56 protein-coding genes, 1 pseudogene and 1 riboswitch (1 of these 58 cut by a window edge) are annotated in these 56,164 nt (G+C 70.3%); of the genes and pseudogenes, 19 read left to right on the forward strand and 38 right to left on the reverse strand.

Features of this window, described 5'->3' with window-relative positions:
* The 7 genes from BLQ50_RS00560 to BLQ50_RS00580 form a co-directional block, all read right to left on the reverse strand.
* Positions 1–650 carry the 5' portion of a TetR/AcrR family transcriptional regulator gene (locus BLQ50_RS00560; protein WP_483826437.1) on the reverse strand. 130 nt of this gene lie to the left of the window's left edge, so the window shows 650 of its 780 coding nt (coding positions 1–650); it begins with the start codon at positions 648–650; its stop codon lies beyond the left edge, outside the window.
* Positions 568–885 (reverse strand): MafI2 family immunity protein, encoded by a 318-nt coding sequence (locus BLQ50_RS19360; protein WP_483826435.1) that lies wholly within the window; start codon positions 883–885, stop codon positions 568–570. The genes BLQ50_RS00560 and BLQ50_RS19360 overlap by 83 nt, the downstream gene beginning before the upstream one ends.
* A complete protein-coding gene (locus tag BLQ50_RS19365; RefSeq protein ID WP_139185643.1) occupies positions 882–1,187 on the reverse strand; it encodes a polymorphic toxin type 50 domain-containing protein in 306 nt (101 codons plus the stop codon). Before BLQ50_RS19365 ends, BLQ50_RS19360 begins: the two co-directional genes overlap by 4 nt.
* Positions 1,188–1,189: 2 nt before the next feature.
* A complete protein-coding gene (locus BLQ50_RS00565; RefSeq protein ID WP_093180416.1) occupies positions 1,190–2,155 on the reverse strand; it encodes an NAD-dependent epimerase/dehydratase family protein in 966 nt (321 codons plus the stop codon).
* Between the two features lie 30 nt (positions 2,156–2,185).
* Complete coding sequence (locus BLQ50_RS00570) at positions 2,186–5,047, reverse strand: alpha/beta fold hydrolase (RefSeq protein ID WP_093180418.1); 2,862 nt, start codon at positions 5,045–5,047, stop codon at positions 2,186–2,188.
* 7 nt (positions 5,048–5,054) lie between these two features.
* The gene (locus BLQ50_RS00575; RefSeq protein WP_093180419.1) at positions 5,055–6,083 is read right to left on the reverse strand and encodes a 3-oxoacyl-ACP synthase III; all 1,029 of its coding nucleotides are present in this window, start codon (positions 6,081–6,083) and stop codon (positions 5,055–5,057) included.
* 188 nt (positions 6,084–6,271) lie between these two features.
* A complete protein-coding gene (locus BLQ50_RS00580) occupies positions 6,272–6,913 on the reverse strand; it encodes a GntR family transcriptional regulator (RefSeq protein WP_175558959.1) in 642 nt (213 codons plus the stop codon).
* A gap of 175 nt (positions 6,914–7,088) precedes the next feature.
* Here BLQ50_RS00580 and BLQ50_RS00585 point away from each other — a divergent pair, with 175 nt between their 5' ends.
* The 4 genes and pseudogenes from BLQ50_RS00585 to BLQ50_RS00600 form a co-directional block, all read left to right on the forward strand.
* Positions 7,089–8,675 carry an AtzH-like domain-containing protein gene (locus tag BLQ50_RS00585; protein ID WP_093180422.1) on the forward strand — a complete coding sequence of 529 codons (1,587 nt, stop codon included), beginning with the start codon at positions 7,089–7,091 and terminating at the stop codon, positions 8,673–8,675.
* The gene (locus BLQ50_RS00590) at positions 8,672–9,493 is read left to right on the forward strand and encodes a cysteine hydrolase family protein (protein ID WP_245700811.1); all 822 of its coding nucleotides are present in this window, start codon (positions 8,672–8,674) and stop codon (positions 9,491–9,493) included. The genes BLQ50_RS00585 and BLQ50_RS00590 overlap by 4 nt, the downstream gene beginning before the upstream one ends.
* Positions 9,490–10,482, forward strand: a complete 993-nt coding sequence (locus BLQ50_RS00595) for a bile acid:sodium symporter family protein (protein WP_093180424.1) — start codon at positions 9,490–9,492, stop codon at positions 10,480–10,482. Before BLQ50_RS00590 ends, BLQ50_RS00595 begins: the two co-directional genes overlap by 4 nt.
* 252 nt (positions 10,483–10,734) lie before the next feature.
* Positions 10,735–11,748 (forward strand): annotated as a pseudogene (locus BLQ50_RS00600) (RNA polymerase sigma factor); the annotation flags it as partial.
* A 92-nt stretch (positions 11,749–11,840) separates the two neighbouring features.
* Here the strand turns inward: BLQ50_RS00600 and yccX are convergent.
* The 8 genes from yccX to BLQ50_RS00640 form a co-directional block, all read right to left on the reverse strand.
* Positions 11,841–12,116: an acylphosphatase gene (yccX, locus tag BLQ50_RS00605; protein ID WP_093180427.1), complete on the reverse strand. Its 276-nt coding sequence runs from the start codon at positions 12,114–12,116 to the stop codon at positions 11,841–11,843.
* Entirely contained in the window at positions 12,116–13,051 is a 936-nt protein-coding gene (locus BLQ50_RS00610) for a Gfo/Idh/MocA family protein (RefSeq protein WP_093180428.1), read from the reverse strand. Before BLQ50_RS00610 ends, yccX begins: the two co-directional genes overlap by 1 nt.
* 162 nt (positions 13,052–13,213) lie before the next feature.
* The gene (locus BLQ50_RS00615; RefSeq protein ID WP_093180430.1) at positions 13,214–13,786 is read right to left on the reverse strand and encodes an Asp23/Gls24 family envelope stress response protein; all 573 of its coding nucleotides are present in this window, start codon (positions 13,784–13,786) and stop codon (positions 13,214–13,216) included.
* Entirely contained in the window at positions 13,783–14,319 is a 537-nt protein-coding gene (locus BLQ50_RS00620) for a DUF6286 domain-containing protein (RefSeq protein ID WP_093181578.1), read from the reverse strand. Before BLQ50_RS00620 ends, BLQ50_RS00615 begins: the two co-directional genes overlap by 4 nt.
* A 5-nt stretch (positions 14,320–14,324) precedes the next feature.
* Positions 14,325–14,732, reverse strand: coding sequence for an Asp23/Gls24 family envelope stress response protein (locus BLQ50_RS00625; protein WP_217629059.1), 408 nt, complete (start codon positions 14,730–14,732; stop codon positions 14,325–14,327).
* A 5-nt stretch (positions 14,733–14,737) separates the two neighbouring features.
* On the reverse strand, positions 14,738–14,926 hold the full coding sequence (locus BLQ50_RS00630) for a hypothetical protein (protein WP_093180434.1): 189 nt from the start codon (positions 14,924–14,926) through the stop codon (positions 14,738–14,740).
* A 43-nt stretch (positions 14,927–14,969) separates the two neighbouring features.
* Positions 14,970–15,326 (reverse strand): hypothetical protein, encoded by a 357-nt coding sequence (locus tag BLQ50_RS00635; RefSeq protein WP_217629060.1) that lies wholly within the window; start codon positions 15,324–15,326, stop codon positions 14,970–14,972.
* Positions 15,323–15,790 (reverse strand): Asp23/Gls24 family envelope stress response protein, encoded by a 468-nt coding sequence (locus BLQ50_RS00640; RefSeq protein WP_093180436.1) that lies wholly within the window; start codon positions 15,788–15,790, stop codon positions 15,323–15,325. Before BLQ50_RS00640 ends, BLQ50_RS00635 begins: the two co-directional genes overlap by 4 nt.
* A gap of 144 nt (positions 15,791–15,934) precedes the next feature.
* Here BLQ50_RS00640 and BLQ50_RS00645 point away from each other — a divergent pair, with 144 nt between their 5' ends.
* Positions 15,935–16,498, forward strand: a complete 564-nt coding sequence (locus BLQ50_RS00645; RefSeq protein WP_093180438.1) for an RNA polymerase sigma factor — start codon at positions 15,935–15,937, stop codon at positions 16,496–16,498.
* A 59-nt stretch (positions 16,499–16,557) separates the two neighbouring features.
* Here the strand turns inward: BLQ50_RS00645 and BLQ50_RS00650 are convergent, their stop codons facing one another.
* Positions 16,558–17,448, reverse strand: coding sequence for an FAD-dependent thymidylate synthase (locus BLQ50_RS00650; protein WP_093180439.1), 891 nt, complete (start codon positions 17,446–17,448; stop codon positions 16,558–16,560).
* 359 nt (positions 17,449–17,807) lie between these two features.
* On the opposite strand from BLQ50_RS00650, the gene BLQ50_RS00655 reads away from it, so the two are divergent.
* Both BLQ50_RS00655 and BLQ50_RS00660 read left to right on the forward strand, forming a co-directional pair.
* The gene (locus BLQ50_RS00655) at positions 17,808–18,167 is read left to right on the forward strand and encodes a hypothetical protein (protein WP_093180441.1); all 360 of its coding nucleotides are present in this window, start codon (positions 17,808–17,810) and stop codon (positions 18,165–18,167) included.
* A complete protein-coding gene (locus BLQ50_RS00660) occupies positions 18,164–18,457 on the forward strand; it encodes a hypothetical protein (RefSeq protein WP_139185647.1) in 294 nt (97 codons plus the stop codon). The genes BLQ50_RS00655 and BLQ50_RS00660 overlap by 4 nt, the downstream gene beginning before the upstream one ends.
* 52 nt (positions 18,458–18,509) lie before the next feature.
* On the opposite strand, the gene BLQ50_RS00665 is transcribed toward BLQ50_RS00660, so the two are convergent.
* Together BLQ50_RS00665 and BLQ50_RS00670 are read right to left on the reverse strand one after the other, a co-directional pair.
* A complete protein-coding gene (locus BLQ50_RS00665) occupies positions 18,510–19,055 on the reverse strand; it encodes a TetR/AcrR family transcriptional regulator (protein ID WP_093180444.1) in 546 nt (181 codons plus the stop codon).
* Complete coding sequence (locus BLQ50_RS00670; protein WP_217629061.1) at positions 19,052–21,154, reverse strand: MFS transporter; 2,103 nt, start codon at positions 21,152–21,154, stop codon at positions 19,052–19,054. Before BLQ50_RS00670 ends, BLQ50_RS00665 begins: the two co-directional genes overlap by 4 nt.
* A 204-nt stretch (positions 21,155–21,358) precedes the next feature.
* On the opposite strand from BLQ50_RS00670, the gene BLQ50_RS00675 reads away from it, so the two are divergent.
* From BLQ50_RS00675 to BLQ50_RS00685, 3 genes are all read left to right on the forward strand, one after another.
* Positions 21,359–21,757: a MerR family transcriptional regulator gene (locus tag BLQ50_RS00675; protein WP_093180446.1), complete on the forward strand. Its 399-nt coding sequence runs from the start codon at positions 21,359–21,361 to the stop codon at positions 21,755–21,757.
* A gap of 38 nt (positions 21,758–21,795) precedes the next feature.
* Positions 21,796–22,782 (forward strand): aldo/keto reductase, encoded by a 987-nt coding sequence (locus BLQ50_RS00680; RefSeq protein WP_217629093.1) that lies wholly within the window; start codon positions 21,796–21,798, stop codon positions 22,780–22,782.
* 74 nt (positions 22,783–22,856) lie between these two features.
* A complete protein-coding gene (locus BLQ50_RS00685) occupies positions 22,857–23,318 on the forward strand; it encodes a DoxX family protein (protein ID WP_175558960.1) in 462 nt (153 codons plus the stop codon).
* On the opposite strand, the gene BLQ50_RS00690 is transcribed toward BLQ50_RS00685, so the two are convergent.
* The 4 genes from BLQ50_RS00690 to BLQ50_RS00705 form a co-directional block, all read right to left on the reverse strand.
* A complete protein-coding gene (locus BLQ50_RS00690; protein WP_093180449.1) occupies positions 23,300–23,590 on the reverse strand; it encodes an antibiotic biosynthesis monooxygenase family protein in 291 nt (96 codons plus the stop codon). The two genes, BLQ50_RS00685 and BLQ50_RS00690, sit on opposite strands and share 19 nt — an antisense overlap.
* Before the next feature lie 98 nt (positions 23,591–23,688).
* Positions 23,689–24,987 (reverse strand): ABC transporter ATP-binding protein, encoded by a 1,299-nt coding sequence (locus BLQ50_RS00695; RefSeq protein WP_093180451.1) that lies wholly within the window; start codon positions 24,985–24,987, stop codon positions 23,689–23,691.
* The gene (locus BLQ50_RS00700) at positions 24,987–26,774 is read right to left on the reverse strand and encodes an ABC transporter permease (protein ID WP_093180453.1); all 1,788 of its coding nucleotides are present in this window, start codon (positions 26,772–26,774) and stop codon (positions 24,987–24,989) included. The genes BLQ50_RS00695 and BLQ50_RS00700 overlap by 1 nt, the downstream gene beginning before the upstream one ends.
* A gap of 288 nt (positions 26,775–27,062) precedes the next feature.
* Positions 27,063–28,139, reverse strand: coding sequence for a thiamine ABC transporter substrate-binding protein (locus BLQ50_RS00705; RefSeq protein ID WP_093180454.1), 1,077 nt, complete (start codon positions 28,137–28,139; stop codon positions 27,063–27,065).
* Between the two features lie 51 nt (positions 28,140–28,190).
* Positions 28,191–28,295: riboswitch (TPP riboswitch) on the reverse strand.
* Between the two features lie 95 nt (positions 28,296–28,390).
* Between BLQ50_RS00705 and BLQ50_RS00710 the strand changes: the two genes are divergently transcribed.
* From BLQ50_RS00710 to BLQ50_RS00720, 3 genes are all read left to right on the forward strand, one after another.
* Complete coding sequence (locus BLQ50_RS00710) at positions 28,391–28,663, forward strand: DUF4235 domain-containing protein (protein ID WP_093180456.1); 273 nt, start codon at positions 28,391–28,393, stop codon at positions 28,661–28,663.
* Positions 28,664–28,774: 111 nt separating this feature from the next.
* Positions 28,775–29,146 carry a YbaB/EbfC family nucleoid-associated protein gene (locus tag BLQ50_RS00715; protein ID WP_093180457.1) on the forward strand — a complete coding sequence of 124 codons (372 nt, stop codon included), beginning with the start codon at positions 28,775–28,777 and terminating at the stop codon, positions 29,144–29,146.
* Entirely contained in the window at positions 29,143–30,228 is a 1,086-nt protein-coding gene (locus BLQ50_RS00720; RefSeq protein ID WP_093180459.1) for a YbaB/EbfC family nucleoid-associated protein, read from the forward strand. Before BLQ50_RS00715 ends, BLQ50_RS00720 begins: the two co-directional genes overlap by 4 nt.
* A 48-nt stretch (positions 30,229–30,276) precedes the next feature.
* Here the strand turns inward: BLQ50_RS00720 and BLQ50_RS00725 are convergent, their stop codons facing one another.
* The 3 genes from BLQ50_RS00725 to BLQ50_RS00735 form a co-directional block, all read right to left on the reverse strand.
* Positions 30,277–31,128: a VOC family protein gene (locus BLQ50_RS00725; RefSeq protein WP_245700886.1), complete on the reverse strand. Its 852-nt coding sequence runs from the start codon at positions 31,126–31,128 to the stop codon at positions 30,277–30,279.
* A gap of 301 nt (positions 31,129–31,429) precedes the next feature.
* On the reverse strand, positions 31,430–32,560 hold the full coding sequence (locus BLQ50_RS00730; RefSeq protein WP_093180462.1) for an alpha/beta hydrolase: 1,131 nt from the start codon (positions 32,558–32,560) through the stop codon (positions 31,430–31,432).
* Between the two features lie 9 nt (positions 32,561–32,569).
* Positions 32,570–34,261, reverse strand: a complete 1,692-nt coding sequence (locus tag BLQ50_RS00735; protein ID WP_139185651.1) for a phosphatidylglycerol lysyltransferase domain-containing protein — start codon at positions 34,259–34,261, stop codon at positions 32,570–32,572.
* Positions 34,262–34,452: 191 nt separating this feature from the next.
* Here BLQ50_RS00735 and BLQ50_RS00740 point away from each other — a divergent pair, with 191 nt between their 5' ends.
* Entirely contained in the window at positions 34,453–35,433 is a 981-nt protein-coding gene (locus BLQ50_RS00740) for a 1-phosphofructokinase family hexose kinase (protein WP_245700812.1), read from the forward strand.
* A gap of 46 nt (positions 35,434–35,479) precedes the next feature.
* Positions 35,480–36,244 (forward strand): 5'/3'-nucleotidase SurE, encoded by a 765-nt coding sequence (surE, locus tag BLQ50_RS00745; protein WP_093180465.1) that lies wholly within the window; start codon positions 35,480–35,482, stop codon positions 36,242–36,244.
* A 49-nt stretch (positions 36,245–36,293) separates the two neighbouring features.
* Here the strand turns inward: surE and BLQ50_RS00750 are convergent, their stop codons facing one another.
* The 4 genes from BLQ50_RS00750 to BLQ50_RS00760 all read right to left on the reverse strand — a co-directional run bounded on the left by BLQ50_RS00750 (position 36,294) and on the right by BLQ50_RS00760 (position 39,898).
* Positions 36,294–38,093, reverse strand: a complete 1,800-nt coding sequence (locus BLQ50_RS00750; protein WP_245700813.1) for an alpha/beta hydrolase — start codon at positions 38,091–38,093, stop codon at positions 36,294–36,296.
* A gap of 34 nt (positions 38,094–38,127) precedes the next feature.
* Positions 38,128–38,283: a hypothetical protein gene (locus BLQ50_RS18465; RefSeq protein ID WP_175558961.1), complete on the reverse strand. Its 156-nt coding sequence runs from the start codon at positions 38,281–38,283 to the stop codon at positions 38,128–38,130.
* Entirely contained in the window at positions 38,273–38,989 is a 717-nt protein-coding gene (locus BLQ50_RS00755) for a DsbA family oxidoreductase (protein WP_093180466.1), read from the reverse strand. Before BLQ50_RS00755 ends, BLQ50_RS18465 begins: the two co-directional genes overlap by 11 nt.
* Positions 38,990–39,052: 63 nt before the next feature.
* Positions 39,053–39,898, reverse strand: a complete 846-nt coding sequence (locus BLQ50_RS00760; protein ID WP_175558962.1) for a DUF2510 domain-containing protein — start codon at positions 39,896–39,898, stop codon at positions 39,053–39,055.
* 319 nt (positions 39,899–40,217) lie between these two features.
* Between BLQ50_RS00760 and BLQ50_RS00765 the strand changes: the two genes are divergently transcribed.
* Genes BLQ50_RS00765 through BLQ50_RS00775 form a run of 3 tightly spaced genes read left to right on the forward strand, consistent with a single transcriptional unit; the run spans position 40,218 to position 42,271 of the window.
* On the forward strand, positions 40,218–40,841 hold the full coding sequence (locus BLQ50_RS00765; RefSeq protein ID WP_245700814.1) for an AIM24 family protein: 624 nt from the start codon (positions 40,218–40,220) through the stop codon (positions 40,839–40,841).
* Between the two features lies 1 nt (position 40,842).
* Positions 40,843–41,520 carry an AIM24 family protein gene (locus BLQ50_RS00770; protein WP_093180471.1) on the forward strand — a complete coding sequence of 226 codons (678 nt, stop codon included), beginning with the start codon at positions 40,843–40,845 and terminating at the stop codon, positions 41,518–41,520.
* 10 nt (positions 41,521–41,530) lie between these two features.
* Complete coding sequence (locus BLQ50_RS00775) at positions 41,531–42,271, forward strand: AIM24 family protein (protein ID WP_093180473.1); 741 nt, start codon at positions 41,531–41,533, stop codon at positions 42,269–42,271.
* Between the two features lie 262 nt (positions 42,272–42,533).
* Here BLQ50_RS00775 and manD read toward each other — a convergent pair whose 3' ends face one another.
* The 9 genes from manD to BLQ50_RS18470 form a co-directional block, all read right to left on the reverse strand.
* Positions 42,534–43,769, reverse strand: coding sequence for a D-mannonate dehydratase ManD (gene manD / locus BLQ50_RS00780; RefSeq protein WP_093180474.1), 1,236 nt, complete (start codon positions 43,767–43,769; stop codon positions 42,534–42,536).
* A gap of 77 nt (positions 43,770–43,846) precedes the next feature.
* A complete protein-coding gene (locus BLQ50_RS00785) occupies positions 43,847–44,725 on the reverse strand; it encodes a carbohydrate ABC transporter permease (protein ID WP_093180476.1) in 879 nt (292 codons plus the stop codon).
* Positions 44,722–45,612: a carbohydrate ABC transporter permease gene (locus BLQ50_RS00790; RefSeq protein WP_093180477.1), complete on the reverse strand. Its 891-nt coding sequence runs from the start codon at positions 45,610–45,612 to the stop codon at positions 44,722–44,724. The genes BLQ50_RS00785 and BLQ50_RS00790 overlap by 4 nt, the downstream gene beginning before the upstream one ends.
* A complete protein-coding gene (locus BLQ50_RS00795; protein WP_175558963.1) occupies positions 45,612–46,982 on the reverse strand; it encodes an ABC transporter substrate-binding protein in 1,371 nt (456 codons plus the stop codon). The genes BLQ50_RS00790 and BLQ50_RS00795 overlap by 1 nt, the downstream gene beginning before the upstream one ends.
* A gap of 240 nt (positions 46,983–47,222) precedes the next feature.
* Positions 47,223–48,059, reverse strand: a complete 837-nt coding sequence (locus tag BLQ50_RS00800; RefSeq protein WP_175558964.1) for a FadR/GntR family transcriptional regulator — start codon at positions 48,057–48,059, stop codon at positions 47,223–47,225.
* Positions 48,060–48,294: 235 nt separating this feature from the next.
* Positions 48,295–51,705, reverse strand: a complete 3,411-nt coding sequence (locus BLQ50_RS00805; RefSeq protein ID WP_093180480.1) for an ATP-binding protein — start codon at positions 51,703–51,705, stop codon at positions 48,295–48,297.
* A 2-nt stretch (positions 51,706–51,707) separates the two neighbouring features.
* Entirely contained in the window at positions 51,708–52,331 is a 624-nt protein-coding gene (locus BLQ50_RS00810) for a DUF4194 domain-containing protein (RefSeq protein WP_093180482.1), read from the reverse strand.
* The gene (locus BLQ50_RS00815; RefSeq protein WP_093180483.1) at positions 52,328–53,830 is read right to left on the reverse strand and encodes a DUF3375 domain-containing protein; all 1,503 of its coding nucleotides are present in this window, start codon (positions 53,828–53,830) and stop codon (positions 52,328–52,330) included. Before BLQ50_RS00815 ends, BLQ50_RS00810 begins: the two co-directional genes overlap by 4 nt.
* A 96-nt stretch (positions 53,831–53,926) precedes the next feature.
* Positions 53,927–54,097, reverse strand: coding sequence for a hypothetical protein (locus BLQ50_RS18470; RefSeq protein WP_175558965.1), 171 nt, complete (start codon positions 54,095–54,097; stop codon positions 53,927–53,929).
* 86 nt (positions 54,098–54,183) lie between these two features.
* Here BLQ50_RS18470 and BLQ50_RS00820 point away from each other — a divergent pair, with 86 nt between their 5' ends.
* Positions 54,184–55,470, forward strand: coding sequence for an ADP-ribosylglycohydrolase family protein (locus BLQ50_RS00820; protein ID WP_093180485.1), 1,287 nt, complete (start codon positions 54,184–54,186; stop codon positions 55,468–55,470).
* Positions 55,471–56,164 lie beyond the last annotated feature (694 nt).

Genomic DNA, 56,164 nt, shown 5'->3' on the forward strand with positions numbered 1-56,164 from the left:
AAGCGGCCGCCGTCCATCACCTTTTCGAGCAGCGGCGCGTTGATCTCCCACCAGCCACGGTCGCTCATGCCCGATGACTCGTTCGTGCGCTGAGCGGCGCGGGCCGCGCGCGCGGGGCCGGCGACGACGGAGACCAGCAGGGTGAGCGTCTGATCCATCTCGAGGTCGCTGAGCCCGAGCCCCTCGACGGCGGCGAGCTGCCACTCGTAGCGATCCGATACTCCAGGGCCGAGGGGCGGCCTGCTTGAGTCGACCTGCAGCAGCCAGGGGTGGCGGCCGAACTCTGCCCACTGCTGTCGTGCGATGTTCTCAAGGCGAGCACGAACCGTGCCCACGTGCGGTTCGAGCGGTGTTTCTGCGGCAATCGAGTCGACCATGAGCTCGATCAGCTCGGCCTTGCCCGGAACATAGGTGTAGAGCGACATCGCGCTGATCCCGAGCTTGTCGGCGACCCGGCGCATCGACACAGCCTCCAGCCCCTCCTCGTCGGCCAGCGCGATGGCCGCCTTGACGACCTCGTCGACGCTGGTCTTCGACGCCTTGACACCAAGTTGAGCCAGAACAGTCTTACGACGCCTCTTGCTCTCGGCGACGGTAGACCCATCGTTCGCCTGCTTCGAGTTCGCGCTTCTCGTTGGGTGGTGACGCAACAGCGGTGAATCGAATATCGACGGGTGGAAGGAAGTCTGCGAGAACATACGTTCCGACTTCAGCGGTGATCTCCTGCTCAAAGTCACCCACGGCCTCGTAGATGAACCTGGCCTCGATCAGCGGGTGCAACAGCTTGATGGCAATCCCACGCAGCTCAGGTGTTACCTCGTCCCAGAGGGCCCGTTGGAACGACAGCAGCACCTCCCTGAGGAACGCAGTGGAATCAGTGGTCACGAGGATCTCCCTGGAATTACGTGGATACTTCCGTCGGCGCGGTAGTGGAGCAGCCCGACCGAGGTCGGGCCGCTCACGCCGTCGCTCGACGTGAAGGTTCCGATGTTGTGTCCGAAGTTTATGCGCTCCCTGAATCCTGAGTAGCCCCTCGGAATGTTGCCCACGGGCATTCCCGTGCCGGCCCGTTGGATGAGAATCTCTGGATTGACGCCTGCGCGCGTAGGCGGGCTGTGCGCCGGGGCGCCGCACGGTGCCCCGGCGTGCGCAGCGGTTGCGCAGGATCGTGACGTTTTTTCGCCCATCGTCAGCGGTAGCTGACTGCCAACCGCGCCAGGCCTTCCTCGATCGACACGCCAGGCGTCCAGTCCAGGTCCCGGCGGGTGCGCCGCTGGTCGAACCAGTGCGCCGTCGAGAGCTGCTCGGCGAGGAATCGCGTCATCGGCGGCTCATCGGCCCCGGGGCGGATGGCCCACACCGCCTCGATCGCGCCGCCGGCCGCGCGGGCCAGGCCGGCGGCCACCTTCCACTGGGGCGGCCGGACGCCCGCCGCGCGGCAGATTCCCTCAAGCAGCTCGGCGACCATCCGCGGCTCACCGTTGGTCACCACGTAGGACTGGCCGTGCACGACGTCGGCCCGGTGCAGCGCCGCGAGGATTGCCGAGGCGGCGTTGTCGACGTAGGTGGAGTCGATGAGGGCGGTGCCGTCACCGAGCAGTGGCAGCCGGCCTGCCCGCGCCCGCTCGACGACGCGCTCGACGAGCTGGGTGTCCCCCGGGCCCCACACGAGGTGCGGGCGGACGGCGACGACGCGCAGTTCCTCGGAGTCCGCTGCCAGCGCCACGAGCTCGGCCTCGGCCTTAGTCCGGGCGTAGTCGCCGCGGGCGTGGGCGGGGTCCGCCGGGAGGGCGTCGTCGCCGACGATCGAGTCCCCGGCATGGGCCACCGACGGAGAGGACACCTGGACGAATGACCCGACGCCGTGGCGGCGCGCGGCCTCGAGCATGTTCTGGGTGCCGCCGACGTTGACCGCGGTGAAGTCCGCCCGGTCCCCCGCGAGGGACACCTTGGCGGCGAGGTGCACGATGGCGTCCATGCCGCCCGCGGCGCGGTCGACGTCGCCAACATCGGTCACAGAGCCGAGCACGTCACTCGCTCCGGGCACCCCGCTGGGGCGCCGCTGAAACGTGCGGACCTCGTGCCCGGCGGCGAGCATGTGCTCGACGACCGTCCGGCCGAGGAACCCGCTCGCGCCCGTGACCAGGACCTTCATGCTGCTCCTCGAATCATGGCAACCGTTGGATCACGGCAGCCGCCGGGTGGCGGAGGTCGGCGGGCGCAGGCGTCCGCCGGAGAGCGCGGCACCGGCCCAGTCGGACAGGTACGCGCGGTCGATCTTGGAGTTGTGCCGCACGTCCGTGGGCAGCGTGGGGACGACGAGGACTCCGGCGATCGGCTCGCGGCTCACCGCACGCACCGCCGCGGACAGCTCGCTCGTCGCCCGCTGCACCTTGCCCACCGGCGGTGCGGTCTCCACGACGGCGACGAGCTGCTGGGTACCGACCGGCCCGACGCCGACCACGGCCGCGCGCGCCACGCCGGCGAGCGACTCGATGTCCTGCTCGAGCCCGACCGGCGTCACAACGCCCGCCGCGGTCACCACGACGTGCGCGAGACGCCCCTCGATCCACAGCCGGCCGGCGTCGTCCAGGTGCCCGACGTCGCCGGTGCGGTGCCAGCGTTCGCCCGGCTGCGCGGAGGGCGCGGCCGGGCTGGCCGAGACGGTCACGGCGTCGGCCCCGGTGCCGGTGCCGGTGCCGCGCACGCTCGCCTCGTTGGTCAGCCACAGCCGGTCGTAGTGGTCCTTGAGGTGCGGGGCGCTCGCCACGATCTCCCCGGTCACCCCAGGGGTGTTGCTGGGCACACCGGTCGCCCGACCATCGGCGTCGAGCGCACTGATGAGCACCTTCGCGGGTCCGGTCGGGGTGCCGACGCAGACCCCGAGGCTGTGCCCGGCGGCCTCCGAGAGCGCCCGGGCCGCGGCGATGCCCTCGCCCGTGATGTCGGTGAGCAGCAACCCCTCGGTCATGCCGTAGGGCGTGTGCCCGGTCGCCCCGGGCATGAGCTGCCCGACGGCGCGGAGCAGGCTTTCCGAGATCGGCGCACCCGCCGAGAGGAAGGTTCGGACCCCGGCGAGTGCGGCGTGGTCGGCGTCGGTGAGCTCGTCGGCGGTCGCCACGACGTTGGTGATCGCGGCAGGTGAGAGGAAGACGACCGTGGCGTCCGCGGCGGCGACCGCCGCGGCGACCCCGCGCGCGGTGAGCGTGCGGGGCGCGGTGACGTCCATGTCCGGGGTGACCGACCGGGTGCCGAGCGCCGGGCCCAGCAGCGCGAAGGGCGCGAACCCGGCCACCAGGCCGGTGCCGACGCCGACGTCGTACTGTGCGCGGAGCACATCTCGGATGGCGCAGAGCTGGGCGTGGGTGTAGACGACGCCCTTGGCCGGGCCGGTCGAGCCGGAGGTGAAGAGGATCGCCGCCTCGTCGCCGGGGAGCGGCGGAGACGGCAGGACCGGGGCAGAACCGGCGCCGGACCCGAGCGCCACGATCTCGCGCAGCGTGTGGGTGACGCCCAGGGCGCGCCGGGCGGTCGGAGCCAGGTCGACGGCCGAGATCTTCTGGCCGGGCCAGCCGAGCGCACGGGCGGCCGTCAGGCCAGGCAAGGCGCCGATGACGTGGTCGGGCCACGCCCCGCGCACGGCGCGGGTGAGCCCGCGGACGCCGAGACCGGCGTCGGCCACGACGACGACCGCGCCGATGCGCAGGCACGCGTAGAGCACAGCGGTGAGGTCCGCCCCGGGCTGGACGAGCAGGGACACCCGATCGCCGTGGCGGACGCCGACTGCGGACAGGCCCGCGGCGATCTCGGTGACGCGCCGGGAGAGCAGGCGCCAGCTGACCGTGCGCGGGGCGGGGCCCGACGACGGCGCCATCTCGACGAGCGCAGTGTCCCTCGACGAGCTGAGCGCGTCGAGGTAGTCCCACATCGGGCGCAGGTCGTCCGACCACCGCAGGGGTGCGGGCTCGGTGGCGGGCGTCGCAGGGCCGGCCGCGGGAGCGGTCTCGGCTGCGGCGTCGCGCGAGGTCGCGGCGTCGGGCGGGGTAGCGGCGTCGGGCGAACCCTCCGGGGCAGCCGTGGTCGCCGGGCGCACGCCGTCGAGCCAGTGCAGGACCGCAGCCGTGTAGTCGACGTCCTCGGCGACCAGGTGACCCGCACCTTCAAACCGGTGCACGTCAGCATGTGGCAGGCGGCCGACGAGGTCGTCCAGGTAGCGGTCGCTGAAGATCGGGTCGCGTGGGCCCCAGAGCATGAGGGCGGGCACGTCGAGGGAGCGCAGCCCCTCGGCGATCCGGTCGAGCTCGACGCGTGAGGGGTGATCAGAATCGACGGGAATGTCCGCGACGAAGCCGCCGATGCCGCCGCGGCGGGCGGCGCCCGCGTAGGGAGCGCGGAAGCCGGCCTTGACCTCGCGGCTCAGCGGCGGGTGTGCCAGCGCGAGCGTCGTCTCCAGGAAGCCGGGGGTGCGCACGGTCGCTGCGCCCAGGATCGCCGGGCGCAGCGCCAGGCGCAGCGGCGCTGGGATCGGATCGGCGGCGGGCTGGTGCACTGCCGTGTTGAGCAGCATGAGCGCGCGGAGCTGGTCGGGGTGGTCAAGCGCCCAGCCAGCGGAGACGACGCCGCCCCAGTCGTGCCCGAGGGTGACGACCGGTCCGGTGAGGCCGACATGCGCGGTGAGCTCACCGAGGTCGCGCACCCGCTGCGGGAGGCCGCGCTGCACACCCGTGCGTTCGGAGAAGCCCATGTCGAGCTGGTCGACGGCGATCACGCGCCATCCAGCAGCGGCACCCTGGCTGACCAGCTTGCGCCACAGGTAGGACCACGTCGGGTTCCCGTGCACGCAGAGGATGGTCCCGACCGGCGTCACACCCAGGGCGTCGAGCTGGGCGCCGTTGTCGAGCAGGTGCCACGTGCGAGATGCGCCACCGGCGTCCCGAGCGGGCACGGTCACCAGGCGGGAGAAGTCGGGGTCGAGGCCGTCGAGGCCGCGCGGAGGCAGCGCCGCCGGCGCCGTGATCGACGCGGAGGCGGGAAGGTCGTATGTCACCGGTCCGTCACCACGCGATCTCCATCATGGCGGTGTTCAGGCCGGAGCCCACACCCATGAGCAGCACGCGGTCTCCCGGGGAGAGCGTCGCGGCCTCCTCGGACAGGGTGATCGGGATGGACGCCGGTCCGACGTTCCCGTAGCGGGAGTACGTGACCGGCACCTTGGACCGGTCGAGCCCGGCCGCCTTGACGATCGCGTCGGTGTGGATCGAGGAGACCTGGTGGAGGATGTAGCGGTCCATCGAGGACCAGCTCCAGTCCTTCTTGGCCTCCTCCCAGGCGGCGACGACGAGCTCCATGCCGCCCTTGAGCAGCGCCTTGGCGTCGGTGTACATCCCGTTGACCGATCCCACGCACAGGTCGTTGAACTGGGTGGCCGCTCGCGTGACGCCGCCGAGAATCCGGTGGCCCGAGGCATGCAGGTCGGCCGGGCCGAGCAGCGCGGCGGCGGCCCCGGAGCCCAGGGTCAGGCTCGCGAACTCACTCATGAACTCCTTGCGGCCGATCCCAGGACGGTTGAGCCGCTCGATCGTGTTGTCCTGGATCTCATCGGCGTCCTCGCCGTTGATGATCATCGCGTAGCGGATGGCACCGGAGTCGATGAGCTGGGCGGCCAGGCTCATGCCGTTGACGAACCCGAGGCACGCGTTGGCGAGGTCGAAGTTGATCGCCGAGGACGGCAGGCCCAGCCCGTGGTGCATGCGCACGGCGACGGAGGGTTCGAGGTGCTTGCGGGTCACCGAAGTGTTGATGATGAGGCCCACCTCGCTGGCGTCGATGCCCGCCTCGGCGAGCGCCTTCTCGCCGGCCTCGATCGCGGCGGACTCGAAGGTCTGCCCCTCGGCCCAGTTGCGTCGCTCGGCGATCCCGGCGACCCGCTGCAGCAGACCCGAGGGCAGCCGGAGACGCTTGAGCGTGGCCGCCAGGCGAGATTCGATCTCCGCCGACGTCGTCACACGGTCGGGCAGCGTCGTGGCGAGTGACAGCAGGGCCACATTCTGATGGGCCGATGTTGCATTGCCGTTCACGTGGATCCCCTACATTCGCCGAACTGACCGTGGTGCCAACACGCAATCGTTTCATCTGCCGAGCGATCCTGCGCACCTGTCCCGCGGATGGGACGTCGCCAAGGCGTGAAAGTTTCGTGTGACTCGCCCGCTACGGTGAGCAGACGGCGAGGCCAGAGGCTTGCTCGACGCGAGACGACGAGCCACCCGTCGGGTCAGTCGACCGATCCGCGCAGCGTCGTGCGGCGCGACCGGTCGATGTGCTCGACCATGAGGTCCCGGGCACGGTCGGAGTCCCGGTCGACGATCGCGCGGACGATCTCGGCATGCTCGGCCCAGGACGAGGGCGCCCGGGCCTCGACCGTCCCGCGGTAGATCCAGGCGATCTTCCCGGAGATCTGATTGAACAACGACACGAGCATGGGGCTCGCACTGGCCTGCGCGATCGCCCGGTGCAGATCGGTGTTGAGCTGAGGCAACAGCTCCGTGCGCCCTTGTGCGAGGGACTCCTGCCCCGCCGCGAGGATGGAGCGCAGCGCCCGCAGTCCCTCCGGGGTGATCTCGAGCGCCGCACGGGCAGCCGTCAGCCCTTCGACCGTCGTGCGCACCGTGAACAGGTCGCGGGCGTCCTGCTCGCTGATCACCGCGACGGACCGGATGCGCGGCCGGTCCGCGACGATGAAGCCCTCGCCCTCGAGCATCCGCAGCGCCTCGCGGACAGGTACCCGGGAGACGCCGTACCGCTCACTCAGACGCGCCTCGGTCAGCCGCTCCCCCGGTTCCAGGTGCCCGTCGATGATGTCCTGGCGGAGCAGGTGCGTCACCTGCCCGACGAGGTTGACCGCTGGTGTGCTCATAGCAGCCCACCCTAGTCGGTCAGGTATACATCCGCCAGAGACGCCTTTTCCCGCGATCGACACGTTCAGCAGCGCGAAAACTGCTCGAAACATCCTTCGTATACATTGGTGGAAGAAGCGGCCCACAAGCCACCACAGCTCCAGCAGCACCCCGGACTCGCCCAGGAGGAACCCGATGCCAGCCCCTCACACGCAGCTCCTGCGGGCATTCTGGCGCTACGAGCAGGCGCTCATGACCAACGACGTCGTCGCTCTCGACGACCTCTTCGCCGACTCCCCCGCGACGATCCGCAGCGACGGCGGGACCACGCTCGTCGGGCACGAGCAGATCGCGGCGTTCCGCGCCGGGCGTCCGCCCGTCGCGGCCCGGCGCCTGACCCGGGTGCACGTGCGGGAGGTCGACCCCGCGACGGCGGTCATCGTCGCGGAGTCGGTCCGGGCCGATGGCGGGACCGGGGCACAGACCCAGCTCTGGTCGCGCGGCCTGCTCGGCGCCTGGCAGGTCAACACCGCCCACGTCTCCCTCGCGCCCGCGCCCGCGGCCCCGCGCCTGCCCGACGACGCCGACCTCACGTCGATCTGGCGGGTCACCGTCGACGACGCCGCGACGCCGTTTCCCAAGTCGCCGTTTCCTGAGCCGCTGGTCCCCGTGGGTCCGCTGAATGGCCTGACCGTCGCCGTCAAGGACCTCTTCGCGGTCGCCGGCCAGCAGGTCGGCGCCGGCAACCCCGCATGGCTGGCCGCGGCGCCGGTCGAGGCGACCTCCGCCTGGGCAGTCACGGCCCTGCTGGCCGGCGGCGCACGAATCGCCGGGATCGCCCAGACCGACGAGCTCGCCTTCTCCCTGGCCGGCACGAACATCCACTACGGCACCCCGCCCAACGCGGCCGCGCCCGGGACGATCACCGGCGGGTCCACGAGCGGCCCCGCCGCGGCGGTCGCGGCCGGCCTCGCCGATGTCGCGCTCGGCACGGACACTGCCGGGTCCGTGCGGGTCCCCGCCTCCTACTGCGGCCTCTACGGCCTGCGCACCACGCACGACGCCGTCCCTCGCGGTGGGCTGGTCCCGCTGGCTCCGTCCTTCGACACCGTGGGCGTGCTCACCCGCACCGCTGGGCACCTCGCCGCCGCCGCCGACGCCCTGCTCCCCGCCCAGGACGTGGTCCCGGTGACCCGGATCGCCGTCGTCCCGGCGCTCATGGACCTTGCCGAGCCGGCGGTCCAGAAGGCCGTCGAGGCGGCGCTGCTCGCCCTGGCGCTGCGGTCCGAGGCCACCGTGGAGACGGTCACCGAGATCGGGCCGGGCGCGCTCGAGGCGTGGTTCACGGCTTTCCGCACCGTCCAGCAGGCCGAGGGATGGGCTGTCCACGGGGCATTCGTCGCGAGCCACCCGGGTGCCTTCGAGCCCGCGGTCGAGGCCCGCTTCCACGCCGGCGCGCAGATCACCGCGGCCGAGCACGAGGCCGCGAGCGCGGTCCTCGAGCAGGCCCGCGCGACCCTGAGGGCCCTCGTCCCGCCCGGGACCGTGCTCGCCCTGCCGAGCACGTCCAGCCCAGCTCCTCGCGTCGACGCCGGAGCGGTCGAGATCGACTTCACCCGGGCAGCAACCCTGCGCCTGACCTGCCTGGCGAGCCTCGCCGGGCTGCCCGCCCTGTCCGTCCCGACCCCCCGGGTGGGCACCGCACCGGTCGGGCTGTGCCTGGTCGGTGGCCCCGGGCAGGACCGCACCCTCGTTGAGCTTGTCACCGGAGGATCACTGTGAACACCCTTGACCAGATGGCCCGTCGCCCGGCAGATCCCGCCCACGCGCCCCGCAACGCTCGTAACTCGTGGACCTTGACCCCCGAGACCGCCGACCTGCGCCGCCCGGCCCGCCCTGCGCGCCCGGTCACCTTCGACGCCGCCCCACAGCACCTCACCCTCGACCTGTCCCGCACGGCGGTCGTCGTCGTCGACATGCAGAACGACTTCTGCCACTCCGACGGCTGGCTCGCCGGGATCGGCGTCGACGTCACGGCGGCCCGCGCGCCCATCCCCGTCCTGACCGCCCTGCTGCCCGCGCTGCGCAGCCAGGACGTGCCCGTCGTCTGGCTCAATTGGGGCAACCGCCCCGACCGCGCGAACCTGCCGCCCGGCGTGCTGCACGTCTACGACCCGGCGGGGACCGGCGTCGGCATCGGTTCGCCGACCAACGCGGCCGGCTCCCCCGTGCTCGAGGCAGGCTCCTGGTCCGCGGGGACGGTTGACGAGCTCGTGGCGGCGCCCGGGGACGTTCACGTGGACAAGTACCGGATGAGCGGTTTCATCGACACCCCGCTCGACTCGATCTTGCGGGGCCTGCGCGTAGACACCGTGCTGTTCGCCGGCGTCAACGCCGACCAGTGCGTGCTCTCCACGCTCATGGACGCCGCCAACATCGGCTACGACGTCGTCCTTCTCGAGGACGCCGTCGCCACGACATCACCTCAGTTCTGCATGGATGCGACCATCTACACCGTGCGCCAGTGCTTCGGATTCACCGCCCAGACCCCAGACCTGCTCGCCGCGTTGCCCGCCTCTGTGATCGGAACGGACCGATGAACGGCATGCGGCACCTGCTCGCCCGCGTCGACCCGTTCATCGCGGCGCTGCTCGGCGCCGTCGTCGTCGCCTCGCTGCTGCCCGCGCGCGGCGCGGCGGCGGACGTGCTCGAGTACGCCGTCGTCATCGCGGTGGGTTGGCTGTTCTTCCTCTACGGGGTGCGCCTGCCGACCAAGGAAGCGGTCAACGCGCTGCGCGACTGGCGCCTGCACGGGACCGTGCTCGCGGTGACCTTCATCGTGTTCCCCGTGCTCGGCCTGCTCACCCAGCTGCTGCCGGAGTCGATCATCCCGACCGACCTCGCGCACGGGCTGCTGTTCCTGTCCCTGCTGCCCTCGACCGTGCAGTCCTCGATCGCCTTCACCTCGATCGCCCGCGGCAACGTCGCGGGCGCGGTCGTGGCCGCGTCCTTCTCCAACCTCGCCGGCGTGGTGCTCACCCCGGTCCTGGTCGCGGTGCTGCTCGGGGGGACGGTCGGCTTCTCGGCGGACTCGATCGGCAAGATCGGCCTGCAGCTGCTCGCACCCTTCGTCGCCGGGCAGCTGCTGCGCCGCTGGTTGGCGCCGTGGGTCCTTCGCCACAAGCGTCTGACGACGTTGACCGACCGCGGTTCGGTCATCCTCGTCGTGTACTCCGCGTTCAGCCAGGGCGTGGTCGACGGAATCTGGACCACGGTCTCGGTCGGCTCGATCATCGCGGTCGTGGGCGTCTGTGTGGTGCTGCTCACGGCGGTCCTGGGGATCACGACGTTCCTGGGGAAGCGCTTCGGCTTCGCCCGCGCCGACCGCGTGGTGCTGCTCATGTGCGGGTCCAAGAAGTCCCTCGCGAGCGGAATCCCGATGGCGACCGTGCTGCTGCCGGCCGCGAGCATCGGCTTCATGGTGCTGCCGTTGATGATCTTCCACCAGATCCAGCTGCTCGTCTGCGCCGTGATCGCCCGAAGGATGGGCGACGCCGCCGAGCCAGAGCCAGCCGTCGCGGCGTCCTGATGCCACGGCTAACCCCCGTTTCCCCCAGAAATCGACGCCGCACAGGTGGGCTGCCCGCATCGCCGGATACAATGGCTGTAGCAGCGAAACCCGACCGTCGATGGCGGGTTCTGCGTCCGACTCCGCCACTCAGCATCCACTGGAACGCTTAGGCCCCATTGGCCCTGGTGGCAGGCGCGCGCACGACTACGCTGACCCAGAGCGGTCAGCACACCAGAGGGGCACGCTTCGATGACCAGCACTCCCGCACTCACCGCCGAGACCCCGCTCACGGCCGAGACTCCGGCGGACGAGGACTCGTTCCTCCTCTCCCAGGACGACGACGATGCGCCCGCGCCCGTAGTCGTCTCCGCCGGCGCGACGAGCGATCCCGTCAAGGACTATCTGAGGGTGATCGGACGGGTCGGACTGCTCACAGCCGCCCAAGAGGTCGACATCGCCCGACGGATCGAGGCCGGGCTCCTCGCCCAGCACTATCTCTCCGGCGCAGCGCAGCACAAGAAGATCTCGAAGAGAGAGCTCGACCTGCTCGCTGCTGACGGGCTCGCCGCAAAGCGGCACCTCATCGAGGCCAATCTGCGCCTGGTCGTGTCGATCGCGAAGAAGTACACCGGTCGCGGCCTGCAGTTCCTGGACCTCATCCAAGAAGGAAACACGGGGCTCATCCGCGCGGTCGAGAAGTTCGACTACGCCAAGGGCTTCAAGTTCTCCACCTACGCCACCTGGTGGATCCGCCAGGCCATCACCCGGGGGATGGCGGACCAGTCCCGGACGATCCGCATCCCCGTGCACATGGTGGAGGTCATCAACAAGCTCGGCCGGATGCAGCGTCAGATGCTCCAGGAGCTCGGACGCGAGCCGACACCCGAAGAGCTTGGTCTCGCGCTCGACCTCACGCCGGAGAAGGTCGTCGAGGTCCAGAAGTACAGCCGCGAACCGATCTCTCTGGAGACTCCCCTGGGCGAGGACGGAGGCAGCAGCTTCGGCGATCTCATCGAAGACTCCGAAGCGGTCTCGCCGCTCACCGCGGTGAGCTTCTCACTCCTGCAACGCCAGCTCTTCGATGTCCTCGACACATTGTCCGAACGCGAGTCCGGCGTGATCTCCATGCGGTTCGGCCTCGTCGACGGCCAGCCGAAGACGCTCGAGCAGGTCGGCGTGACCTTCGGCGTCACGCGTGAGCGGATCCGTCAGATCGAGGCCAAGACGATGTCCAAGCTGCGCCACCCCAGCCGGTCCCAGGTCCTCCGCGACTACCTCGACTGATCCCCGCTGGTCTCCCGCTGAGTGCGGCCGTCTGGCTGGACAAACTGCCCGTCGGGCAGCCATCTGCCCGCACTCAGCGATAGGGGCATCGGTCAGGTGTCGCCCTCGACTTCGAAGCCTGTGTCGCCGCGCGGCTCGCGGCCACTGACCCGCACCTGGCGCACTCGCGCGTGCGCAGGTCCGGCCTTGAGCCACGTCACGAGCTGCCCGACGGCGTCCGCGTCACCCTCGGCCTCCACCTCGACGCCGCCATCGGCCTGGTTGCGGACGAGCCCGGCCAGGCCCAGGCGCTGGGCCTCGCGGTAGGTGGCATAGCGGAAACCGACGCCCTGGACTGTGCCGGTCACGACGGCGCGCACGCGGATCATCAGATCCGGCTCAGCTGCCCAACGACCTCTTCGCACAGCTCGTGCGTGCGGACGGCGTCTGCGGCGTCGAGCACCCGGCCCGCGGCCACGGCGTCGACGAACGCGCCCACCGCGCCGGCGAATCCGCGCTGCTCGCCGACCGACACCCATTCCTGGCGGCGGCGCACGGTCACCGACCCGCCCGCGTACTCCGTAACCTCGGCCAGGTCACGCACGCGCGCACGGCGGCCCGGGGCGAACACGTCGAGCTCCTCGACCGTGGCGCCGCTGTCACGGTCCATCAGGCCGGTCGCCCTGCGCTGGCCGTCGCGCAGCACCACCTCGATGCGGCGCAGCTGGCCATCTTCGCGGCGGGCACTGACGTCCACGCCGTCGGCCCCCTCCGCCCCGAGGAAGCGCAGAGAGTCGAGCACGTGGATGAAGTCGTCGAAGACGAGAGACCGGTCGTCGTCCGTGCGGCCGGCCGCGACCTCAGAGACCCGCGGGGAGGGCGCGGCGTAGCGGTGCTTGCCGAGGACGATCGTGTCGCGGTCCGCCCACGCGGCGAGGGCCGCGTACTCGGGCGCGAAGCGGCGGTTGAACCCGACGGCTAGGCTCACGCCCGCGGACCGGGCCGCCTCAGCGAGGCGGGCGGCCCCCGCGGCGGAGTCGTCGATCGGCTTGTCGACGTAGACGTGCACCCCGGCGGCGATGAGCTCGGCGAGGATCTCGGCGTGCGCGACGGTCGCCGCGTGCACAAAGGCCACGTCGAGGCCGGCGCGGATCGCCTCGGTGACCGACGCGAAAGCCTGCTCGATCCGATAGGCGCGGGCGACGTCGTCGCGCACCGAGGCGGAGCGGGTGACCAGCACGGGGGTCAGGCGCGGGTCCGCGCACAGCACAGGCAGGTAGGCCTTGCGGGCGATGTCGCCCACGCCGATGATCGCGGCACGCATGAGTCTGGGTCCTCCTCCGCGCCGCGGCCGATCCGTCAGCGCTGCCGCGGACACTACGCCACGATCGTCCGCTCCGGCGCAGGAACTCACGCGTCGCCATCGACGACCGGCTGTCGCGCCCCTGCCAGCCGGACTCCGCGGCGTGGCGACCAGGTCGGCACGTCAGCTGAGGTCTCGGCTGGTGTTCTGGCCCGGGCGGAGCTGGATGACCACGGGCAGACCTGGATCGTCCAGGGCCTGGCGCAGGTGCGGGACGACCTGGGTCTCCAGCTGGCTGCGGATCTCGGCGACGTCTGCCCGCCGGGTCAGGTCCACGACCAGATCGAACCGAGGTCCACCGCGATCACGTAGGCGACCGGAGGCGCTCACCACCCCGGGGAGGCCCTCGACCTCTCCGGACAGCGCACGCGTGATCGCCGAGGCGTCGAGGGTCGTGATCCCGTCCCGCTGGTCGTCAGTGAGGTCCAGCTCCCCCAGGTGGTCAGTGCGCATCTGGAGCAGCAGCCACTTCAGTCCCACCAGTGCCACCAGGAGCGACACCACCGCCAGCGCGGGCCAGAACCACCACGAGTCCGCGGCCAGGTCCCGCAGCGATTCGGGAAAGATCTCGTCGGCCGCGGTGTCGGAGCCGAAGCCGCCAAAGCTCGCCACGAGCCCGACGGCGCCACCGGCAACCAGGATCAGGCCCACCACCGTCAGGTCGGCGCGGTTGGCGGCATTCACACGAGAGCTCATCGTTTCTCCCTGGAGGTGACGCGGACCTTGGTCGCCAGCGTGTCGACCAGCCCGAGATCGGTCAGTCGGTCGGCGACCGCGGTCTCGATCCCGGCTCGCAGGTCGTCCGGAGCCCGGGTGCGGCTGGTCGCATGGACGGTGGCTCTGCGTCGGGACACCGTCGCCTGTGCCGAGGTGACACCGTCGGCCTCGCGGGCGACCTGGGCCAGAGCGTGCTCGATGCCACGCCTCGAGGCGGTGACCGTGACTGCCACTGGTCCGTCGGCGCGGGAAGCCAGGGTGAAGGCGGCGGGTCGGCCGCGCTTGAGGGCAAGCACGAGCAGCCCGAGGCCGACCAGCACCGCAACGATCAGGATCGCGCGGATCGTGGCGGTCTCCCACGTCTGCTCCCGGAACCACGTCGTCCGCTCGCGGGGCAGCAGCCAGGGATCCCTCCCCAGCAGTGCCAGCACGATCTCGATCGCGCCGAGGAGGCCGCCCAGCAACAGGACCAGTGCGAGCAGGACCGAGAGGACGCGGCGTACCAGTGTCATCTCGATCACCGCACCCGGGCCGCGTGAGCGGTGTCAGGAGGGAGGTCGACCACGTCGATGTCGACGTGGTCGACCGTCACCTGGGTGATCTCGGCGAGGTCAGCACGGATGCGGCTGCGGACCTGCTCGGCGACCGAACGCACCGAGGCCGGCCACCGCACCCCGATCTTCGCATGCACGGTTGCGACGCTTCCATGCACCTGGACCCGGACCTTCGCCTCGTCGTCGGTGTCGCGCTGACCCATGGTGAGGCCGAGAACCTTGCGAGGAGCGGCGATCGCATCGGGCACCCAGGTGACCGCGTACCCCGCCACCCGCTCGACGACACGGTCGGAGATGTGCAGCTGCCCGCGCGTCTCGGGTTCGCCGTCCGTCTCAGGCGCGATGAGGCCGCTCGGCCGCGCTCCGCTCACGGGGCTCATTTCGAGGAACGGCGGCCGCCGCCGCCCAGGTACTGGGTCAGGTCGATCTGACCTGCGGAGACCTTCCCGACGAAGAAGCCGATGGCACCCAGCAGCGCGGTACCGACGAACGCGTCGAATCCTCCGATGACCCAGGCCAGACCGAGCAGCAGTCCGGTGAACAAACCGACGATGGTCGGTGACATGGCAACCTCCAGAAGAGCTCGTGGGACGGTGCGAGGGTGGGGCTCATCGCTCGAGCCCGTGGTGGACGTATGCAGAACCGACCGCGGTGGTTGGTTGGACGTCCGCGACATGCACGTCGACAGGGCGACCGAGGGCGTACGGGGCGACGGCACTGCGGACCTGAGCGGCCAGCTCCGTCACTGGGACCCCGATCACGCCCACCAGAGCAATCTGTATCCCGCGGTCGTCGACGTGCACTCCCGCTACCCGACGCCCAGGCAGATAGGTGGCCACCGGCCGATGCCCGCCAGAGTGCAGCGCCACGACCGCAGGGCACCTGAGGACTGCCGCTGCGATGAGGTCGGCAGGCTCGATCGTGACGACGTCGGCCGTAGGGTCGGGCGCCGATGACGAGGTCACTGGACTCGCGCCTCCTGCTCGCTGTCATCGTCGCTGGGAAGGTGGATGTCGTTGACCGAGATGTTGACCTCGGTGACCTCCAGCCCGGTCATTCCTTCGACAGCCGAGATGACGTTGCGGCGCACGGCCCGTGCGACGTCGGAGATGGAGACCCCGTACTCGGTGACCAGGTCGAGGTCGACCGCCGCCTGTGTCTCGCCGACCTCGACGGACACGCCCTGGCTGGCGGACTGCTGGGCGCCGGGGATCCGCTCGCGGAGCGAGCCGATCGCCCGTGCTGCGCCCCCGCCGAGCGCGTACACCCCGGACACCTCGCGGGCGGCGAGGCCGGCGATCTTCTGCACCACACCATTGGCGATCGAGGTGCGGCCCTGCGCGGTCTGGAGCGGTTCCTGGTTCGAGGTCTTCGCCAGGCTCGAGGTGGTGCCGGGAACGGGGCTGGAGGAAGTAGTGGGTGTGCTCACGGTGGATCGTCTCCTTGAACGGTGGTCTGCGGGCCACCCACCGCGCCGGTTCTCCGGCGTCGGTCGATGATGGTGACCAACGCCTAGTTAGACACCGCTGAATGCGAAGGGTTACACCCCACATGCTTTTCGAACGGGTCCGTCATGAACGCCATCGGCTCAGGACCGTCTGAGGACTCGGGCTGGCAACGTGCGCTGGTCGCTCAGGCCCGCGTCGGTGACGAAGACGCGTTCGAGACGCTCGTCCGCCTCCATCAGGATGTCGCCTACCGCGTCGCGCTGCGCATGACGGGCAGTCCGCAAGACGCCCAGGACGTCGTCCAGGATGCTCTGCTGGCCGCGTGGCGGGGCCTTCCTGCCTTCCGCAGCGACTCGCTGTTCGGGACCTGGCTCGTTCGCATCGTCATCAACCGATGCCACAACCTCAGCCGAGCCGAGCATCCGACCCAGCCCCTGAGAGACGAAGAACCCGATACTCGCGGTCCGGCGACCGACACGGCGGTCGTCACCCAGCACCACCACGATGCCGCCATCCGAGCGGTGATGGCCCTGCCGTTCGACCAGCGTGCGGCCTTGGTCCTCCACACCTTCAGCGGTCACACCTATGCGCAGGTAGGTGGCATCCTCGGCATCAGCGAGAGTGCGGCGAAGGTCCGCGTGCACCGAGCCCGCCGCGCCCTGGTCACCCGACTTCAGGACTGGAGGTAACCACCGCGTCCGGTCAACGGCTGCCGTGCGGCGGTTCCTACGACGACGTCCAGTGAGTGCTAGGTCCGGGCGGCGAAGTCGGACTCGAACGGGATGTCCAGCCGCAGCTGGCGCCACCCGGAGTAGTTGGCGAACCGTCCCGGTTCGCTGACGGCCGCATGCTCCATCGGACTGAGGTGGCCCGCACCGGCCAGCCGGCCATAGCGCTCGAGGTCCTGGGAGACCGACGACTCCTTCCAGTGCGTCTCATAGGAGACGCGCGCGCACCGCGCGGCTGAGACACGAGCCAGGTCGGTTGCCGGGAGCGCACCGGTGCGCTCCTCGTCCGTGACAAAGGGCAGGTGCCAGGTTCCCCAGGACGACGCGCTCGGCGTCGAGGCAGCCAGCGCCTCGCGCATGGCCTCCGCGGTCAACCGGATCTGACGCTGGGCGTCGGGGTGGCACCGCAGCCCGAAGAAGTTCGACCAGTCCGTGGCCGAGATGATCGCCGTGTGCCACATGAACGGCTCGAGCAGTCGGTTGGCGATCTCCTTGGCGACGCTCGGTGCCGCCGGGTCGGCGACCGCAGCCGCCAGCACGTCATAGAAGTCCTCGTCCCCGGGGTGGGGCACCGCGTCGCCGGTGAGCAGCTTGCACGCATGCCCGACGGCGCTGTCCCGGGCAGCAAGCCAATCACGCCGGGCTGCGCCGTGGTCGCCCTCGTCGAGGAACCGTCGAGGCTGCATGCCGGTGGAGTACGCGGGGAATTCGTCGGGGACGAAAGGGGTCTCGAGAACGGCGCGGATCTGCTTGGTGACCGGGATCGCCCGCGAGGAGGCCGAGTTGCGGCTCAATGCCCGGTGGGTGTTGACCTCCGCCAGGACGATCCGCGGGAAGGTGACCACCATCGTGGTCAACCGGTCCCCGTCTGGAGCGATCGAGTCCGCGACGACATCGGCTCGGTATCCCATCAACCCACCAACCTCCCATAGGTACACGGGCCCGATCCAAGGACCCCAGGTTTCATGCCGCTTCTGTACCGATTGAAGCTGCTCGGTGAGTGAAGCGTAGTGGACGTGTCGGCACGAGTCAGAGTGAGAAGTCGACGACGATCCTGCCGTGAACTCTGCCGGCTTCGATCTCGGCCAGTCCTGACGGTGAGCGTCCAGTCTGGCGACGCCATCGGAGCCGAGCCGAGATAATTGCGGCGACAAATCTGGCTGCGAGATCGCTATCTCGCACAGACCCCGGGTGCTACGTTTGCCCCATGGGGGCATACTTTGGCATCCACGCCTTCACTTGTGCGTCATGGCAGACAACAGGAGGAAGCATGAGAGCTTTTGGAAAGACAAGCGGAGCGCTCATCGCGGCGGCGGCGATGTTGGTCGCGAGCAGCGCGATTGCCCAGGCCGACAGCAGCGGGGTTGACGGTGCGGACCTGGTCAAGGGACCCGGATACGTGATCGTCGGTCCACATGGTTCAGATGCCGCAGCGACCACTCATGGGGATTTCTATCCGACAGGGGACATCGACCCGGATACCCTCATCGTCGTTCGTAACGACGACGGGAGCCTGCCTGGCGGCATCAGCATCGCCCAGCTTGAACAGCTGTTGGAGGCGCAGGCAAAGGGTGACTATGCCGCAATTGAGAAGGCGGGATTCGCGGTGCCCCGTACGGAGTCACAGTGAATCCAGCCGCAAAGAAGTGCATTCGGTGGTCGATTGGACTGTTCGTTGTCGGGGCTCTCCTCCTGGTGTATCTGCCTGACATCTACATGGCGATCAACAATCGAACAGGTCCCAATGCAGAGCTAGGCCTGGGCTTCCTTACCGTCGCACTCACACTCGTGCAGTGGACCTTGATGCCTGTCGGCGCTTCGCTGATCGGGGCAGCGGTGGTTATCCAGGTGCTCGCTGGAGAGACCAAACATCCGGCGGAGGATCCGGTCCGCGACCGGAATCGCAATCGCAACTTCTGAAGAACTTGCGCGGCGTGGAACGTCCTGGAGGAGCGGCGCTCCCGCCAGCCGATCAAGCGTCGCCGTCGACGACTGATTGGACCAGAGCGCCGTAGCCCCTGATCAGATCCTCGCTCGGAAGGTCACCCGGGGTGAGGAGGCCCAGGGTGCGGATCGTCCCGGCCAACCCGAGCAGGAGCGCGATGACCAGCTGGGACGTGATCCGGTCGGGCGAGGTGTCCGAGATCCGCTCGGAGATCGCCCTGAGATACCTCTCCCTGAGTTCGGCCGCAATGCTCTCTGGGACCGGCGCCTCATGGATGAGGAAGGGCAGCATCGCCCACCGTTCGGCCTCGCCTGCATCACGCCGCTCGACGATGGTGCGCACGAGGGTGAGACCGATCGCGCCGCCAGAGCCCGCCGACTCGTCCGCGGGCAGGTCCGACGGCGCGGCGGCCGCGTAGAGCTCGGCCTTGCTGCCCATCACCTTCATCACCATGGCCGGGGAGAAGCCCGCGCGGTCGGCGACGTCCTTGATCGTCGTGGCCGTGTACCCGCGCTCGGCGAACAACTCCTGGGCGACGGCGACGATCGTCTCGCGGGTGGTCGGGGCGGTCATGAGGTCACCGGCTCTGGATCGGCAAGCTCGAGGTCGACGACGACCGACTGCGCCAGGACGACGATCTGACGTGTGCGGGTGCGTCGGGCGGCCGGGTCCAGCATCGTCAGGAGGTACCGTCCCCCGGCGGGCAGTGTCAGCTCGTAGCTCCCGTCCGGTCCGCTCCTGGTCGAGGCCAGGTGCTCCCCGCCCGTGCTGGTCAGGACGACGAGGCAGCCCTCGAAGCCGGCGCCGTCGAGCATCGCGCGTCCGGACAGGGTGAGCCGCTCGCCCAGGGTGATGCGCAGCGGGGCAGTATCCGAGAGGTCGACGACCTGCGACTGCGGAGCCCACCCGTCCGCGCTGGCGACCACGAGGTAGCGGCCGGCGCCGGGCAGGACGACGGAGAGCTCACCGCCGTTGTCGGTCCGGCTCCAGTCGACCGGCTCCCCGGACAGCTCCATGACCACCACGACCGCCTGACGGATCGGGCGCAGGTCGGCGCGCAGCACGTTCATGCGCGCGACGATCTCCTCGATGGCGGCCTCGGTGGTCACCTTGCCCGAGGGCACGGTCACTGAGGGCGCGGCCAGGGTGGGCACCTGGCCCGGCCGCGCTACGCGGCCGGGGGGCGCGGCGTCGGGCAGGGTGCCCAGCGCGCCGACGGGGACAGGGCCGGCGGGCAGCGCGGGAGCCGCTCGCGGGATGAACAGGGTGACCACCACGGCGATCACGCCCGCGAGCGCCGCCGAGGCGAAGATCGCCTTGAACGCGCCCTCGGTCGGCATGCTCACGCCCGCGACCTCCATCGTGAAGCCGGTGAGGAAGGCCGCCACCAGGGCGCTCATCGTCGAGGTGCCGATCGAGCGGACGAGGGTGTTGAGGCCGTTGGCGGAGGCGGTCTCGGTGATCGGGACCGAGCGCATGATGATGATCGGCATCGCGGAGTAGGCGAAGGCGGTGCCGATGTTGACCAGGACCGAGCCGGTGATGATCATTCCGATCGACCCGGTGGCGAAGGCTCGGAAGACGTACGCCCCGACGAGGACCAGGCCACCCAGGATGAGTGTCGACTTCGGCCCGAAGCGCCGGGTGACGACGGCCGAGATCGGTGAGAACACGACCATCGCGAGCCCCGCGGGGACCATGCACAGGCCCGCGGTCAGGGCGCTGAGCCCAAATCCGAAGCCGGAGATCTCCGGCAGCTGCAGCTGCTGGGTGGTCGAGAGGCTGTTCGCGTACATCGCGAAGCCGAGCAGCAGCGCGGCGATGTTTGTCAGCAGCACCGGGCGGCGGGCCGCGGTGCGCAGGTCCACCATCGGCTGGTTGACCCGCAGCTCGAAGGGGAACCAGATCGTGAGCGCGACCGCGCTCACGACGAAGGCGAGGATGGTCGGCTCGGTCGTCCAGCCCCAGTGACCGCCCTTGGAGACGCCGAGCAGGAACCCGGTGAGGCCGATCGAGAGCAGGATGGCTCCGGTCACGTCGAACCGGCCCTTGGTTCGCACGGCCGACTCCGGGATCACGGCGACGATCGCGACGAAGAGCAGCACACCGGCGACCGCGGACACCCAGAAGATCGAGCTCCAGCCGAAGTGCTCGAACATCAGGCCGGACAACGGCAGGCCGAGTGCGGCGCCGATCCCCAGGGTCGCGCTCATGAACGCGGTCGCGGAGGCGACCTTTGCGCGGGGCAGCTCGTCGCGCAGGATCGCGATACCCACGGGGATGAGCGCGGAGCCAAAGCCCTGGAACGCGCGGCCGACGAGGACGGTCGGGAAGGTGGCGCCGAGCACCGCGATGAGCGAGCCGAGAATCATCATCGACAAGGTCACGAGCATCATCTTGCGCTTGCCGAACATGTCCGCGAGGCGCGAGACGATCGGGGTGGCGACCGCCCCGGTGAGCAAGGTGATGGTGACGAGCCAGGACGCGTCGTCTGTGCTGATGCCGAGGATCCCGGGGAAGTCCGGGAGCAGCGGGACCATGAGGGTCTGCTGCAGGGAGACCGTCACGCCGGCCAGGCAGAGGACCGTGGTGATGAGGGTGCTCGATCGGCGGGGTGTGGGGATTCCGCTTCGCGGTCCGGTGGGTGCGGTCGGGATGGTGGACGTAGACAAGACTCTCCCCGGGGGTGGTGAATGCGCGTTCACCGTCCAGTGAACGCCCGTTCACTGAGATGCGCAACTCGCAGGCCGCCTCATGGACGACGACGGAAGCTGGTGAGCATCCCGGTCTACGAACCCGACGGCACGACGGTGATCGGCGAGTTCCACTTTGGATAACCCTATTCCTCGATCCCGCTCGAGGTGTTGAATGGACGCATGGACCTATCCATCGCCGAGGCCGCCGAGCGGACCGGGTTGACCGTGCACACCCTGCGCTACTACGAGCGCGACGGCCTGCTGCTGCGCGGCGTCGACCGCTCGGCCACGGGCCACCGCCGCTACACCGACGATGACATCCGCTGGATCGTGCTGCTCACCCGGCTGCGGTCAACCGGCATGCCGATCCGCGAGGTCAGCCGGTATGCCGCGCTCGTCCGCGAGGGGGACGGCAACGAGCAGGCCCGCCTGGACATCTTGCGGGCGCACCGGCAGAACGTGCTCACCCAGCTGGCCGAGGTGACCGAGCACCTAGGGGCGATCGAACGCAAGATCGGGATCTATGTCGACCGAATTGAGAATCCCTTGACTTCGAGTGCACTCGAAGGAGTTGGCTGAGGCTCATGACCTACGACGACGCAACACGCACCACGCCCATCGGAACCCGGACCCTCGGCTCCACCTCCCCGCTGACTGTCTCTACCCTCGGCCTGGGCTGCATGGGCATGTCCGAGTTCTACGGGACCGGCGACGAGGCCACCGCGGTCGCCACGATCCACCGCGCCCTCGACCTTGGTGTCACCTTCCTCGACACGGCCGACATGTACGGACCGTTCACCAACGAGCGCCTCGTCGGCTCCGCGATCGCGGGCCGCCGCGACGAGGTCCAGCTCGCGACGAAGTTCGGCAACGAACGCCTCCCCGACGGCACCCGCGTCGGCATCAACGGCCGCCCCGAGTATGTGCGCGCTGCCTGCGACGCCTCGCTGGCCCGGCTCGGCGTCGACCACATCGACCTGTACTACCAGCACCGCGTCGACCCGAACGTGCCCATCGAGGACACGGTCGGGGCGATGGCCGAGCTCGTCGCGGCGGGCAAGGTCCGCCACCTCGGACTGTCGGAGGCCTCTCCGGAGACCATCCGCCGGGCACATGCCACCCACCCGATCACCGCGCTGCAGACGGAGTACTCGCTGTTCACCCGGGACATCGAGGACGCAATCCTGCCCGTGCTGCGCGAGCTCGGCATCGGCCTGGTCCCCTACTCACCCCTCGGCCGTGGGATCCTCACCGGTGCCCTGACCGCCACGTCCCTCGAGGCGGGTGACTCCCGCCTGACGGCCTACTTCCCGCGGTTCCACGGGGCCGCGCTCGAGGCCAACCTGGCGCTCGTCGCGAAGGTCGGCGAGCTCGCCGCGGCGAAGTCCGTCACGCCAGGCCAGCTCGCGCTCGCCTGGGTGCTCGCCCAGGGCGACGACGTCGTGCCGATCCCAGGGACCAAGCGCGTGCGCTACCTCGAGGAGAACGCCGGCGCCGCCGCCGTGACCCTCACCCCAGCCGACCTGGCCGCGCTCGAACAGGCGGTCCCCCGCGGCGCGGTCACGGGCGCCCGCTACGGAGACATGTCCTCGATCAACACCTGACCCCACCCCGCTCCCGCCCCTCCGCTGGGGCGTGGTCGGGTGGCGGGAGGTTGGGGGTGGGAGACGATGGGGTCATGTCCTTTGAAACCGGCTCGGCTGCCCCCGTCGTCGCCCCACCGTCCGCGCCCCGGACGGTGGGGCGGTGGGCGCTCGGCGCGTTCCTGGTGTTTGCCGGGGTGAGCCACCTGACCTTCGCCCGCTCCGAGTTCCTCGCCCAGGTGCCCGGCTGGGTTCCTCTCGACCCGGACACCGTCGTGCTCGTCTCGGGGGTCATGGAGATCTCCCTCGGCGGGGCGCTGATCGTGCTCCCGGGCCAGCGGGTGCAGGTCGGCTGGCTCGTCGCGGCCTTCTTCGTGGCGGTCTTCCCCGGCAACATCTCCCAGCTCCTCACGCACACCGACGCCTTTGGCCTCGACTCCGACCGGGCCCGCGCCGTCCGCCTGGTCTTCCAGCCGCTGCTCGTCGTGTGGGCGCTGTGGTCGACGGGCGCGTGGGCCGCATGGCGCTCGGGGAAGGCTCAGAGCACCCGCGCATAGTGCTCGACGACGGGGAACGGCTCGTAGAACCGGTGCAGCAATTCACGCCACCGGCCGTACTGCGCCGATCCCCGGAAGCCCTCGGTGTGGTCCTCGAGCCGCTCCCACTCCACCAGCAGCAGGTACGTGCTCGGCGACTCGATCGACCGGGACAACGACAGCCCACCGAATCCCGGCATGGCGGCGATGATCTCCCGTGCCTGCGCGAAGGCAGCCTCGAACGCCTCCTCGCGACCAGGGATGACAGGTAACAGCGCGTGCTCGGTGATCATCCCTCGATGATGCCAGCCCCCGGTCAGCCCCCGCACCTCCCCCTGAGTGCGGGAGATTGGCTGGACAAATCGCCGGGCAGGCAGCCGTTCGGCCGCACTCAGCGAGTGGGGGCGGGACTCAGTGGCCGGGGGTGGTCGGGAGTGGCAGGGACGAAGACTGGGGCGGTTGCGGCGACGGTGAGGGTGACCTGGGTTCCCGGGGACCACAGCGCTGCACCGTGGGCTACCGCGGCGCAGCGCTGGATGCCGTCGCCCAAGTCGGCGTCGACGACCACCTCGGTGTAGCCGCGGCGGAACGCCGCACTCACCACGACGCCCGAGAAGGCAGCGGCACCTGGCCCTGCACCCGTCGCTGTCCATCCGGCCGACGCCGTGCCGCTGGCCGACGTCGCGTTCCCACCAGCACCAGCACCAGCACCAGCACCAGCCGACGCGATCAGCCCCTGCGGCCCGATCGCGAGCCACCCGCCGTCAGCCGGGATGAACGCCTGGTACCCGAGGAACTCCGCGACCTCGCGACTCGCCGGAGCCGCCCACAGCCGCGACGGCTCGTCGACCTGGAGCAGTCGCCCGCCCGACATGACGGCCACCCGGTCGGCAACCGTGAAGGCTTCGTCATGGTCGTGCGTGACGAACAGCGCCGTCGTCCCGGTGGCCACGAGCGCGGCGCGCAGGTCCCCCGCGAGGCGTTCGCGCAGCGCCCGGTCGAGCGCGGAGAGCGGCTCGTCGAGGAGCAGCAGCTGCGGCTGGGGGGCCAGCGCCCGCGCGAGCGCGACCCGCTGCCGCTCCCCACCGGACATGGTCGCGACCGAACGACTCTCGCTCCCCGGGAGCCCGACGACGTCCAGCAGCTCCGCGACGCGCGCGCGCCGGGAGGCCTTGGGCATCCCGTGCATGCGCAGCCCGTACTCGACGTTGCCGGCCACGTTGCGGTGGGCGAAGAGCTGGCCGTCCTGGAACATCAGGCCGAAACCGCGCAGGTGCACCGGCACGGACCCGACGTCGGCGCCGTCCCAGAGCACCCGCCCCCCGGCGACCGGCTCGAGCCCGGCGACGGCGCGCAGCAGGCTCGACTTGCCGCAGCCGGACGGCCCGAGCAGCGCCATAACCTCCCCGGGGGCGACCGTGAGGTCGACGTGGTTGACCGCCGTCACGGTCCCGGCCGACCCGCGGCCGGTCCGCGCCGCCGGATACGTGACGACCACGTCCTCGATCCGAAGCCCGGCAGTCGCGCGCGAGCCCGCCTGCGACTCGCTCGCCGTCCGACCGGTCGCTCGCTCGTCACCCTGCCCGCGCCCCTGCGCAGCCGGCGCGTCCTGCGCGGGCCGGGCACCGGCGTCGGGCAGGGCGGACACCGCGCCGGATATCGCGGCGATCTCGTGATCGATGGCTGCCATCAGAACTCTCCTGTTCGTTCTCCGCGCAGTCGCTCGGCGAGGAGCATGACGGTCGCTGTGATGAGGGCGAGGACGACCGACGCCGCGAGCGCCATGCCGTAGTTCTCCGCGCCGGGCTTGCCGATCAGCCGGAAGATGACGATCGGCAGGGTTGCGGTCTCGGGTCGGGCGAGGAAGGACGTCGCGCCGAACTCCCCGAGGGAGACGGCGAAAGCGAAGCCGATGGCCAGGCCGAGCGAGCGCGCAGCGATCGGCCAGTCGACCGTGGCGAGCACCCGTCCGGGCGGCGCACCGAGGGTCGCGGCGGCCTCGCGCTGGCGCGGGTCGATCGCGCGCAGCACCGGGAGCACGGTGCGGACCACGAGCGGCGTTGCGACGACCGCCTGCGCGATCGGCACGAGCAGCCCGGATGTGCGGAGGTCGACATTCAGCCCGAGCGGCTTGTCGAGGGTGATGAGGAAGCCGAAGCCGACGGTCACCGCGGAGACGCCCAGCGGCAGCATGAAGACGGAGTCCATGACCGAGATCGCCCGCCGGGCCCGCGGCGCGCGCGGTCGCCGGCTCACCACGAGCGCGACAAGGCCGCCGACGACGAGCGCGATCACGGTCGCCCCCGCAGCCGTCCGCAGCGACGTCGCCGCCGCCTCCCACACCGTCACTGTGAGCGCATTCCTGCCGCCGGTCGTCCCCAGCGCCGCGTAGTTCCCCAGCCCCCAGCCCGACGCCGTGCGCAGCGACTTCGCCACCAAGTTGGCCAGCGGCCACGCGAGCAGCACCAGCACGACGACGGCCGTCACGAATGCCGGGAGGGCGTCGGCGCCGAACCATGCGCGACGCCGCGCACCGGCTCCGCGCGCACCGTCGCCAAGCGCACCGTCACCAAGCACACCCGCACCGCGGGAGCGCGAGCAGGAGCCCACGGCCGCCGTCGGGCGCCTAGTCCCGCGCAGTCGCAGCGGGTGCGTCGACCGCGTCGCCGCAGACAAGTTGAGCGCGTGCTCGCGCCGCGAACGCGCCCGCGAGGCGACCCACAGCGCGAGGGAGACGATGACCAGCTGGGCGACGGAGAGGACCGCGGCCGTGCGCAGGTCGAGGAACTGGACGGTCTGCATCCAGATCTCGGTCTCGATGGTCCCGTACCGCTGCCCGCCGAGGACCAGCACGACCCCGAAGGCCGTCGCGCAGAAGAGGAACACGACGGCCGCGGCCGAGGCGATCGCCGGAGCCAGCGCCGGCAGCGTCACGGTCCGGAACGCGCAGGCCGGTGAGGCCCCGAGCGCCCGTGCGGCCTGCTCGGCCCGCGGGTCCAGGTGCTCCCACAGCCCCCCGACCGTACGCACCACGACCGAGTAGTTGAAGAAGACGAGCGCGGCGATGATCGCCGCGAACGTCCCGTCCCACCCGAGCCACCCCAGTGGCCCCGACTCGCTCAGCAAAGCCCGGAACGCCACCCCCACCACAACAGTCGGCAGCACGAACGGCACCGTCACCAACGCCCGGACAACCCCCTGCCCCCGAAAAGAGCACCGATACAGCACATAGGCCCCCGGCACCCCCAACCCCACAGACAGCACCGTCCCCAGCACCCCCTGCGCCAACGTCAACCCAACAATCCGCCAAGTCCGAGGCTGCGAAAAAACCTCAGCAAACCCCCCAAGATCAAGCGCCCCCTCCACCCAGAACCCGCGCCCCACCAGCGCCGACACCGGCCACACAAAGAAGATCCCCAGGAACGCGACCGGAACGGCAACAGCCACCCCCCAAGCGACAATCCGCCCCCAACCCAACGACCGCGAAGCCGAGGGCGAGGGTGAGGGCGATGCCGGAGGCAAGGGTGAGGGCGATGCCGGAGGCAAGCCCGACGGCGAGGCCGAAGGCGAGCCCGTCCCCGTACGCGATGCCGAAGGCGAGCCCACCCCAGCCCACTCCCCGCTCCCCTGTGGTGACGTCCCTACGAAGGGAGGAGGCGGGGCGCCCGTCCCGGTGTGGTGGGCGTCAAGGCGCGACGAAGGAGCGCCCGGGCAGGACGGGCGCCCCGCCTCCTCCCGCCCCACCCGAACACCAAGAAACACCAGCTACCCAATCACCGAAGCAGTCCAAGCCTTGATCCAAGAGTCCCGATCCTCAGAGATCAAAGCAGCATCCAAACCAATAGGCTCAGCAGGCACCGGAGCAAAAGCAGCCCAATCAGCCGGCACAGAAACATCCCCATTCACCGGGTACATATACATCGACTCCGGAAGCTCAGACTGGAACTCGTCCCCCAGCAAGAAGTCGATGAACTTCTGCGCCCCCACCGGGTTCGACCCGTTGGCCAGCACACCCGCGTACTCGACCTGCCGGAAGCACGTGCCGAGCAGCGCCGCCGTCGTCGTGGACGCGCCGTCCTCGGTCACCGTGAAAGCCGGTGAGGACGCGTAGGACAGGACGATCGGACGGCTACCGTCCCCGCCCGCGCCGGTGAAGTCGGTGTAGTAGGCGTCTTCCCAGCCGTCGACGACCTTGAGGCCGTTGTCGGTGAGCTGCTTCCAGTAGTCGAGGTACCCGTCCTGGCCGAATGCGCCGATCGTGGCGAAGAGGAAGGCCAGCCCGGGGCTGGACGTCGCGGGGTTGGTGACGACCGTGAGGTCCTTGTACGCCGGCGTCGTGAGATCTGACAGGGTCGCGGCCGCGGCCACGCCGTGGTCGGCGAACCAGCCCGTGTCGATGTTCAGGCACACGTCGCCGTAGTCGATCGGGGTGAGCGACCCGGCATCGTCGAGTAGCAGATCGCTCGCCGAGCCGGGCAGCGCAGGGGAGGTGTAGGGCGTGAAGACGCCCGCGTCGACGGCGCGCGAGGCGAAGGAGTTGTCGATTCCGAAGGCGACGTCCCCGAGCGGCGCATCGGTCGTGAGCACCAGCTTGTTGGCGAGCGCCCCGCCGTCCCCGGTCGTGATGAGGTTGAGCGTGAGCCCGCTCTCCTTCTCGAAGGCCGCCTTGGCCTCGTCGCTCATGGAGAAGGAGTCGTGGACGACGACGTCGAGCGTCGTGGGCGCCGGGCCGTCCGTCTCGGCGGGGCTGGCGCCGCAGGCGCCGAGCGCGAGGACCAGCCCGCCCGCGAGGGTGGTGGCAGCGAGACGGGTGAAGCGGCGTCGGGCAATGGTGGTGTTCATGGTGCTGCGTCCTCCTGGACTGATCGCCTCAGAAGGGGTTCCACGCTGGGCGTGGCGAGATTCCCGACTCCCTACACCGGTGCTAACCGGATCAGGTTCGAGGGTCTGCGGTCTGGCCGCACTCTCAGCGCTGTGTGCGCTCCCCTGTCGTTCCCGACGAGTTTACCTCCGACCGGTGGTGTGCGGTCGCGCGCTGAGCCGACTAGCGTTAGGCGATCAGGGAAGACACCTGATCTAAACTCGGAGGAACCGTGGCCCAGGACCAGTCGATGCCCGTCAAGCTCGCAACACTCGCCGTGTCGTTCGGCGCCGGGTGGCTCGCCCAGAAGGCCGTCACGGCCCTGTGGACCAAGGCCACCGGGCACAACCCCGCATCCGTGGACGACGACGACGCGACCCTGGTCAGCGTCGTCACCTTCGCCGCGGTCACCGGCGCGACGGCGGCCCTCACCAAGGTCCTCGCCTCACGCGGGACCGCGCGGGTGGCCCGCCGGATGAGCGACCGCAAGGCCCTGGCTGCCTGACCTTCTCGCAACCTGCCCACGCCACACCGATCGGGGGACTTCTCCCCATCGGAGCGAGGACGAGCATTGGGTACTCTCGGTGGCGGAATTCGTGCAGGGGAGGGTGGCGGCGTGACCGAGGAAGATCTCGCGGAGCAGGTCCAGGACGCCCTTGCGTCCGCGCACCGGCAGGCCGCCCGTGCGCGGCGCGCCGCCGTGGAGATCGCGGAGCTGCGCGGGTCGGGCCGGTCCCCCGGCGGTGAGGTCACCGCCGCCGTCGACCACCGCGGGCTGGTCCAGGACGTGACGCTCGCCTCCGCGGCGATGCGCCTCGATGCCGCCGGTCTCCGCACCGCTGTGCTCGCCACGATCGCAGAGGCGGGGGCCGACCTGCGGGTCCAGGCCGCCGAGGCGACCCGCGGACTCGACATCGACCCACGCCTGCCGGCGGATCAGACCGAGGCCTTCGACCTCGCCGACCGTCTGCTGCGCGGCCCCCCGTGACCGATACATACGGGATCGGGATCCTGTGCTCCCCGCTCCTAGGGATCCCCCCCTCCCGCGTCCAGGCCGACGCGAGCGCCGGCACCACCCGGATGCGGGACCTCGTGGATGCCACGGCGGACAACCTGGAGACCGCGACCGTGACGCAGGCGGTCGTGGATGCAGCGCGCAACGGCGACTGGATCGGGGTGAGCCTGGCTGGCGCCGGCATCGGCGTGCGGGAGGAGCCGACCGCGTTCATCACCGATCCGATCGGCGAGCTGCTCGCCAGCGGCGCGGCATTCCTCATGGAGTATCTCGACCCGTTGCCCGCGATGCTCGACTCCATCGCCGGCCACCCGGGCGAGATCGACGCCTTCGCCGACGCCCTGCGCGGCACGTCGGCGTCGGCGTCGTGCAAGGGGACCGCCGGGGCCCTCACGGTCGCCAGCCAGATCGTCGCGACGGTGCGCTCGGTCGCCGGTGACCTCATTGCCGATCTCGTGGCCAAGGTCATCAAGTGGGTGGCGCAGACCCCCTGCACGGCCGGGCTCGGTGCCACGTGGGCGATCCCCGACGCCTGCGCCGCCGTGGCCGAGTGGGTCCTGCACTTCAGCGGGTGGTTGAAGGATCTTGTCGCCTCGATCGGCCGCCTCGGCGAGCTGGTCACCGAGGCGAGCGGGGGACCCAAGGGGATCTCCGAGAAGGCTCAGGAGGTCGCGACCGCGCAGATCGACGCCTGGGTGGCCCAGGCCCAGCGGCAGGCCGGCGCGGCCCAGGCGCTGCGTGCCTCGATCGAGGCGCTCGAGGTGAGCCACTGGTCGCCGGGGCGCGAGGTGCACGTCGTCGTCGACCACGCCGGGCTGCTACGCGACATCGAGTTCTCCGACGGCGCGCTGGACCTGCCGCACACGGACCTGTCTGGGCTCATCATGACGACCGTCCGCGAGGCCCGCGCCCTGCTGCGCACCGCCGCCGCCCAGGTGGCCGGCGAGCACGTCAGATCCAGCGACTCTCTCGCGCGCTCGCTCACCAAGGAGTACCGGACGATCTTCGCCGACGACGGCGTCGTGCCCGACGACGGACCGGGCGGCAAGGCCTGACTCTCGTTCCGGTGATCAGAAACCAGGAGGGTCAGGCCACCGAGCGCATCACGCCGCGGAGACGGCGATGCGGTTCTTCCAGGGGTCGGTGAAGGTGAGCGCCGCGCCGTCGTGCGCGGAGGCGATCTGGTGGTGGGCGAGGCGGTCCGCGAGGGCCGCGACGTCGTCGGGCGCGGGGACGACGATCGAGACCTCGCCGAGGCCGAGGGTGACCGCGCGCGGCCCGGCGCCCATGGACGCCCACGTGTTCATGGCCATGTGGTGGTGGTAGCCGCCGGCCGAGACGAACAGCGCGCTCGGCATCTCGACGGTGACCTCGAAGCCGACCGTGTCGACGTAGAAGCTGCGCGCCTGCGCGACGTCGCCCACCTGGAGGTGGACGTGTCCGACGATGGCGTTCTGTGCCCCCGGCGCGGCGGCGATCTCCTCCGTGAGGTGCTCGCGGATGAAGGCGTTCGGGTCGAGCGCGAGGGTGTCCATCGCGACCCGTCCGCCTGCCCAGGTCCACTCGTCTCGGGGGCGGTCGACGTAGAGCTCGATGCCGTTGCCCTCCGGGTCGTCGAGGTAGAAGGCCTCGGAGACGAGGTGGTCGCCGCTGCCGGTGTAGAGCTGCGGGGCGACCTCGGCCACGCGCAGGACTGTCGCGGCGAGCGCGGCGCGGCTCTCGAAGAGGATGGCTGTGTGGAACAGGCCGGCCGAGCCGCGGACTCGGCGCGGCAGGTCGGGGGCGTGGCGCAGCACGATGAGCGGCACGGTCCCGCGGCCGAGGGTCACGACGCCGGCGCGGCGGTCGGCGGCCCCAGAGTCTGAGCCGGAGCCGATGACCTCGAGCGCGATGGCCCGGGTGTAGAAGTCGACCATGGCGTCGATGTCGTGGACGTAGAGCGTCACGGCGTCCATCGACGTGGCCGCGGCCAGCAGGTCGTCAGGCGCCAGCACGTGGTCGGGGGTGGTCGGCGTGTAGGTGGCGGCTGCCGGGTTGATCATGTCGCGGCTCAAGGGGGCTCTCCTTCGGGGTATACAACTAGTTGACCATTCATTAGTTGAACTGTCAACCAACTGACGCCCCACACCCTTCCCCACCCATCCGCCCCGAATCGCTGAGTGCTGGATTTTACACGCGAAACGGCGGTTTTCGCGCGTAAAATCCAGCACTCAGCGGAAGGCCGGCGGGGGCCGGCGGAGGTGTAAGGGGGTGGGGTTAGGGAGCGGGGTGGGTCAGGTGGGTGCTGGCGAAGATCAGGGCGTAGGGGAGGCCGGCCTGGACCTCGGACCAGGTGTGGGACTCACCCTCGTTGGTCCGGAACAGGACCGTCTGGCCGCGGTCCGCGAGCTGCTGGGCGACCGCGCGCACGTCGTAGACATCCCGGGTCTCCGTGCCGACGTCGAGATAGGCGGCGAGCGGCTCGGTGAACTTCATCGTCGGCAGGTAGACGCTCGGAGAGTTGGCCTGGATCCGTTCGGTGTCCCCCTTGAACGCATCGTCTCCGGCCGATCCCGGGTCCCCGTACCCCTCGAAGGAGAGCATCACAGACCATGTGTCGAGGTTGCGCAGGGCCAGGTTGAGCGCGCAGAACCCGCCCGAGGACATCCCGCCGATCGCCCGGCTGGAGCGATCGGGGACCGTCAGGTAGTTGGCATCGATGAACGGGACGACGTCTGAGAGCATCCACGTCTCCAGCCGCGGCCCGTCGTCCCAGTCGAGGCACTCGGTGTCCGCCCTCTTTCCCCCGCCGTTGACGTCGATGGAGACGAGGATCATCGGCTCGACCAGCCCGTGGGCCAACAGCACGTTCATCGCGTTGTCGGCATTGCCGGCCACGAACCAGTCCGAGGAACGGCCGGGGGTCCCGTGGAACAGGTAGAGCACCGGGTAGCGGACGCTGCCCTGAGGGTCGTACCCGGGTGGGGTGTAGACCCATGCCTGGCTCGCCGGGATCGATCCTGCGGCGTCGCCCGGCATGGTGATGACCTCGAGCCCCCCGCGCGTGGACGTCGCTCCGGTCGCCTGGTGGGAACCCACCAGCCCCTTGGCGAGTGCGATCGCCGCGGAGGCGTTCGGGATGTAGCCGGAATAGCTGTTGGCGAACGCCCCCGCCGCGATCACCACCAGGACCGTCGCACCGACGCTGACGAGCACCACCCGCCTGCGGTGCGCTTCCAGGTGCCGACGACGCCGGAGCCAGACCACGAAGAAGGCGATCAGGAGGACGACGACCACGAGCACCAGGGCTGCGAACCACCAGGACGAGACCCAGTAGGAGCTCTGGAGCTCATCGATGACGGCCGGGGGAACCTCGACCTGCGCTCCGGGGGTGGTGGGGGGTTCCACTCGTCGAGCCTACTTTTTCTCGGCGGAGTCGGCGCGCCCGGGCTCGAAGATCTTGGGCGTGCGGATCACCCCCTCGGCCTCAGACATCACCAGCCCTTGGCGGACGAGGGAGTCGATCGCACCCAGGACGGCGTACCGGGGCCGCCACTGCGGGCCGAACTTGGCGTTGAACCTCCACAGCGACTCCACCTGCGCATGGCTGGTCGTGCGTCGCACAAGCTGGCTCATGATCTTGGCGCCCCGCCCGGTGCGTTCCCCGGCGACAAAGTCACGCATGACCGCGAAGTTCAGGGTGAGCAGCCCGCCGCCGTCGGCCACGACCTTGGTGATCGTGTCGATCACGACGAACTCCATGACGCCGTTGGGCAGCTCGGAGTCGAGCCGTCGGCGCATGACGTCGAGGGACCAGCCGTGCTCCCCGTCGCCGCCCGCGGCGCCGAACGGCACCCACTGGATGAAGGCCTGCGCCACCCCGGCGTGGTCCCGGGCCACCGACAGCAGCAGACCTGTGTCGTCCGGGTCGAACATCCGCGAGAGCGTCATGGAGAACCCGCGCTCGGCGTCGCCCTGGCGAGACTGCGTGGCGATCGCAGCCAGCTCAGCCCGCTCGTGCGGGCTGAGCGTGCGCGGGTCGTGGAAGGTCGTAGTCAGCCCCGCCCGGTTCACCCTGTTGTACGCCTGGCGGACACCGCGCATCGCCCGTCCGTCCAGCGTGAAGGTCGCGGCGTCGACCACTGCCTCGTCCCCGAGGTACACCGGTCGCAGGCCGAAGGACTCATAGATCTCCAACCAGTCCGCCCCGGCTCCGAGCACCGCGACCGACCACCCGTTCCGCTCGGCGTAGGCCATGAAGTCCGCCCACGCCTCCTCACGCCCGTCGTCGGGCCCGATGGGATCGGGGGAGACCAGGCAGACCCCGGTGCGGACCGTGTGCGCCACGACGGTCGAGGAGGTGAAGAACCACTGCTTGTCGTCGCGCAGCGCGAAGTAGTCGAGGGACCCGTCGCCGTATCGGTCAACCAGCAGCCGGGCCCGCTCCCGCTCTCGCCGGTGGGCCTCCCCCACGAGCGGGCGCGGGGTCGACGCCGACAGCACCACCCACAGCACGCTCCCCAGCAGCCCCAGCGCAAGCGCGACGACGACGGTCCCGCGGTGCGCGTCACCCAGCCACCTCGTCGCGTGTGCCCCGTGGTCGATGCGGTCGGGATGGATGCGCTCCACGGCCGCCGCGCTGAGCACGTACGCGATGATCAGCGCGGTCACCGTCCCCGCGACCGCCAACAAGATCGCGGCCCGCTGGCGAGACCAGCTCGGCCGGACAGGGAAGGCCGCCCGTTTGGTCACGAGCCAGATCCCGGCGACGGCCGAGAGAGCCGCCTCTTCGACGTCGAGCCCCTTCGTCACGTGCAGCACGACCGACGCCCCCAGCAGCGCGAGCGCTCCGATCCAGGCGAGTCGCTGCCCGCTGCGCAGTCCTCGCCCGACGAGCAAGAGGCCGAAGGAGACAAAGATCAGGGTGATGGCGGCCGCGTGCGGCACGACCGACGGCACGATGTCGAGCAGGTCGTGCAATCGCCCGCGCAGCGGGCGGGTCACGGTCGACAGCAGGCCGACGACCCCCAGCGCCGCGACCATGTACGCCGCAACCGTGCGTTGCCGGTCGTGCTTGATCCATCGGCTCCTGGGCCTGCTTCTGCTCACCCAGGCAGTATGCCCCCGCCCGCACGCGCCGCCCCACCCCCGCCTCCCCCGATCCGCTGAGTGCTGGGTCTTACACGCGAAACGCCGGCGTTTCGCGTGTAAGACCCAGCACTCAGCGGAGGGGGCGGAGGGAGGGGCTGCAGAGGGGGCTTGCGCGGGTGGGGTTGGGCGCTGCGGCCTACGCTCGGGGGGTGGAGGAACGCTCCTCGGGGCAGCCTCGGGTGTGCGTGCTCGCGCCGATGCCGCTGCTGACCGTGACGATCGAACCCGCGGCGGTGGCGCCCGGCCCCGGACCCACCGCCGCGGCCTCGCGCGCGCCGGTCCACCCCGAGATCCACGTCCACGCCGGCGGCCAGGGGCTGTGGATCGCCCGGATGGCCTCCTCCCTGGGGGCCGACGTCGTCGTCTGCGGGCCTTTCGGCGGGGAGAGCGGGGACGTCGTCGCGCACCTGGCACACGGGGAGCACCTCGCACTGCGGCCCAGCGCCGCGCACGGGAACGGGACCTACATCCACGACCGGCGCGAGGGCGAACGCCGAGAGGTGGCCGTCATGCCGCCGGAGCCGCTCAACCGCCACGAGCAGGACGACCTCTACGGCACGGTGCTCACCGAGGCGCTCGACGCCGACGTGTGCGTCCTGACCGGCGCCGACGCGGCCACGGGCCTGCCCACCTCGTTCTTCCACCGGCTCGCGGCCGACCTGCGCACGGCCGGCTGCCTCGTCGTGGCCGACCTCTCCGGGGACCAGGCCCGCGCGGTCGCGGAGGTCGGCGGCGCCGTCATGAAGATCAGCCACACCGAGCTCATCGAGGCCGGCTACGCCTCCGCGGACACCTTCGAGGCGATCCGCGCCGGGGCACAGGCGCTGCTCGCGGCCGGGGCCCGCGCCGTCGTCGTGTCCCGGGCGGCCGAGGCCGGGCTGCTGGCCCTGCCCGACGCGCACCTGGAGGTGACCACTCCGCGGGTGCGGGCCGTGGACCACCGCGGCGCGGGCGACTCGATGACCGCCGGGATCGCCGTCGCACTGGCCCGCGGCAGCTCGATGCACGACGCCGTGCGGCTCGGCTCAGCGGCCGGCGCGCTCAACGCCACGCGCCGCGGCCTGGGCACCGGCCGCCGCGACGCGATCGAGCGTCTCGCCCAGCACGTCGAGGTGCGCCAGATCCGCTGACCCCCGACCCCGCCACGACCACAGCCCACGACCACCGAGGAGAATCATGCGGGCACTCATCACCAACGACGACGGCATCACCTCCCCCGGCCTCGCCGTGCTCGCCGCCGTCGCGCGCGAGGCCGGCTACGACGTCACGGTCGCCGCCCCGGCGCGGGAGTCCTCCGGCGCGGGCGCCTCGCTGATCAGCGCCGAGCGCGACGGCCGGCTCATCTTCACCGAGACCAGCCCCCCGGGCCTGCCCGACGACGTGCCCTCCTTCGCGGTCAAGGCCACCCCCGCGTACATCACCTTCGTCGCCGCCCACGACGGCTTCGGTCCCCGACCCGACCTCGTGCTCTCGGGCATCAACCGGGGCGCCAACACCGGCAATGCGATCCTGCACTCGGGGACCGTTGGGGCAGCGCTCTCGGCCATGACCCACGGCATCCGCGGGGTGGCGGTCTCCCTGGACTCCCCCGACCCGGTGCACTGGGAGACCGCCGCGGCGGTGACCGCCCGGGCGGTCGAGTGGGTGGGGACCCTACCTGCGGTCTCACCCGGCTGGGTTCCCGGGGTGCTCAACATCAACGTCCCGGACTGCGAGCTGGGCGACCTGCGCGGGCTGCGCCGGGCGACCCTGGCGACCTTCGGTCGGGTCCAGGGCACGATGTACCGCCTCGACGAGGGCAAGGTGAAGCTTCAGTACGAGGCGGTCGAGAGCGCCGAGACACCGGGCACCGACGCCGCATTGCTGCGGGCGGGCTGGGCGACCGCGACCCTGCTGCGGGCGCCGTGCTTCGACCCCGATCTGGCGATGCCGGAGTTCTGAGGCTGCGGAGTTCTGAGGCGGATTTTTGAGGTGGCGGAGCGGCGCGTCGTCAGCTCGCGGCGTCAGCGGTCACCCAGTCGCGCAGCCGCGCGGTGTCGTCGGCGGTCCAGCCATCGGGTTCCAGGATCGCCGCCCAGGCGTCGATCGTGCCGAGCTCGTAGTTGTGGCCGTAGCCGTCGGGCGTGTCGATCGAGAACACCATGTCCACGGTGACCTGCCAGAACGTCACGAAGGGGAACCAGTTCATCTCAGGGTTGACGGTTGGTGAGAGGTCTTCCTTGAGCCAGTCCGGCTGTCGCAGCAGCAGGTCCGGGGACCACCACACGATCGGGTCGGTCGCGTGCTGGAGGTAGACCACGCGCGGGGCCTCCCACGCCCCCAGGCCCTCCAGGTCGTCGGAAGAGTCGGCGAAGCGCACGTGCTCGCCGTCGTCGACCACGGGCAGGCGCTCGGGCGAGCCCGCGTCGCGGCGGTTGGTGATGCGACCCCACGGCTCGGCGAAGTTCGGGGTGCCGATCCACAGCGCGCCGTCGCTGCGGGCGACCATGTCGTCCGCACCGCTGAAGGCCGACTGACCGCCGTAGGAGCCGAGGCTCTCACCGAAGACGACAAGCTGGGGACGGTCGTCGGCGGGGAGGTCGGACCAGACGTCGTACACCGCGTCGAAGAGCTCCTGCCCGGCGTCCTGCGGGGTCTCGCGGTCGGCGATGAAGGCGAGCGGGCTGGGCAGGAAGGAGTACTGCATGCCCGCGACGGCGGTGTCCCCGTTGTAGAGGTACTCCAGGGCCATGGTCGTGGACTCGTTGACCCATCCGCTGCCGGTGCTCGTGGAGACGGCGAGGACCGCGCGGTCGAAGGCGCCGGTGCGCTCGAGCTCAGCCACGACGATCGCGGCGATGTCGTGAACGTCGCTCGCCGAGCCGAGGCCCGCATAGGCGCGGATCGGGGTGAGGGCGGGCTCTCCGTTGAACGCCTCGAGGTCGGCCGCGGTGGGCCCGTCCGCGACGAAGGCACGACCGTTGCGACCCAGGTCCTCCCACGCGACGGGGGAGGCGGGCGACCCGGAACGCTCGGGGGCGTCGGGCTGGTCGACTCCGTCGACCTCCAGGCGGTCCGTGGCCGCGGCCATGTTCCCGCCGACCGCGAGCACCCCAGCCAGGACGCCGTCCTGGACGAGGATCACGGTGAGCACGATCGCGACGCTTGCGCCGACGATCTTGGCCGGCAGCGCCGGGATGAACCGGGACCCGAAGCGGGCGACACGCTTGCCCACCCAGATGACCAAGCGCCCGAAGGCGATGAGGCCCACGGCGACCAGCGCGGACAGGGGCAGGATGAGGACCCACAGCCATCCGTCGCCGCCCGGCATGGCGACGAGCTCCCGGGTGATCGTCTGCCACCGAGCGCCCAGGACGAGGGCCGTGGGCACCTCGATGACGATGAGGATCACGAGCGCGATCCAGCCCCAGCGGCGGGCGCGCGCCGACCAGTCCGGGGAGAAGCCGAGCTTGCGCAGCCCCGCCGCGACCGTGGTGCCGACGCCGTAGCCGAGCGCCACGCAGATCCCCGTCGCCACGGCCTGCAGGTACCACGGCCGGGGCAGCAGGGACGGGGTCATCGACCAGGTGAAGAACACGACCGCGAACCAGGAGCCGACGCCGTGCAGCGACCACCAGCGCGGGATGCGGGGCACGGGCGGCAGAGCCGGGTCATGGACCAGCCGGGACCACCAGCGGGCGGGTGAGGCCGTGGGCAAGGCTGCTGACGCAGCAGTCGGCGTCGGCTGGTCTGCCGTCGCGAGGGGGTCCGTCGCCGCGGGCGGAGCAGTCTCACCGATCGTGTTGGTCACCCCCAGAGCCTAGAGGTTTCCGGGGGCGCGCCCGTCAGGCCTGGGCCGGCGAGGACGGCAGGGCGCACACCCCGTCGATGCAGATACCGGCGTCGTCGGCGCCGACCATGACGAAGGACGGCGCCGCGAGCGGCGCTGGCTGCTCGCCGGACGGCGCGGCGGCCGCCTCGGCGGCGCGGTCAACGGGCATCGGGAACCACCTCGGGTGAGGCGTCCTCGGATGCCTGCGTCGCGGCGTCGGCCACGGCCTGCTCGAGGACCTGGACGAACGCGGCCGGGTCCTGCGCGCCGGACACGCCGTAGCGGGAGTCGACGACGAAGAACGGGACGCCCTGGATGCCGTAGGCGATCGCCTGGGCGAAGTCGGCCTCGACGTCGGCGGCGAACTCCCCGCTCTCGAGGGCGTGGCGCGCCTCGTCACGGTCCAGGCCGATCTCGGCGGCGAGGTCGACGAGATCGTCGACCCGGCCCACGTGCTTGCCCTCCTCGAAGTACGCCCCGAGCAGGCGCTCCTTCATGTCGAGCTGCCGGCCCTGGGACTTGGCGAAGTGCAGCAGCTCGTGGGCCTTGAGCGTCTTGGTGTGCTGGAGAGCGTCGAAGTCGTAGTGCAGCCCGACCGACTCGGCGATCTCGGTGACCTGCGCGAGCATCTGCTGGACGCGGTCGGCCGGCATGCCCTTGTGCTTGGCGAGGAAGTCGATCTCGGAGCCCTCGAAGTCCACCGGGGTGTCCGGGGCCAGCTCGAAGGAGTGGTACTCGATCTCGACCGTACCGTCGAAGCCAGCGGCCTCGAAGCGCGCCAGTGCGTCCTCGAAACGGCGCTTGCCGATGTAGCACCACGGGCACGCGATGTCGGACCAGATGTCGACCTTGATGTTCTTGGTTGTTTCGCTCACGCCCGTGCTAACCACACAGGCGGGACGGACATTCCCCGCCCGTCCCGCCGCCTCACGACCTGATCAGCCCAGGCCCACGTAGAAGAAGCCGTCGTCCTCGAGGGTCAGCATGACGGTTCCGTCGATCTCGGTGCCGTCGCCGAAGGTCAACGTGCCGGAGCAGGCGAAGACCTCCATGCTCTTGCCCTGCTCGGGGACCTTGGCGTCGTCGATGCGGTCCTTCACCACGGTCAACCCGCTCGTGGCGACGAGCTGCTGGTCGCTGCTGTTGCCCGCGGAGGCCGAGATGGTGTCGTCGTTGAGGGTGTCGCAGTCATAGCCGCTCGGGAGCGGCTCCTGGATCTTGACGCCGGTGCTGGACGCGGACCCTGCGGTGGGGTCGTCGCTCATGGCCATGCCGATCCCCATGATCGCCACGACGCCGACCGCGGCACCCGCGATGGCGATCTTCACCCCGCGCGGCGACCCGGTCGTCGGCCGGTCCGCGGTCGGGATCTGCTGGCCGCCGCCGAACTGGAAGCCGCCCGCACCGGCTTGCTGATTGGCTGGCTGGTGGTTGTTGGCTGGCTGCTGGGTGGCAGGCTGCCCGACGCCGGGCTGCTGGCCATAGCCGCTCGGCTGGAAGCCGGGCTGGCCGAACCCGGGCTGGCCGGACTGCTGACCAGGCTGGGTGTAGCCGGACTGCTGCTGGTCTGCCGACTGGCGACCGGGGTGCTGGTAGGACACCCCCGCACCGTTCTGACCCTGCTGGTTCTGCGCCTGACCCTGCCAGCCCTGCTGCGTCGTCGGGCCCTGCTGGGGCGCCTGGGCGGGCGCCGCCTGGGTCTGCGTGGTCCAGCTCTGCCCGTCGAAGAAGCGCATCAGCTGCGGGTTCTGCGGGTCGACGTACCAGCCTGCGGGGGCGGCCATGGTGCTCCTTGTCCGGTGCATCCCAGTTCGGTGTGGTGCTGCGCGACGCGTGGGATGACCGCGATGCCGCCTCGTGGAGCCTATGGGGACCTCTCCCCGTGACGCAACACGCCCCTCCCATGCCATCATCGACCGACACCCGACCCACTCACCCACCCCACCTACCTCCTCCCCCGTTGAGTGCATGAAGATGCGCGTGTCGCACCGGCGTGTCGCGTACAAAATCGTGCACTCAGCGAGGGGCGGGGCGGCGGGGACCGGGGGCGGGCGGAAACGCAGGCGCCGTCGGCGCAAGCGCCGAGAGAGCATGAGGAGCTTCGTGGCACAGCTGAGGATGCAAGGGCACCGCGTGCTCGTCGCCGACCTGGCGAACGAGACGATCCGCGCGATCACCGGGTCGATGGTCGCCTACGACGGCGCTGTCGCCTTCAAGAACGCCGGCATGGGCGGCGGTGACGGTTTCAAGGCCGCCTTCAAGCGCAAGATGACCGGAGAGTCCATCTCGCTCATGGAGGTGACCGGGAGCGGCACGGTGTACTTCGCCGTCGACGCCCAGGACATCACGATCCTCGAGCTCACCAACGACGCGTTGCACGTCGAGGCCTCCCAGCTGCTGGCCCTCGTCGGGCAGCTGCGCACGGACGTGAAGTTCACCGGGCTGCGCGGGGCGACGTCGGGGCAGGGCCTGTTCACCACGACCGTCACGGGAACCGGCACCATCGCGCTACTCTCGGCCGGCGGGCCGATCATCGCCCTCGAAGTCGCCCCGCAGTACCCACTCGTCGTGGATCCGGACGCCTTCGTCGCCTTCCACGGCCAGCTCAACCAGACCTTCGTCACCGACGTCACGTGGCGCTCGGCCGTCGGCGGCGGGAACGGCGAGGCGTTCTCGCTCCGCTTCGACGGCCAGGGCATCGTCTACATCCAGCCAGAGGAGCGCTGACATGGCCATGGAGCTCGAGAACTACAAGGTCCTCAAGACGACGATCCACCCCGGGCAGCGTGTGTTCGCCCGCCAGGGGTCGATGCTCTACTACACGGGCGACGTGGTCTTCACCCCCTATTCGATGAGCGGGGGCGGCGGCGGCATGCCGGGCGTCGGGGCGATCGCCGGCGCCGCCGGGCGGATGATGCAGGGCGAGCACGTGGGCCTCATGGTCGCCGAGGGTTCCGGGACGGTCTACTTCGGCCGCGACGGCCTCTACGTCGAGGTCATCGAGCTGGACGGCTCGAGCGTGCTGACGGTCGAGGCGGAGCGGATGCTCGCCTACGAGGGCAACGTGCAGACGTCGATCGTGTCCCTGTCCTCCCAGGGCGGCATGCGCGGGGCGGTCCGCGGCGCGGTCACCGGCCAGGGGATGTTCACCACGCAGGTCACCGGCTACGGCACGGTCGCGGTGCTCTCCCACGGCGGGGCCATCGCGTTGGCCGTCGGCGGGGCGAAGCCGCAGGTCGTCGTGGACCCGCAGGCCTACGTCGGGCACCTCGGCCAGATCACCGTGGACCTGTCCGCGCACGTCGGCTTCCGGGACGTCGTCGGGCGCGGGTCGGGGGAAGCGATGCAGCTCAAGCTGAGCGGCCAGGGCACCGTGTGGGTGCAGGCATCCGAGAAGAAGTTCTAGGGGAGACGCGATGAGCATCCAGATCCACAACCCCGGGACGCTCCCGGTCAACGACAACATCCCCGGCAACGACTACGCCTTCTGCGTCGACCTCGCCGGCACGCCCTGGTTCACGTCCAAGGGCGCGATGATCGCCTACTACGGCAACGTGGCCTTCGAGCCGCTCTCGCGGACGAACCTCACCGCGATGGTCGCCTCGCAGTTCTCCTCGCCGCTCTACGCCGACGACTGGGTGGTCGCCCAGGGCCAGGGCAAGCTCATCCTCGGCGACCGCGGGTACAACATCAACTCCTTCGACCTCGACGACGGCAACCTCACGATCCGCGCCTCCAACCTGCTGGCCTTCGAGCCGGGGCTGAGCCTCAAGCAGTCGATCGTCCCCGGTTTCCTCACGCTCCTGGGCACGGGGAAGTTCCTAGCCTCCTCGAATGGGCCCGTCATGTTCGCCGAGCCGCCGCTGCGGGTGGACCCCCAGGCCCTCGTCGGCTGGGCCGACTGCCCGTCCCCGTCGCACCACTTCGACGCAGCGTGGATGCACAGCTTCCTGTCCGTGGTCGGCGGGTTCTTCGGCATGGACTCCGACGAGGAGCGCCAGTTCGACTTCACCGGCGCCGGCACCGTCCTCGTCCAGTCGAGCGAGAAGATGCTCAACGACGGCCACGTCCTGCGCCAGCTCGAGGCCCAGACGGTCCAGCTCAGCCAGGCGAGCCTGCTGCAGCTGCACAGGTCGATCGGGTCGCGGCTGAGCTAGCGGGACGGTTCCACGCAGGCGGGACGGCAGCTAGCGGTCGTCCCGCCAGCCCCAGTCGCCCGTCACCTCAGCGAGACCTCTGGGTCGTCTATTTTGCTTGGGGTCGTCTATCTGGATAGACGACCCCAAGCAAAATAGACGACCCGTCGTCGTCGCAGCTCCGCCGTGGCCCCGTCGCCGCATGCCCGACGCCGCAGCACGCCCCGGCGCGCAGGCGCCGGGGCGTGTCGGGTCGGGTCGGGTCGGCAGGAACAGTCCCGGCTCACCAGTCGTGGATGGTCCCGTCCTGCAGGCGGTTGACCGGGAGGTAGGCCTGCTCGTAGGGGTGACCGGCAGCCATCTCCTCGTCGAGCTCAACGCCGATGCCGGGCGCCTCGCCGGGGTGCAGGTGGCCGTCCTCGAAGGTGAAGGCGTGCTGGAACACCTCGTGCGTGCGCGCGGTGTACCCGGAGTACTCCTGGATCCCGAAGTTGTGGATCGCGAGGTCAAGGTGGATCGCCGCGGCCATCCCGACCGGCGAGATGTCCTCCGGACCGTGGATGGCACTCTTGATCTGGTGCTGCGCGGCGAAGTCGAAGAGCTTGCGCAGCGGCGACACGCCACCGAAGTGCGTCACGGCCGAGCGGACGTAGTCGATGAGCTGGTCGGCGACCAGCGTCTGGTAGTCGAAGACCGTGTTGAAGACCTCGCCGATCGCGAGCGGCGTCGTCGTGTGCTCACGGACCAGGCGCAGCCCGTCCTGGTTCTCCGCGGGCGTGCAGTCCTCGAGCCAGAACAGGTCGTAGGGCTCGAGGGACTTGCCCAGCCGCGCGGCCTCGATCGGCGTGAGCCGGTGGTGCGCGTCGTGCAGCAGCGGCAGCTCGGGACCGAACTCGTTGCGGACCGCCTCGAAGACCGTCGGCATGTGGCGCAGGTAGGCGCGGGTGTCCCAGTCTTCGACGAGCGGCGTGGCGTGCTGGTCGAGGCGCGGTGCGCCTGCCACGCCGTCGGCCTCGGCGATGGCGGTGCCCTGGTGGACGCCGTAGACGGTCTTCAGGCCGGGGACGCCGGTCTGGATGCGGACGGCCTGGTAGCCCTCGGCGAGCCGGGCTCGGACGGAGTCGAACAGCTCGGGCACGGTGGCGCCGTTGGCGTGGCCGTAGGTGCGAACCCGGTCGCGGCTCGCCCCACCGAGCAGCTGGTACAACGGCAGGCCGGCGACCTTCGCCTTGATGTCCCACAGCGCGACGTCGACCGCGGCGATCGCAGCCATGGTCACCGGGCCGCGGCGCCAGTAGGCGCCGCGGTAGAGGTACTGCCAGGTGTCCTCGATGCGGTGCGGGTCCGTGCCGAGCAGCAGCGGGACGACGTGGTCGCGCAGGTAGGACACGACGGACAGCTCGCGGCCGTTGAGGGTCGCGTCGCCAAGCCCTGTGATGCCCTCGTCCGTCGTGATCTTCAGCGTGACGAAGTTGCGTCCGGGGTTGGTCACGATGACCTGGGCGTCGATGATCTTCATGGTGCTCTGCGCTCTTTCTGGGGTTGCTGCTGCGAGGGTTGCTGTGCTGCGTGAGACGGAACGTGCCTGGGCGCCGGTCAGCCTTTGGTCGCGCCGGCGGTGAGCCCGGCGACGAGGTACTTCTGGCCGAAGACCGCGGCGAGGACGACCGGGACGGTCATCAGAGCGGCGGCGGCCATGAGGCCGCCCCAGTCGGTGCTCGCGTAGGAGATGAAGTTGAACAGGGTCACCGGCATGGTCTTGGTGTCCTCGTCCGCGAGGATCAGCGCGAACATGAAGTTGTTCCAGCTGAAGATGAAGGCCAGGACCGAGGCGGTCGCCGTGCCCGGTGCGGCGAGCGGCAGCGCGATCCGCCAGAACGCGCCGAAGGCGGTCAGCCCGTCGGTGCGTGCCGCCTCCTCGAGCTCGACCGGGAGTCCTTCGAAGAACCCGATCATGATCCACAGGATGAGCGGGACGGAGACGAACATGTGGCTGAGGATCAGCACCGTGTACGTCCCGACCAGGCCGATCTGGGCGAAGAGGTAGTACCAGGGGACGAGCAGTGACACCGCGGGCACGATGCGGGCGACGAGCACGATCGAGCCGGTGCGTTGCATCGAGAACCGTCCGACCGCCCAGGCTGCCGGGACCGCGATGACGGCCGAGAGCACGGTCGAGACGACCCCGACGATGAGCGAGTTGCCCATGGACCGCGCGATCTCGCCGTCGGCCAGGATGTTGCGGAAGTTCTCCAGCGTCGGGGAGAAGAAGAGACCCACGGACGGATCCATGACCTGGACGTTCGTCTTGAGCGCCGCGGCGATCATCCAGACGATCGGCAGCGAGAAGATGAGCGCGACGATCGTGATCGCGACACCGCGCAGCCATCCCCACGGGGAGCGGCGGGGTGTGCGCAGGACGACGGGCGGCGGGGTCACCGTCGCGGCGTGCGTGCGGGTGGCGACGGCGCTCATGCGGACTTCCTTCCGGGACGGAGTCGTAGCAGGACGACGACGCCGATGATGAAGAGGGTGAACAGGACGAGGACCGCCGAGGCTAGGCCGTACTCCTGGTAGTCGAAGGTGAGGCCGTAGGCGTAGACGTTGAGCGTCTCCACCTCGAAGTTGGACCCACCTCCCGGACCCTTGGTCGCGTAGAGGATGTCGAAGGTCTTGAGGGCGTCGACCGCGCGCAGGACGAGCGCGGTGAGCAGGGTCGTCCACAGCATCGGCACGATGATGTGGCGGAACCGCTGCCAGGAGCTGGCCCCGTCGACGCGGGCGGCCTCCTCGGGCTCCTCAGGCAGGGTGGTGAGCCCGGCGAGCAGCAGCAGGGTCATCATCGGGGTCCACTGCCAGACGTCGATGAGCATGAGCGTGGGGAGCGACTGGCTCACCGAGCCGAGGAACTCCTGCGGCGGGATGCCGACGAAGCCGAGGAGGTGGTTGGCGATGCCGTTGGTCGGGTCGAGGATGAGCAGCCACAGGATGCCGATCGCGACCGGGGTCGCGAGCAGGGGGATCATGAGGGCGGTGCGGACCCACCGCATGCCCTTGAAGGCCTTGCGCATGAGCATCGCGAGGGCCAGTCCGAGGACCACCTCGAGGGTGACGGCGCCGACGGTGAAGACGATGGTGCGCCATGCGGCCGGCCAGAAGCGACGCATGTCGGTGAGGGCATCGATGTAGTTCTGGATACCGATGTAGTTGTTGTCGGCGTTCACGGCGCCGAAGGCGTCGGTGAAGCTGAGGTTGAGCGTGAAGACCAGTGGGAAGACGATCATCAGGGCGACGAAGCCGAGGGCCGGCGCCAGCATCGTCCACTTGAGCCGCCGGTTGGCCTGCTCGAAGGTGCGGGGCATCAGAACTCCTGCTGACGGTTGTCACGGACGAGGAACTCGGCGAACTCGGTGTCTGCGTCGCGCGCGACCGGCGCCACGTCCTGGCCGAGGATGCCGGCCACGAGGGGCCGACCGACGATGTCGCGGGCTCGGCCCACCTGGATCACCTCGGGTCGGTCGTGGCCGATCCCGTTCTCGGCATTGAGCCGCATGGACTCGGCGAGGTCGGCCGGGAAGGAGGCGAGGGTCGCGGGGTCCGACCACGCGGACTGGCGAGCGCCGGGGATGCCTTCGGCCTGGAGCCGGGCGACCATCTCCGGGCTCGAGGCCCACCGCACGAAGGCCCATGCGTCGTCCTGCAGACGGGAGAAGGTGTTGATGCCCAGGCTCCACGACGGGATGTTGTGCGGCTTCGAACCGGCTGGGCCGGCCGGGAACGGAGCGAACCCGACCGTGTCCTGGACGGTCGAGATCCCGGGGTCGAGGAAGTTGGAGTAGATCGCGTCGGCGTCGATGTAGAAGGCAGCCTTGCCCTGGGCGAAGATCGGCATGGCCTGCTCGAGGCTCATGTTGGTCACCCCGGGCGGCCCCGTCTCCTTGAGCAGGCGGCCGTAGTACTCGTAGGCGGCCAGCGCCTCGGGGGTGCCGATGCCGGAGGAGCCGTCCTCGAGCGTGAAGTCGCCGCCGTGGGAGTAGAGGAAGCTCGACCACTGGGTCACGGCGCCGGACCGCTGCCCGCGTCCGACATAGCCGAAGAAGCTGTTCTTGCGGTCGGCGAGCTCGAGGGACATCGAGAGCAGGTCGTCGAGGGTCTGCGGGGCACCGCCGAAGTCCTCGACGAGGTCCTTGCGGTAGTACAGCGCGGGGCGCTCGGTCACGACGGGGACGCTGAGCACCTCACCACGGGTGATCGAGCGGTCGCGCGGAGCCTGCTGGAAGTCCAACCAGTCGTAGTCGGCATCCTCGGTGCGCCCCGTGAGGTCGGCGAGCCAGCCGTTGCGGGCAAAGAGCAGCTGCTCCTGGAGGGCGCGGACCATCATGACGTCGATGTCCGACGCAGAGGCGTTGAGCTTGACGTTGTAAGAGTTGGACAGCTGGTCCGCGGTGAGCATCTGCATCGTGACGCGGCGACCGATGAGGTCCTCGAACTCGGGGAAGTACTCCGAGATGGCCTGGGACCACACGTGGTTGATCGCCATGACCCGCAGGGGTGCATCCGGTCCGGGGGCTCCGGTGCGCGGTGCGCAGGCGGAGAGTGCCGTGGCGCCCGCGACCGCTCCTGCCGCCGCGACGAACAGCTTGCCGAAGGACCGGCGGGACAAGGCGGCGCTGGTGATTCCGCCAGCTCTGGCGGTGACCAGCTCGCGTGTCGGGGGCCGTATCAGGGACATCGTTATCCTCGTACTCTCTGTTCCGCTGCATTGCAGGACATCGTGCATAGCGGCCTTGCGACCTCACAAGACCGGTGGTCCAACTGGTAGTACCAGTTGGACCATAGCAGAGGGTGGCGGGGTGATGCACATGTGGGGGACGGGGCACAGAGGTGGCTTCGGGCGCCACTGACTGGCTGCGTTGTCATCGGGCTCTACTCGTACAGAGCCCGAGGTGGAGCCGTCGGCGCGCTGACGCGCTCAGCGTTCCTGCGAGCTCCGGAGCAGCGTCTCGATGTGGCGGGTGGCCATGACGTCGAGGCTGATGTCGAGGTCGGAGCCGTAGGTGCGCAGACCGAGAGCGAGGTGCTCGCGCATACGGTGTCGAGCAAGGTCGACGTCGCGGGCGCGGATCGCCGCGAAGATCTCCGGGTGGTGCGGGACACCTTCCTCCTCGATCAACGGGTCGGAGTTGGACCGCAGCATCATCTCGAACATCAGGCCGCTGATCGACGACATCATGACGCGCAGGACCGGGTTGCCCGATGCCGCCGCGATCGCATCGTGGAAGTCGAGGTCCGCTCGCGCCTTCGCGACGACGTCCTGGGCTGTGGCCATGCGGTCGTTGGCGGCGGCCATCGCGGCGATGTCCACCTCGGTGGCGCGTTCGGCCGCGAGGCCGACGATCTCGACCTCGAGCGGGATGCGCGCCTCGATGAGCTGGCGCACCGTCGGTCGCTCGGCCCGGTAGAGCGCGTCGTAGCCACGCGCCTGTGCGGAGGAGTGCTCGCTGACGAAGGACCCGCGGCCGGGCGCGACCTCGATGAGGTTCTGCGCCTCGAGACGACGCAGCACCTCGCGCACAACATTGCGGCTCGCCCCGAACTGGATCGCGAGCTCACGCTCGGACGGGAGCTTCGCACCGACCGCGATGTCACCGGAGCGGATATCGCGCTCAAGACGCCGGGCGATCTGCTCCGTCAGCAGCCCCCGCTGGTGCGGCAGTGGCTCGGGAGCAGGCGGAGCGGACACCCGCAGGGCGCCGCCGACCAGCATCGACGTCGTCGGTTCAGGCGTAGCGCTCGGCAGGACGGGCATGCCCCTGAGGATAGTCGAGCCGAGTGGCCAGCCCGGCGGCCGGCGATCCCCCGCCCACAGGTCGTCTATTTTGCTTGGGGTCGTCTATCTGAATAGACGACCCCAAGCAAAATAGACGACCCATCGCCGGGAACCTGATCCTGGAGCTCGGATGCCCGACGCCGCGCGGCGCTATCGCAGCCAGCCGCGGGCCGGGTCACGGTCCGCCCCGGGTCGGACCCGCCGACCGCCCACCTCACTCCGGGTTCAACGCCCCCACCAGGTGCGCAGCCCGCTTGGACCGGTACTGGTTGATCGTGAGCGTCTGCAGCCGCGACCCGCGCCCGCTCGGGTTGTCCACGTACCCCACCGCGGAGATGAACGGCTCGATCACGTGGATCTTCTGGAGCGGCGTGACGATCAACAGCTGCAGCCCGAGGTTCCGGAAGAGCTGCAGCGCGAACCGCGTCGACTCGTCCGACCCGCGCCCGAACGCCTCGTCGATCACGACGAAGCGGAACGCCTTGGACCGCACAGCGCCCCAGTCCAAGCGGAACTGATACGCGAGCGACGCCGCGAGGATCGTGTACGCGAGCTTCTCCTTCTGCCCACCGGACTTTCCGCCCGAGTCGGAGTAGTGCTCGAACTCGACGTCGTCGACCTTGGACCGCTCGGAGGCGGAGAGCACGAACCAGTTGCGCACGTCGGTCACCCGCCGGGTCCACGCCTGGTCGGCCTCGGTCTGTCCCTCGCGCCCGCGGAACCGCTCGATGATCTCCTTGACCCGCAGGAACCGCTGCTCGGAGTACTGCTCGAGGTCGTCGCCGAGCACGTTGTCCGTGCACGCGCGCAGCTGCGCGCGGAAGTCGCGCACCTCGGTGTTCGGCGTGTGCGCCATCTCCAGCCGGATGTACGTCCCGGGGTTGTAGTCGATCGCGCGCAGCGAGTCGTTGATGACCTCGATGCGGTCGCTCATGAGCTCGGACTGCTTCTTGAGGTCGGCCGCGAACTGCGCCACGTCGCGGATCGTGTTCGTGTTGAGGTACTCCTTGAAGTTCTCCTCGAAGCGCGGCAGGTCGTCGCGCTCGAGGCGCTCCAGGAGGGAGCGATATTCCCCGGCCGCGCGCACGTCGTTGTCCATCTCGGACGTCTCGACCGGGAACTTCACCGCGAAGGCCGCCATCGCCCGCGCCACGTTCGTGGCCAGCAGCCCCTGCTCGCGGTGCCGCGCCTCGACGACTGCGGTGAGCTGGGTGCGCAGCGCCGCCTCCATCTCATCAAGACCCGCGGCGTCACGACCAGAACCAGAAGCCCGCACCTCCTCGAAGAGCGCCACCAGCGCCGCCTGCTGCTCCTGCGCGACGCCGCTGCCCGCCTCCGCGAGCACCGCCGCGCTGGTCTCGCGCTGGGTCCGGAACGTCTCGACGGCGTGCCTCTCCCCGCCGTTGGCCGTGATGAGCTCATCCCGCTCGACCTTGAGGTCACCGGCCCGCTCCGCCAGGGACGTCAGCGTGACCGCCAACGAGGCCAGCTCGGCGGAGTTCGCCTCGATCCGCCGCTTCTCCGCGGTCAGCACCGCGACGTCGTTGACGACCTGTTCCCAGTCAAGCTCGACAAACGACCGGAACATCTCCAGCCGATTGAGCGCGTATGCCTTCTCAACCATGGTGTCCTTGCCAGCGATGAGCGCGGCGCGGCGGTCACCGAGGTCGGCGAGGCGGTGACTGACCGTCTCGGCCTTCGCCAGAAGCGTGTCGACCTTGGCCCGGTTGGACCAGCCGAGCACAAAGGTGGAGCGGTCGTCGATCCGGCTGCGGTCGTTCTTCACGTGATGGCTCGAGGAGAACTTGATCTGCCCCTCGCGGGTGATCGCCCGGGTCGCCGACCGGAAGTCGGCGAGGGTGTCTACGCAGTCCAGCCCGGCGCGCCGGGCCAGCTCCTGCTCGAGCCACCCGGACAGCGGCGACTCGCGCACCGACAGCAGGTCGGCGAGCTGGGGCCACTGCCCGGGGCTCGGCGTCTCGACGCGACCCCGCTGCCCCGCGGGCACCCGGTAGTACTCGAGCTTCTGGCCGAGGTGGTTGGCATTGATCCACCCCGACACCGCGTCGTAGTGCTCGGCCGGCACGAGCAGGGACAGCGCAAAGCCCCGCAGCACCCGCTCGGCCGCGCCCTCCCAGTCCTGGTGCTCGGCGCGCACGGCGATGAGCTCACCGGCGAAGGGCAGGTCGTCCTCGACCAGGCCGAGCTCGCTCGCGACCTGGGCGCGCAGCAGCAGCGACCGGTTGGGCAGGCTCGACGTGCGGCCCTGGAGCGACGTGATCTCGTCGTTGATCTCCCGGCTGACGACCTTCTGCTCGCGCAGGTCGACGTCGAGCTCGCCGATCGCGGTCTCGACCTGGCGCAGCTCGGTCTTCTCCGCGCTCACCTGGCCCAGGATCTGCCCACGGCGGAAGTCGAAGTCGCTCGCCCCGTCGACCGGGTCGAGGCCCGCGGCGGCGAGGTTGGACCGGTATTCCGCGGCCTTGCGCTCGCGCTCGGCGCGCAGCACGTCCAGCCGGGCGACCTCGCCCTCGATCTGGGTGAGGCGGTCTCCGCCGTGCCCGGCGCGCTCGAGCTCGAGCCGTCGCCGTTCGGCCTCGACCGTGGTCACCTCGGCATCCACGGCCACGATCCGCGACTCCCGGGCCGTGATCGCGGCGTCGTACGCGTCGATCTGGGAGGTGAGCAGCTCGACCTTGCGGGTCGCGGTGAAGTAGCGCAGCGCGGAGCGCTGGGCGGCGGCCGCGGTCGCGGCGGCGACGGCGGCCGCGTGCTTGTCGCAGTCGGCGACCAGCGGCGTGAGCTGGAGGATCTGCGCCCGGGCGCGGGTCACGGCGTCGTGCGCGCGGGTGAGGTCGTCGAAGTGGGCGACGAGGCGCTCGGTCCACTGCGCGGAGTCGAAGGGCTCGAGCATGTGCTGACGGACGAACTCGTTGAGGTCGCCGACCGACTTCATCGAGACGGTCTGGTGGAACAGGTCCATGGCCTGGTCGGACTCGATGCCCAGGAGCCGGCGGAAGTCCTTGCCGTACTCGGGGAAGGTGTCGCGGATCTGGGCGCCGGCCTCGCGCAGGCGCCGGCGCAGCGCGTTGATGTCGCCGTCGAAGTTCGCGAAGTGCTCGGCGATCGTCATCGACGTCGTCGCCGTGACGAAGAAGCGGCTCGGCTGCCCCTGGTCGCCGTCCTTGAGCCAGAACACCTGGGCGAGGACGCCGCGCGCGTCGAAGCCGCGGTTGGCGAACTCCCCGAGAATCACCGAGTACGTGCTGCCCTCGCGCAGGCCGACGGGCCGGCTTGTGCCGGTCGCCTCGTTGCGCTCGGACTTGTAGTAGCCGGACACGTAGGAGCGCAGGGTCCGCTCGCGGGCCTCGGCCCCGGCGGCCTTGTTGTAGTTGATCCGGTTGGCGGGCAGCAGCAGCGTCGTGATCGCGTCGACGATGGTCGACTTCCCGGAGCCGATGTCCCCAGTGAGCAGCGCGTTGCGCCCTTCGAGCTCAAAGGCCCAGGTGTGCTTGTCGAAGGTACCCCAGTTGAGGACCTCGAGCCGGTCCAGGCGGAACCCCGCCCGCTGGTCGACGTCCGCCTCCGCGTCATGCAACTCGACCGCGCTGAACAGGCCTTCCATAGTCAGGATTCCATTCCGGAGTAAGAGAGAGAAGTCATGCCCGACGCCGCACCGTGCGCCGCGTACTCGGCCAGCCTCGCGTCGAGCTCGGCCAGCCACTGGGCGTCGACGAAGGCCTTGAGGATGCGGCGCACCTCGTACGACCCGTCCGGGACGACCCGCAGGAACCCGAGCTCGACCGCCCGGTGGATGTTGGCCTCGACCTTGGAGACCGTCCGGACGTCGTTGCTCGAGGACGGAAGGAACACTCGCAGCATCTCCACGATCTCGTCCCGGCGCAGGATCAGCCGGGTCTCCCCACCCTCGGAGTCGAACTGCGCGAGCCGCTTGCGCAGGAGCGCGAGCAGCAGGCTCACGTCAAAGGGCAGCGAGCGCCGGGCCACCAGACGCAGGGCGGTGTCGCGCTCCTCGTCGTCCTCGGGCAGGGCCTGGAGGTAGGCGTAGCCCTCGGACTCGTCGACGACGACGGTCAGCGCGATGGTCGCGACGTAGTCGCGGACCTGCGGGACGAGGGTCACGAGGTCGGCGAAGAGCTGGGCGTGGGTGTCGCGGTAGACGACGCCCTTCATGAGCGCGGTCACGACGTGCGAGAGCTCGGAGTCGGTGCGCACCGTGGGCTGGGTCATGAGGTCTCCAGAGCAGAGTCGGACGGGCGGGGCGCGCCGGCCTTGCGGACGAAGGTCACCCGCGGCACGGTCGCGACGCGTTCGATGTCGCCGACCTCCCAGCGGACCTCGTCGGTGTGGCCGGAGTCGAGCACGATCGTGAAGCGCGGGTCGTCGAGAGACAGGTAGGTGACAAGCTCGGCGAGGCCCTGGTCGAGGGGCTGCGCCGCGACGACGTCAGGCAGGGAGACCTGGCTCGCGTGGGCCAGGGCCGAACGCACGGCCGCCGCGAGGCGCTCGGGGTCGACGTGCACCTGGTCGAAGAGCCGCGTCACGTCGAAGTCGACCTCCCCGGCCACCACGTCGGTCTCGATGCGAGCGACGCTCTGCGGGCGGAACAAGGGCCGTTCCATGGGCAGCACGATGTCCAGGCTCGTGCCGCCGATCTCGGTCGTGAGCTCGTCCAGGGTCGCCGCCGGGAGGTCCCGCACGGCGAGCGCGTGCCCCTCGATGCTGCGCAGCAGGTCCATGACCCGGCGGTTCTCGAGCCACACCTGGTCGTCGAGGAAACGGCGCAGCTGCTCCGAGAGCACCCGCACAGTCTGCTGCGTGCGCTCCCCGGCCTCGAGCCAGTCGTAGTGGATCCGGCGCATCCGCCGGTCGCCGCCACTCACCCCGCTGATCGTGCTGATCGCCTCGAGGGACTGCACCTTCGTGATGAGCTCGGTGAACTCCTCCTGCCGCTCGCGCGAGAGCAGGAAGTCGTAGAAGGCGTGGAAGCTGCGGCCCTGGTCGGACTGCGCGATCGAGTCGCGGCTGCCCACGACCTGCTCGAGCAGCTCGCCCTTGGCGCCGTCCCAGCCGGTGATGCGCTCGCGCATGTCCCGGTCGAGGCGGCGGAAGTTGTCCTCGACCTCGCGGAAGTCCGAGAGCAGCTCGGCGGCCATCGCCGCGAACTGCTGGTAGCGGTCTCGCTGGGCGCCGGAGTCCAGGACCTGCACGACGCCGTCGCGCACCCGGGCGATCTCGGCGTCGAGCTGGGCGCGGCGCGCCTCGAGCTCGGCGAGACGCACTCCGGGGTCGGTCTCGGTGCCCACGGCGAGCTGACGGAGCAGCTCGAAGACAGTGTTGAGGCGAGACTCGGTCCCGACGAAGGTCCGCCCGCTCAGCGAGGCGACAAATCCGACAGCCTTCTCGACGGCGGGGGTCGCGTCGTAGTGCGGCTCGTCGGATCCGGGGCGGTAGTACTTGCGCAGCCACGCGGCGTCGGACCCGGCCCAGGTGTCCAGGTAGGCCTTGGGTGAGCGCGGGTAGGGGACCTCCCCCGGCGCGGCGCCCGCATTGAGGTCGTAGAGCGCGTCGTCGAGCAGGGAGACCAGCTCGGTCTCACCGATCGAGCGGACGTTCTGCTCGATGAAGACCCGACCGAGGAAGCTCAGGACCAGCGGGGCGGAGTCGGCTCGCAGGAGCCGCCAGGCGGCGTTGTCGCGGCGCAGCGCCTCGACGTCGTCGTGGTTCATTGCTCTCTTTCAGTCCGGCGGGCGAAGAGCAAGCGTATGCCTTTTCTCTCCTGCGTTCCGCAGGGTCCACGCGGTCCGCGGTGCGCGCCGGCGCGCTCAGGCCCAGGAGCCGCCCGACCAGGAGAACCATACGAGGGCGGCGACGATGACGACCTCGATCGCGAACAGCATGAGCGTCCAGCGGCGGGTCTTGCGCCGCCGCGGGGCCGGGCGCGGTTCGGCGTCGACCTCGGTCGATCGCACCTGCGGGTCTGTGTCGTTTGCCACACTCTGAGTATCGGCACGGTTGTGCAGAACCTGAGTAGAGGGCGCGCTTCCACGGTGGCACCGTCACCGTTCTGTAATCTTCAACCATGAGCTCTGACCCGTACCAGTTCGCCCTGCTCGACCGCGCCTCCGGGGTTCTGCTCGGGCAGGCCTGCGGCGACGCACTCGGGGTTCCGTACGAGTTCTCCTGGCCGCCCGAGGGAGAGGCGGAGATGCGCGGTGGCGGGCTGGGTCCCTACGCACCCGGGGAGTGGAGCGACGACACCCAGATGGCGATCTGCATCGCCCGGGTGAGCGAGCGCGGCGGCGGCCTGCGCACGGCCGCCGAGCTCGACGAGATCGCGGCGGCCTTCGAGGACTGGTTCTCCGGCGGGGCGTCCGACGTCGGCACGCAGACCGCGTCGGTGCTGCGCGCGGCAGCGCACCTGTCGGGTTCCCCCTCGGAGCGGCTGACCGCCGCATCGCGTGCGCTGCACGAGGCGACCGGGCGCACGGCCGGCAACGGCGCGCTCATGCGCACCGGCGTCGTCGCCCTGGTGGCCCTCGACGACCGCGAGGCGACCGCGCGGGCAGCGACCGCCGTCGCGCAGCTGACCCACGCGGACCCGCTCGCGGCCGAGTCGTGCGTGCTGTGGTCGGAGGCCATCCGGGTGGCCGTGACCGAGGCACGCCTGGACGTGCGGGCCGGGCTCGACCTGCTCCCGGCGGAGCGCCGCGGCCCGTGGGAGGAGTGGATCGCCGACGCCGAGCAGGAGCAGCCCCGGGCCGACCTGCGCACCAACGGCTTCGCGGTGACCGCGCTGCAGGCGGCCTGGCACGCGATCTACCTGTCGCCGTACTTCTCCCCCGGCGTCACGACCGAGTACGACCGGATGGTCTCCCACCTGTCCGACGCCCTGCACCGCGCGGTGCGGATCGGCGGCGACACCGACACGGTGGCTGCGATCGCCGGTGCGCTCCTCGGGGCCCGGCACGGGACCCAGTACATCGCCCCCGAGTGGGCCCGCGCGGTCCACGGCTGGCCGGGGATGCGCGGCATCGACATGTCCCGGCTGGGCCGGCTCACCGCGCAGCGGGGACTCGGAACCGCCCCGACCGAGCAGACCTGCCCGGTGTGCGGGGTCTACGGGATCCCCTTCAGCCGGTACCCCAACTTCGTCTGCCGGTGGTGCGAGGCCTGGGTCACCGACGAGAACGGACGCCCGGTCTGGTTGTCCAACACGAGCTTCTCCGGCGGGTTCGACGCCCACTACGCCGACGGCAAGCCGGCCTCGGAGCTGGCCCGGTCCGGGCAGGTGTTCATCTCGGGGCAGCCCTTCCGGGCTGGCGAGGCCCGGTTCGGCGGGGTTGTCGTGGAGGCGGTCGCGGGGTAGGTGGTGGGCGTGGGGTAGGTGGTGGGGTAGGCGGTGGGGTAGGTGGTGGGCGCCTGGCCTGAGCCGGGCCCCGGTCGCCCGCCCGGGGCTGCCTTCGGTCGCCCAAACCCATACGGTGCGTGCTCTTGACTACGGTGCGTGCGTTCAAACACGCGCACCGTAGTCAAGAGCACGCACCGTATGGACGCCAGGCAGCCGGGGCCGCCGGGCCGCCGGCTCGGCCGGGGCTGTTCGCTCACGGCGTGAGCGGTTGTCCGACCTGTCCCTGGCCCGGCGCTGACGACGGTGCTAGACCGAAGGTATGCCACCGGCACGGGGTCTACCCCTCAGCGGTGACTCGAGGAGTCCCGAGGGACGCGAGCGCGATGACCCCCGCGAGAGCGCAGGCCACCTGGAAAAGGCACCATACGTGACGCCGAGTGCCGGCGAGATGAGGTGACGCGCCGAACGCCCCTCGGGCGGCGGGCGCCTCTCCCCAGCGCCCAGTGCGTGGCTTTGGTTCGAGTGCGGCACTTCAAACTGCCGCACTTGAACCAAAGTCGCGCACTCGATGGTCCGGGCCACATCCACGCCACCCATGCCCGACGCCGCCCCGCACCCGGGCGACAGCCCCGCCAGCCCCCTCAGCTCTCTTCCCGCCCGCCTCTTCCCGCCCGCCTTCCGTACGGTGCGTGCATTTGTCTACGTTACGTGC

The organism is Sanguibacter gelidistatuariae, from assembly GCF_900096585.1.
GTDB classification, from domain to species: domain Bacteria; phylum Actinomycetota; class Actinomycetes; order Actinomycetales; family Cellulomonadaceae; genus Sanguibacter; species Sanguibacter gelidistatuariae.

Bases quoted from the DNA above. Each gene is read 5' to 3' on its own strand.
- BLQ50_RS19365 (WP_139185643.1), bottom strand. From the start codon at position 1,187: ATGGGCGAAAAAACGTCACGATCCTGCGCAACCGCTGCGCACGCCGGG.
- BLQ50_RS00565 (WP_093180416.1), bottom strand. From the start codon at position 2,155: ATGAAGGTCCTGGTCACGGGCGCGAGCGGGTTCCTCGGCCGGACGGTC.
- BLQ50_RS00580 (WP_175558959.1), bottom strand. From the start codon at position 6,913: ATGAGCACACCAGCGGTCAACCTCGTCGGGCAGGTGACGCACCTGCTC.
- BLQ50_RS00585 (WP_093180422.1), top strand. From the start codon at position 7,089: ATGCCAGCCCCTCACACGCAGCTCCTGCGGGCATTCTGGCGCTACGAG.
- BLQ50_RS00595 (WP_093180424.1), top strand. From the start codon at position 9,490: ATGAACGGCATGCGGCACCTGCTCGCCCGCGTCGACCCGTTCATCGCG.
- yccX (WP_093180427.1), bottom strand. From the start codon at position 12,116: ATGATCCGCGTGCGCGCCGTCGTGACCGGCACAGTCCAGGGCGTCGGT.
- BLQ50_RS00610 (WP_093180428.1), bottom strand. From the start codon at position 13,051: ATGCGTGCCGCGATCATCGGCGTGGGCGACATCGCCCGCAAGGCCTAC.
- BLQ50_RS00615 (WP_093180430.1), bottom strand. From the start codon at position 13,786: ATGAGCTCTCGTGTGAATGCCGCCAACCGCGCCGACCTGACGGTGGTG.
- BLQ50_RS00620 (WP_093181578.1), bottom strand. From the start codon at position 14,319: ATGACACTGGTACGCCGCGTCCTCTCGGTCCTGCTCGCACTGGTCCTG.
- BLQ50_RS00630 (WP_093180434.1), bottom strand. From the start codon at position 14,926: ATGTCACCGACCATCGTCGGTTTGTTCACCGGACTGCTGCTCGGTCTG.
- BLQ50_RS00645 (WP_093180438.1), top strand. From the start codon at position 15,935: ATGAACGCCATCGGCTCAGGACCGTCTGAGGACTCGGGCTGGCAACGT.
- BLQ50_RS00650 (WP_093180439.1), bottom strand. From the start codon at position 17,448: ATGGGATACCGAGCCGATGTCGTCGCGGACTCGATCGCTCCAGACGGG.
- BLQ50_RS00655 (WP_093180441.1), top strand. From the start codon at position 17,808: ATGAGAGCTTTTGGAAAGACAAGCGGAGCGCTCATCGCGGCGGCGGCG.
- BLQ50_RS00665 (WP_093180444.1), bottom strand. From the start codon at position 19,055: ATGACCGCCCCGACCACCCGCGAGACGATCGTCGCCGTCGCCCAGGAG.
- BLQ50_RS00675 (WP_093180446.1), top strand. From the start codon at position 21,359: ATGGACCTATCCATCGCCGAGGCCGCCGAGCGGACCGGGTTGACCGTG.
- BLQ50_RS00685 (WP_175558960.1), top strand. From the start codon at position 22,857: ATGTCCTTTGAAACCGGCTCGGCTGCCCCCGTCGTCGCCCCACCGTCC.
- BLQ50_RS00690 (WP_093180449.1), bottom strand. From the start codon at position 23,590: ATGATCACCGAGCACGCGCTGTTACCTGTCATCCCTGGTCGCGAGGAG.
- BLQ50_RS00695 (WP_093180451.1), bottom strand. From the start codon at position 24,987: ATGGCAGCCATCGATCACGAGATCGCCGCGATATCCGGCGCGGTGTCC.
- BLQ50_RS00705 (WP_093180454.1), bottom strand. From the start codon at position 28,139: ATGAACACCACCATTGCCCGACGCCGCTTCACCCGTCTCGCTGCCACC.
- BLQ50_RS00725 (WP_245700886.1), bottom strand. From the start codon at position 31,128: ATGGACGCCGTGACGCTCTACGTCCACGACATCGACGCCATGGTCGAC.
- surE (WP_093180465.1), top strand. From the start codon at position 35,480: ATGCGGGCACTCATCACCAACGACGACGGCATCACCTCCCCCGGCCTC.
- BLQ50_RS18465 (WP_175558961.1), bottom strand. From the start codon at position 38,283: ATGCCCGTTGACCGCGCCGCCGAGGCGGCCGCCGCGCCGTCCGGCGAG.
- BLQ50_RS00760 (WP_175558962.1), bottom strand. From the start codon at position 39,898: ATGGCCGCCCCCGCAGGCTGGTACGTCGACCCGCAGAACCCGCAGCTG.
- BLQ50_RS00770 (WP_093180471.1), top strand. From the start codon at position 40,843: ATGGCCATGGAGCTCGAGAACTACAAGGTCCTCAAGACGACGATCCAC.
- BLQ50_RS00775 (WP_093180473.1), top strand. From the start codon at position 41,531: ATGAGCATCCAGATCCACAACCCCGGGACGCTCCCGGTCAACGACAAC.
- manD (WP_093180474.1), bottom strand. From the start codon at position 43,769: ATGAAGATCATCGACGCCCAGGTCATCGTGACCAACCCCGGACGCAAC.
- BLQ50_RS00785 (WP_093180476.1), bottom strand. From the start codon at position 44,725: ATGAGCGCCGTCGCCACCCGCACGCACGCCGCGACGGTGACCCCGCCG.
- BLQ50_RS00790 (WP_093180477.1), bottom strand. From the start codon at position 45,612: ATGCCCCGCACCTTCGAGCAGGCCAACCGGCGGCTCAAGTGGACGATG.
- BLQ50_RS00795 (WP_175558963.1), bottom strand. From the start codon at position 46,982: ATGTCCCTGATACGGCCCCCGACACGCGAGCTGGTCACCGCCAGAGCT.
- BLQ50_RS00800 (WP_175558964.1), bottom strand. From the start codon at position 48,059: ATGCCCGTCCTGCCGAGCGCTACGCCTGAACCGACGACGTCGATGCTG.
- BLQ50_RS00805 (WP_093180480.1), bottom strand. From the start codon at position 51,705: ATGGAAGGCCTGTTCAGCGCGGTCGAGTTGCATGACGCGGAGGCGGAC.
- BLQ50_RS00810 (WP_093180482.1), bottom strand. From the start codon at position 52,331: ATGACCCAGCCCACGGTGCGCACCGACTCCGAGCTCTCGCACGTCGTG.
- BLQ50_RS00815 (WP_093180483.1), bottom strand. From the start codon at position 53,830: ATGAACCACGACGACGTCGAGGCGCTGCGCCGCGACAACGCCGCCTGG.
- BLQ50_RS00820 (WP_093180485.1), top strand. From the start codon at position 54,184: ATGAGCTCTGACCCGTACCAGTTCGCCCTGCTCGACCGCGCCTCCGGG.